The following is a 56927-nucleotide window of genomic DNA, read 5'->3' as shown; positions in this document are numbered from 1 at the left end:
TCAATTTGTCGACGAGCGGCGAGAGGCTATCGCTGTGATCTACAGCGACAAACAGTGCGTCATGTGTGGTTTCGAACGCGTCTATGGCTGCTTCTATCGCATCCTCGCGGTTGTAGGCAGCGTCATCGAGCGGAGTATTGATGACCAATGCAAACTGGTTTTCAAACTGGCGGGCGCTTTCGGTGTTCCAGCGGGTGACCACGCTATCAGTGGTATTGGTGTCTATCATGTGCGCCATATCGGCACTGATACGCCATTTGTGATGAACAGTGTTGTCTACTACAGCGGCACCAATCAGCAGACTCAGGAGTGCAAAAGTAACACGCACAGCCACAGCGTAGAGGCGATGTTTTGAGTTTGCTGGCGACGACTTCAAGGCTGAGCTTCCGACTCCAGAATATGCTTGCAAATGGCTTCGACTACGGAATCGTCCGTGCTGCAATCGGCAAACAGGTTGAGGGTGTTCTCTGTGACCTTGCTGAAGCGAACCGATTGCCATTCGCCGTTGGCCAGTTCCAGCCGGTACCCTGTGAGGTGGGATTCAACGGTAAACTCCAGCTGCGTCAGTTGCTTGGCAACTTGTTTGTTACGCGGGGTGAGCGTAATGCGCTGGGCTTTGCCCTCAGGCGTTACCTGGGCGTTGAAGTAGCGTTCCAGATACTTCCAATCACCGTCAATCAACGCGTTGATGATGCGACCGATATAGCGGGTTGCCTGGAGGCGGATACGCTCAGCCCGAATGCGTTGATTGTGTACCTGATAGTCAAAACTTTTTCGTGCCCCAAAAAACTGGGCCTGCATCACTGGTTCCCGGGTAAACCAGAGAAATCCGAGTTGTTTATCGAAAAAAAACTGACCGGAGCTAACGAGCTTTTCGGGCAACCCGGGTAATTTGCGCTCACTGATGAATGCGCCAGCGGAGTAATCGACAGCGGGGAGGCTTAACTGGGACAACGCGGAATCGGCGTGTTCTGCGTTGGCGACTGCAATGGCCGTTGTGGCGAATGTGTTATTGGCAAAGGTGAGAAGGACGTACACCAGGATTGCCCGGGCTGGACTGAATCGGGTTCTACACATTAGTGTTTACCCAGGCGTTCGATCAGAGTTTGTGGACTTTGAAAACACATCTCACCTGTTTTTCCGTCGACGGCCACCTGCGATGTGTGCGCCTTGCACAAGCGTTCTCCAGTCGTTTGATCGTAGATCACGTATTTTAATTTCAGGCGATACTCCCACTCAGCAAGTTGGGTTACCACACGCACCACCTGATCAAACCGAAGCGGTTTTACATACTTGATTTGCATATCAATGATGGGCCACATATAGCCCGACTGTTCCATGGCATCGTAGTTGTAGCCAACCTCATCCAGAAATTCACAGCGGGCGACTTCCAGATATTTAGCGTAATGGCCATGCCAGGCAACGCCCATCGAATCCACATCGTGGAAGGGCACTTTTATCAGGGTTTCGGTTTGTATCAGCGTGTCTGTGTCCATTCCAGTTTTCTGATCAGTAATTTGGGAAGACGCACCAACATGCCGAAAAACAGGCGTGTGTGCATCCAGGAAATTGCAATGTTGTCATTGAGAACATTGAAGTGAGAGGTAATCTCCGGGCGGTAGACTACCTCGGTGCGAATTTCTATAACCCGCACGCCGCGCCAGACTAACTTGACCAGAATATCTGAGTCGAAATCCATGCGGCGACTGATTTTTGACGTATTCAGCAGCTGTAAAGTTTCCTGCAGCGGGTAAAGTCGGAAACCGCACATGGAGTCGCTGATACTGCGCGACAAGGTGTTAACGCACACCCAAAAATCGGTAAGTTTACGCGCGTACATACGACTTTTCGGGGCATTGATATAAATACGGTTGCCACTGATGACCGCACGGGGGTGCTGTTGAGACATTGCTAAAAACAGCGGAATATCCTGGTGGTTGTGCTGGCCGTCTGCGTCTATTTGCAGTGCGTGGCTGTAGCCGAGACGCGCCGCTTCCCGCAAACCTTCACAGACCGCGCTGCCCTTGCCTTGATTGATGGGAAGGCGCAGTAAGGTAATGAATCTATGGCGGGTGACAATCTCGTCCAGTAGTTCGGCATTCGCCGGGTCACTGCCATCGTCGACTACCAGGCAAGGAAGCCCGAGTTCCGCCAGGTTGGCCGCCACCGGCGCAAATTCGCGACTGTGGTTGAAGATAGGGACCAGCAGGCAGGGCGTGTGGTTAGTCATTGGCCGCTCGCAGCGTCAGCGTACCTGAAGCGCAGGATTGCTCACCACTGAGCCATTGGAAGCTAACTTTGCCGGTATTTCGTGCGGGTGTCAGTTCGAGTGTCAGTGGTGTATCGGATTTGATGATGTGGGTAAACTTCAAATTTTTAATTTGCCCGGGTTCGCAGGCAAGCTCAAGACGTCGTGCAAGCTCGAATGTCCAGGTAAGCAGGGTCACACCGGGCAGTATTGGCAACTCAGGAAAGTGGCCGGCGAAATAGTCTGCGCTGTATGGGGGCGACAGCATTACCCGAATACAGCTCTCTGTCTGGTTTAGGATGGTGTGCGCAGGCAGAGGTAATTGCGTGAGTGGCTTAGAGTCAGTCATTGGGTGCTATGCCAGCTGCGGTTTGGGGCGTTGGCAGTTTGGCGTGGTTTACTCCAAACTGCCCGATATGGTAGGCGCTAACCAGCGTTGGTTGTTGTCTCCACGGCTTCTGGTTGTGCTGCGGTTTCGCTGCCCGACTCGTCGTTTAGCATTTTGTAAACGGCTTCAACGACGTCGTTAACGGTACGCACATGTTTAAAGTCATCCGGTTGAATTTTTTTGCCGGTGAATTCTTTCAGTTTTACCACCAAGTCTACGGCGTCGATGCTGTCGATATCCAAATCTTCGTAGAGATTAGCGTCTGGTGTTATTGCGCTTTCATCGATCTCGAAAAGGTCAACCATAACGCCTTTCAAGTAATCGTAAATCGCCTCTTTGCTGTAATTTTGCATAGGTGTATCTGTGTAATTCTGGGTAGCACTGGGTTTTATCTGAATTTAATGAGGAATCAGCCTCATGAATAGCGGCAAATATATCACAGCGTTCTGACAAATGGTTTATCTGATTACCTCTCGAGGCCGAGAAGTTCGTTGTAGTAGTCCTCCAGGAACCGGCAGAGCCGGCGCGCGTTTTTGCTCTGATATTCGGAAGTGTTTTGAAATAAGGCTATGTCAATAGCGGGCTGTGCATCGATCAGAAAATGGGGCCGCCTATCTGGAACCTGGTACCACCGCTGGTTCTTGAGCAGCGTTGCAGGCTCGCAGGTAACCTTGACCGGTCGAACCTGGTCGCTGCTGGCGAGGGCTATATTGGCCGCGCCACGAAGAAACTGCAGAGGCTCGCCGGGCTGACTGCGGGTACCTTCAGGAAAAACAATAAGGGTCTCACCTCGTTCCAGCGCAGACCTGCATTCGCTCAGTAGGTTGGGGTCGTCGTTGGCGATATACCCTGCAGCGGTCACCGGCCCACGTGTGAAGGGGTTGCGAAACAGTGCGCCTTTGACCACACAATTTGCCTCGGGGATCAGCGAAGCCACAAAAACCACATCGAGCAGCGACGGGTGATTCGCCAATACCAACTGGCCCGGCGCCGCGAGGCGCTCAATATGGCGGGTTTCAAAGCTCAGTAAGCCCAGGCCTCGCATGATTCGGATGTAGCACCAGAAGGCGCCGTTAATGCAACGCCGCGTCCACACTCGCCGGCGAATAGGCGAGATCGGCAGCGGTTGTGTGAGGGTGATTGCCAGGGCGATTATCGGCCCACCAATGCCAAAGAGCGCGAAAGCGAGCCCGGTTGCCGCAATTCGCCACTGACGGTACATCTGGTGTTTTAGTTTAGAGCCAGCAGTGTCCATCTATCTCTACCAGCAGGTCTGCACGGCATATATCGGCCGCGACATATACAAATTCGCATTGCGGGAAGCGCGCTTCGACCAGGTCGCGTACGAGGGCGAAATCACGTGGATGACGGATATACACTTTCAAAAAATCCGGCGCGATCTCGGTTCCGAGTTTTGTCCCTATATCGCTCAGCAGCGCGTCTAAATTGGCCAGCGTTTGCTGTGTTTGCTGGTGAATATCGCCAACATGCACACTCTGGTGCCCTTTAACGCTGGCGGTACCCGAGATAAAAAGTATGTTGTTATCCTCCAGTTGGCAAGCGGTTGCGCGAGCGAAGGTCGGGCTGCGGGGACCGTATTGACGAGGATAATCGTAGGCGCTGACTTGAAGCGGGTTTTCAAAATGCTGGCCGCGAACAGCCGTTGATAATTGATAGAAAATCGCGTTGGCGGAGTGTGTGCCCAGCGCGCTGGCAGAGGCAAAATCTGCCTGCACAACGCCTTTTTCCTGGTAAGCAGCAGCGCGGCCCGCACAAAATTGCTTGTAGGTTTCGCTATCGCCGTTGCCGCGATTTATGTGGGGCAGGTAATTCCAGCTGCGCACCACATGTGGCATATGTGCTTCGCGAGCAATTTCCAGCATTGTGGCATAGGCTTGCTCAGTCGCTTGTGCCATATTTTCGCAGTCGTTGTCACTTAGCCATACGGCAACAAGCAGCCAGTTTTCTGTTTGTACAACCTTAGCGTTGCCGGGTTTGACCGAGAGCTTCCAGGTACGGGATGAATCTGCACTCCAGCACTCGATGATGTTGCTGTCACCTAATAACTGCAAGCCCGTATCGATACGGGATGCGTCGGGAACAAAGCAGCAATCACTGCCGAAATGAATGCCCAAAGATCGGTGGGCGCAGTGTGGGGGGCACAAGCTCACTGTATAGCTTGCCGGTTGGGAGTCGAACACCAAGATACCTGTAAACGTTAAACTTTGGAGCTGGATAAACATTCTCTGCGCACTAAGACGCGCGCTGCGGCCGCATTATAGCGACAGTTGCACGCAGGAGGCGAGAGTCAGCGTTGCGCAGGCCATAACCCTGCTGTAAAGTACCGCCGATTTGGAAGACAGGCCTGATCGGCGGGTACACCTGCGTGTACTCAGGGCGATCAGGGCAGCGTTATTAGAGTGTTCAAATATGCAAGATGGTAAGCAATCGTCAGTAGCTCCGCACCCCGTACTGTCGGATTATTATGAAAGCGGAGAAGCGAGGCGCAAGAAGGTCGACGCGATGTTTGACTCTTCGGCGCAGCACTACGACTGGATTACGAAAATGATGAGCTTCGGCTCTGGCGGCTGGTACCGCCGTCAGGCGCTATTGCGCGTCGGTGTGGGTGCTGGTCACCAGGTGCTGGACGTGGGCGCGGGCACTGGGGAAGTGTCGCTAATTGAACAGGAATTGGTCGGTTCCGATGGTTTTGTCGTAGCGTTGGATCCTAGCAAAGGTATGCTCTCGGTTGCAGTTGAAAACGGTGTGCAGAGAGCAACTATGGGACTGGGTGAAGCACTGCCTTTCCCTGATAACACATTCGATTTTGTGACCATGAGCTATGCGCTGCGACATGTGGCCGACTTGCAAGCGGCGTTCGAAGAGTACCGCCGTGTTTTGAAGCCGGGTGGCAAAATGCTGTTGTTGGAAATCACTCGCCCGGAAGGCGCCCTTACAACGGCTGCGTTAAAAGTCTATATGAAAGGGATCATTCCTACGGTTACTCGCGTTTTCCGTGGTAGCAAAGAAGCGGAAGAGTTGATGCGTTATTACTGGGATACCATTGATCAATGTGTTCCCCCTGCGAAAATTCTGGACGCAATGGCCAGTGCAGGCGTCAGCAACCCACAGCGCAATAAGGTTATGGGTATTTTCAGCGAGTACATCGGCAGTAAATAACACAGGATTAATTTGGTTTTAAGCATGAGTGGTTTAACAGATAAAGAACTGGAATTTGCCGGTTACCTGGTCGAGGCGCTCGACCTTGAAGATACCGACGCAGCAGACATCAAGCCCGAGGCGCCGCTGTTTGGTTTTTCTTCCGACGATAGTTTGGGGCTCGATTCAATCGACGCGCTTGAGATTTCTCTGATGATTGCGCAAAAGTATCAAGTCCAGTTGAAGGCAGACGACAGTAATAACGAACAGATTTTTTCCAGCTTGCGATCGCTTTGCTCACATGTGTTGAGCAAAGCTGCGTAATTGGGAGTTGGGGTCGACCCGTGCAAATCGCGCTTTTGATTGGCTATCCGGTTCTGGTATTTTTTGCCGGTAATCAATCGAATAGCGCGCTAGCCAGTGCCGCGTTGTTATTTTTGCTTCTGGGTATTGTTTTTCATCCATTGAAGGCGGGAAAAACCGGGGCAATTGTCGCGGTACTACTCGCTTCTGTTGGTCTTGCCGTCGCGGCCTACCTTCATTTTTCGCTGTGGCTTATGAAATTGCCTGCCATAGCCTTTCCGTTGTTTTTACTCGTTATATTCGCCGGGTCGTTGTTGCCTGGGCGCGAGGCTTTAGTAACAGCAATTGGCGAGCATGCCCGCGGTCCTCTTTCTGAAAACATGCGCCGTTATACACGTGCGGTGACGATTCTTTGGAGCGTCCTGTTTTTGGTAATGGTTGTTGTAGGCGGAGTGACTCTGCTGCCGAGCGTCCCGGAGTGGCAGGCCTTTGTCGCTCACACCGTGCTTTACCCTGTGTCTGGAATTGTTTTTATCGGCGAATTTTTTGTGCGCAAGCTTCTTTTTCCGCGTCACGATCACCCGTCGTTCATAGAGTATTTGAAGATAGTCACATCCGCAGGCGTTGTGCGTCCGTCGTTGCAGAGAGCTTTTCATGACTGAGCCGAGTACGCTGCTATGTACCCGTCCACCGGACGATGTGATCGCCCACTATCATGGTCAGCCACTCACGATTGCCGGATTGGTAGCTACTGCTGAGAGCCTTGCTGCAACGCTCGAACCAGGGTGTGACGTGATTAACTTGTGCGGTAATCGCGTTCATTTCCTTGTCGTTTTTTGTGCGGTATTGCTTCGCGGTGGTAAAAATATTCTGCCGCCTAACAGGCAGCCAGGTACCATTGTTGAGCTTGCCAGTGCAGGCCAGTCGCCACGCCTGGTTTTTTTCGATAAAGGTATCGAACTCGATCCAATGGATTCGCAGCACTGGCGCAGGCTCGAACGCCTCGATATTGCCGATGATGCAGCCTTCACTGGGATGCCGTGCATACCACTGGATCACAGCCTGGTAGAGGTCTATACCTCTGGCAGTACTGGGGTGCCCAAAAAGCTCGTTAAGACCTGGCGTATATTGGCCGGTACTGGCGAAAAACTGTGCGCGGCTCTTGATAGTGATAACACCTGCTGGGACCTGGTGGCCACTGTCCCGTGCCAGCATATGTACGGCTTGGAAGCATCGGTCATTATGCCGCTTCGGGGGCGCTTCGCCATTATTGAGCACACGCCCTTCTACCCTGAAGATGTGGTAGAGCAGGTAGCGCAATGCGAGAGACCTGTGCGCCTGGTAACAACACCAGTGCATTTACGCGCAGTGGTGCAGAGCCATGCCCGGCTGCCCGATTCATTGCAGCAGGTCATTTCCGCGACAGCACCGCTTGCCGAACCGATTGCGCGAGCGGCAGAAGAGGCAGGAGTGGCAAAGGTATACGAAATATTCGGGTTCAGTGAAGCGGGCAGTGTCGCGACCCGGCGAACGTTGACTGGGCCTACGTGGCAACTGCTGCGCGGCTTCCGGTTTTTGCGGGAAGATAAAGTCATGTTGTACGCAGATCATCTTCCAAAAGCAGAGCCTTTCCCGGACGAATTGGAGTTAGTGGGCGACAGTCAGTTTCGGTTTTTGGCGCGTGCAGGTGATCATCTCAATATTGGCGGCAAGCGCATGTCACTCGCCGACCTCAGCGCGAAGCTACTGGCAATACCTGGCGTGGTCGACGCTCACCTCTATATCGACAAGCAGGGAGAGGCGAGACCGGTGGGCTTCGTGGTAACGGAGCTTAGTGTTCGCGATGTACTGCATGCTCTATCGCATCGCGTGGACCCGGTGTTTCTGCCGCGGCCCTTTAAAAAAGTGCCGCAAATTATGCGCAATGCGACGGGTAAAGTGACTGCCGCGGAGCTGGCCACCATGTTGATGGGAGGCAGTTGATATGTTGATCCAATATCAGCAGGTATCAGCAGAGCACCCCTGTTTTGCTGGCCATTTTCCTGGTAACCCACTGGTTCCCGGTGCGTTATTGCTGTCGTGGGTGGCGGCATACTTTCAGGTCGCAAGTGCTGGCGAACTGGTGGCCATAAAGAACGCCAAATTTTTACGCCCGGTGCGTCCCGGCGATCAGCTCACATACGAGTTTGACGTTAAGAGTGGCAGGCCATCGACGGGCACGGTACGCCCTGAGGCTGTAGAAACTCAATTGCCGGAAAACGTCTTTTTGGATGGTGCAGGAGTGGGCAAATTTAGCGTGCTCATCACTGGTAGCGCTGCGGTAGTAGTAGCAACTGGGAGCTTCGAGTACCGGGCATGAGTCGAGCGAGTTCAGAGTCAGGTTGGCAGGCGCAAACCGAGCGGGGCTCTCCCCTGGGGATGGCGATTGTTGTCTGGACTGCGTTGCGGTGCGGTCGGGCGCCTGTTCGGGTTTTACTTGCCGGTATTGTTTTCTATTACGCCTTGTTCAGTCCAGCAGCCAGGCGTGCGTCGCGTAGCTTTCTCGCGCGAACGCAATCGACGCCAGTGACGTTCTGGCAGATATACCGCCACTTTTTTTGTTTTGCCCAGGTTACCGTCGACCGCTTGTTTTTCTTGTCCGGCCGCAATCGCGACTTTGATGTTGTTGTGCATGGGAATAGCGTCATTGATGCTCACATTCGCTCTGGGCAGGGTTGTTTATTGTTGATGTCCCACCTGGGAAGTTTCGATGTGCTTCGCGCTGCCGGTCGAGACCGCAAAAATACCCGGGCGCGGGTACTGATGGACCGTGACCATGCAAAAAAGGCGATGGCGCTGCTGCAGGCGGTCAATCCGGATATGGCGCAGGACATTATCGATGTCGAACAACCACCAGCGCAGTTAATGCTGTGTTTGCAGGAAGCGCTGACAAACGGCCAGTTTGTCGGGGTTATGGCAGACAGAGTGCACCGCTCTGAGCGGGTGTACCGACAGACATTTATGGGGAGCCCGGTGCAACTGCCGGAGGGCTTGTGGCAAATGGCCGCAGCTTTAAAAATACCGGTGGTGGCAGGTTTTGGGGTTTATCAGGGGACTAGCGCGGGCAAGGCCCGGTACGAAATTTTTTTTCACGCGATTGCGGATTCCACGGAGGTGGAACGCAAAGAGCGCAGGGAGTGGATGCAGAGCGCACAGCGAGTTTACGTGGATACCCTGGAATCCATGGCGCAAGCATACCCGTATAACTGGTTTAACTTTTACGATTATTGGAAGCTAGATGAATCTTAAAATCGGCAGTATTACGTCTGCATCAGCGGCTGGGATAGGAAACCAGGCGTTGCTGGCGAGTCTGCAGAGTGGACAAACCGGGCTGGTAAAGCGTCCGTTCGGTGAGAGTGCGCCGCTCAGCACCTACATTGGTGTTGTTGACGAATTGGAAGACCTGGTGCTCCCCACCGAATTGACTGCCTACGATTGTCGCAATAATCGTCTCGCCTACCTCGCGATGCAGCAGGACGGGTTTATTGATGCGGCGCGTGACCTGGTGGCACGGCATGGAGGGCGTCGGGTAGGTGTGTTTATCGGCACCAGTACGTCTGGGATTCAACAAACTGAGCTTGCTTATCGGCAGATGGTTGCTGCACAAGGTGAGCATCTGCCGCGCTGGTACAACTACGATCTCACGCACAACAATAACTCAGCGCCTAAGCTGGTTGCAGAAGTGACCGGCGCGACCGGTATGTGTCATGCCGTGTCGACGGCATGCTCAAGTAGTGCGAAAGTCTTTGCGAATGCCTGGCGGGCGATCAAAGCGGGCTTTTGCGATGCTGCGATTGTGGGTGGTGTAGACACGCTGTGTCTTACCACTTTGTTTGGATTCAATTCACTGCAATTGATTTCGGACGATATCTGCCGACCTTGTGATCGGGATCGTACGGGCATATCCATCGGCGAAGCTGCAGGTTTCGCAATAGTGGAACCCGGTGACGGCGGTGTTATGACTTTGCAGGGCTTTGGTGAAAGCAGTGATGCCTACCATATGTCCAGCCCCCACCCCGACGGTCTTGGCGCTTATGACTCAATGGCTGGGGCACTGGCTATGGCGGGGCTGACGCCTGATGACATTGACTATGTCAACCTGCACGGCACTGGCACCAAAGCCAATGATCTGGCGGAATCTCGTGCAGTGTGCCGGCTGTTCGAACAGTCGCTCCCGTGCAGCTCCACGAAGGGCTGGACTGGGCACACACTGGGCGCTGCGGGCATACTGGAAGCCGCTGTCTCCGCTCTGGTGTTAAATCATGGGCTGCTGCCCGTATCACTCAATACCCGTGAATTGGACGAGCACATAAAGGCCGATGTGATTCTCGGCGAGAACAAAAACGTTGAGGTGCGCCGGGTATTGAGTAACTCATTTGGCTTTGGCGGCAGTAACTGCAGCCTGGTAATGGGGGTGTAGCATGAGCGAGATGACCTGTTACCTCAACGGTGTTGGCCTGGTGGCTCCAGGGGTTGAAGACTGGCCGGTGTTCACCCGAATTGTTGTAGGCGAGGAGCCTTATAGCGCCACTGAACCCGCTCGCTATACGCCCCAATCGCTGCCGGCCAACGAGCGTCGTCGAGCGTCTCAATTGGTACGCCTTGCATTCAACAGTATTGAGCAGTTGGTTCTGCAACTGCCTGCTGAAGGCTACGCAACTGTATTTTCTTCTTCCGGCGGTGATTACGATATTTTTCACAAAATCTGCACCGCACTGGCGCTGCCGGAGAAAATTGTCTCTCCCACGCAGTTCCATAACTCCGTCCATAACGCTCCGGCTGGCTATTGGAGTATCGCGACGGGTAATACGCACCCTTCTACTACGATCAGTGCGCACGACTACAGCTTTGTCATGGGGCTGGTCGACGCAGTAGCGCAGTTACAGGGTGAAGCGGAAAATGTGTTGCTGGCCTGCTACGACATGGTGCCGCCATCGCCGATTAATGAAGTGCGCAACGTTGCCGGGCCATTTTCAACAAGTCTGCTACTGTCCGCTCGTGCCAACGAGCACACGCTGTGTGCACTGGATGTATCGGTGGCTCCCAGAGCAGCCCAGGTTTCATCTTTAGCGATTGCGGCCCTGGAAACCCTTCGTTTGGGTAATGCGTCGGCACGCAGTTTAAGCTTGCTCACCGCCATCGCTCGGGCTGAGCGCGAGACTGAATTGGCGCTGAGCAATGGTGAAAGCTTATGTATTGGTCTAAGGTACAGCGGTTTCGGTGATTAACGTGCTAACGACTCTGTCGACCTCTGAACTACATGCACTCATGCCTCATTCGGGCGATATGTGCTTGATAAATAAGGTGCTCAGTGTGGATGACAGCGCAATCGAGGTGTTGGCTGAAGTCGAGGACCCCGGTTCTCATCCCCTTGCTTGTGATAATCGATTGAGTGTTCTGTTGTTGCCGGAGTTTGCGGCGCAGGCGGCGGCATTGCATTTGAACCGCAGTGGCGACAGTGTGTTCGGAGCTACTGATGCGCCCGTATTTCTTGCCGCCGTCAAGCAATTTAATTGGCAGGGTGCGAGGCGTTGCCTGGGGGGAGCGGTACTGCGAATAAACGCATGGCGTTTGAGTGCAAGTGCTGTTGGCGCAATGTACCAGTTTGACGCAACCGTTGGTGATGGGGCTAGTGGGAATGAGCTTAGTGCGAGCGGGCGCTTTTCGCTTATGGTCGCGCGCGAGCCGCAAGTTGACTAATGGTAAAGCGCCGCATTCACGTAGCTTCAATTGCCTCTGCAGGATATTTTGGTCTCGCACCCGTCAGTACCCTTGAGCAACATTCTTAAGCTCCGAAGTTACGTTATAACCGGAAGTAACGACCCGAATTTACAACCTGAACTTATGACCTGAACCTACGATAAGGGTGACGAGGGAGTGCGTTACCAGCGTTTTATTGTATCGGGAAATTTTTGTCGGTCGTCCGGGGTCGCCAGATCATTACATTCACCGCGCAGCCAGGGCGCGACCCCATAGAAATTGCTATCGATCACCCAGTAGCCTTCGCGGCAGTACTGACTTATTTCCATGTGTTTCTCGATCTGGCCTTGGAGTCGTTTTTGGTTGCGCTTGGCAAGTGCGTCTGTATTGATTTGCATCCGCTGCCCGTTGGTGAAAACAACCTCCTTCTCGGGAGGCGGAATTTCTCCCCGCTCAAACATCGCGGTGTATTTAACAGGTAAAACGCGAAATTCGAAATGCTTCAAACCGCCCTCCGTTATACGGGTGCGGAATTCCGTGGTGAGATCTTCGGGTAATCGCGCAGTGCCACAAGCGCTCAGTAAGCAGACAACTGTAATCAGCGCACTGTTTTTATTTATGCTGAAGCTCATATTTATACCCCGCACCGTACACTGAGTGGATGAGCTCCAACCCAGGATCGGCTTCCTGCATTTTTTTGCGCAGCTTTTTAATGTGGCTATCGACGGTGCGATCACTGACGACGCGATAATCGCTGTAGATATTATCCATAATATATTGGCGCGAGAAAATTCGCCCTTGTTCCGTGTACAGCAATTTAAACAGACAGAACTCAATGGTAGTGAGTTCAATCATTGAGCCAGAAATACTAACTTGCTGACTGTTTTCGTGCAATTGCACCGCTTGACTGGCGCTGTCCTGGAGTTGTTCCTGCGGCTGTTGTACCCGCCGTAGCACCGCCTTCACACGGGCAACAATTTCACGCGGACTAAATGGTTTGCATACATAATCATCGGCGCCTAGTTCCAGGCCTAGCAGGCGATCAATTTCCTCCACCTTGGCTGTGACCATAATGATGGGCAGCGTTTTGAATTGCGCCTGAGTACGCAACTCGCGGCAAATATCCAGGCCATTTTTCCCTGGCAGCATGAGGTCCAGTAAAATGATGTCTGCGGTGTTGGTGCTCAGCCAGCGCTCGACTTCGAGTCCATTCCCTATAATTTCACAATGAAACCCGGCTGCCAGCAGGTAGTCGCGCATCAACAGCGCGAGTTCTGCTTCGTCTTCAACAATGAGCACGGTAGCGGACATGGGTTTACCCTTTAAGCAAATTAACTGTGGCTGAGAGGCAGGCGCAAAGTGATTGTGAGCCCACCTGAGGGTGCGGGCATGGCGGTAATTGTACCACTATGGGCCTCGACAATATTTTTGCAAATGCTCAGTCCCAGACCGGCGCCGCCGGTTGCCCTGTTGCGCGAGTTTTCCACTCGGTAAAGACGGTCAAAAATTTTATCGATCTGGTCTGCGGGCACGCCTGGTGCACTATCGGTAAAGACAATTTCAACCAGTTTGTTGGTCGTGTTGCAAGTGACGGTTAATTGCCCTGGCGTGTCTGTGTAGCGGTAGCTGTTTTCGAACAGATTGCGCAGCAGCTGTGCGAGCCGGTCGTAATCCCCGTAAATACCCGCGTTTTTGTCGAGTGAGTTGGTCATCTGAAAAGTGAGGCCCTTCTCTTCCAGACGGTGCACGTAATCATCGGCAATTTCTTCCAGTAAATCGTACAGGCAGAGCAGGCTCTTGTTATAGGTCATTGCGCCGAGGTCGGTCAGCGAAAGATCGTATAAATCACTGATTAAATTATGGAGAGCATCGATTTTGTTTTTAAGCAGTTCCAGGTTTTCGGGCGTCGTTGGGCGAATACCATCCTGCATGGCTTCGATCTGAGCTTTCAGAACAGCCAGCGGTGTGCGCATTTCGTGAGAAATATCGGCAACCCATTGCTTGCGGGCTTTTTCGTTGGCGGAGAGAGTTTTTGCGAGCTCATTAAAATTGTTGCAGAGCATACCCAGTTCATCAGTGCTGTTGGGCTGAATTCGGACACTGAAATCGCCGTCGGCTATCTGGCGAGCGCCTTTGGTCAGGTCACCGAGCGGTTTGACCAGCCAGCGGGACACCAGCATTGACACTGCAAACGAGGCGGCCACAATCGCCAGACTAAATAGGGCGAACACTTTCAGCTGCTGGCTGACAAATAATTTATCGACTGAGCGCATAAAGTCTTTTGGTTTGATATAGCCCAGGTAACCAATGAGTTGGTCCTCGTAAATCAGCTCCCGCCAGGAGTACTCCGCATTTTTAAATGCATTGCCGACGATCAGTTTTTTGGTGGGATCGGTGAGAATCAGCTGATCAATAAAGACACGCTCCTGTGCCTTAACGCTGGGGTGCGGCGGTGGTTGGTTGTTACTGATCGCTTCGCGGGTTTGCTGTTCGATAAATTCACGAAACGTGCGGTACTTGAGTCGCAGCCAAAGGCGATTGTTATCTCGTAGGGGTTCGAGAGAATTCTCCCGCTCGTATATTTCTAACACCGAAATTTCGAGATTTTGCAGGCGATCGATTGCCTGTTGAGTAACGTAATCCAGAAAACCTTTTTTAACACTCGCATGGCTTAGCAACAACATCGCAGTTGTTGATAGTACGAGGGTGATAAGAAAGGTGAGCCAGAGCTTAAATTTTATACTTTTGATCATAACGGGGCCCGCGAGAGGGCCCCGAGTATTATCAATCAGCGGAATGATGGCAAGATAGCCAGGGCAAGTTCCATGATTTTTGCGCTTTTCAGGTAGTTAGCGGATGTTGGACTTGCGGGGGTCGGGTTTGGCCGCTTCGCGAAACAGGAGCGCGACTTTACCTATCTCCTGAACCAACTGGGCGTTCGATGAGGTACACACCTCTTGTATTGCCGCTTTGCGCGCATCTCGATCCACAACAGCCACTTTAATCTTGATCAGCTCGTGGTCTTCCAGTGCGCGATTAATTTCGGCGAGCACGTTGTCTGTGACGCCTTTGGCCGCAATAGTCACAATTGGGTTAAGGCTGTGACCGAGTGTGCGGTACTGTTTCATCTTATCTGCGGATAACGCCATGAATTTAATCACCTGTAGGGCAGCACATTTGGTACAACGGCTGCTTGTATATTCTTAAAAGGGCGCCTATTGTACCCGTAAACACGCGGGATCGCGCGACTTCTCGCTGTAGAAGCATCCACAAGCGCCCGACCTTACGTACAACACCCAGGTAATCTTAATAGTAGCAGTATGGCAAGATCGAAAAGCAGTCACCGTTGGCTGCGGGAACACTTTAGCGACCAGTATGTAAAAGCCTCTCAGAAGGACGGCTACCGCAGCCGTGCCAGCTATAAGCTGATAGAGCTGGATAACAAAGACAAACTTTTTCGTCCCGGAATGACTGTGGTGGATTTAGGCGCAGCACCGGGCGGCTGGTCGCAGGTGGCGGTGCAGCAAATTGGTGACAAGGGGCAAGTGATTGCCTCCGATATTCTGCCAATGGATTCGATTGCCGGCGTGACCTTTATTCAGGGTGACTTTACAGAAGAGTCCGTACTGGAAGAGTTGCTTGGCGCAATGGATGGTGAAAGGGCAGATCTTGTAATTTCCGACATGGCCCCAAACATGAGTGGAGTAACTGCTGTAGATCAGCCAAAGTCCATGTATCTGGTGGAATTGGCGTTGGATATGGCAAAGCAAGTGCTTAAACCGGGCGGTACCTTTGTGTGTAAAGTTTTTCACGGCGAAGGCTTCGATGATTTTTTTAAAGATTGCAACGCCAGTTTCAGTAAAGCAGTAACCAGAAAGCCGGATGCGTCCCGTGCGCGTTCGCGCGAGGTTTACCTGGTTGCGAAGGGATATAAGGCATAATCAGTCTCTGGTCTGTTTGTGAACAGCAGAGCTATACTTTGCCAACCACGATTAATAGCATGATTTGCCGCGATGCGTGCGCCCAGGCTGGGCAGCATCGATAATGAGGAGAAGACAGCCTTGAATGATATGGCTAAAAACCTGGTACTTTGGCTGGTTATTGCAGCAGTACTCTTTACTGTATTCCAGAATCTCAACGATCCTGCTCCCCGGGATGAACTCAATTACTCTGAGTTTATGCAAGATGTGCAGGACGACAGAGTCAAAGAGGTCACCATCGATGGCCAGATGATTCGCGGCGTACGTGAGGATAACTCCAACTTTGTTGTGGTTATGCCTGCTGTGCTGGACCTCAAATTGATGGATACGCTGCTCGATCACCATGTTCAAGTAAAAGGGTCGCTGCCTGAGAAGTCCAGTTTGTGGGAGCAACTGCTTGTTGCGAGCTTCCCGATCCTGCTGTTTATCGCAGTGTTTATTTTCTTTATGCGACAGATGCAGGGCGGAGCGGGTGGCCGCGGTGGTCCGATGAGTTTCGCCAAGAGCAAAGCACGTTTATTGGGCGAAGATCAGGTTAAAACCACCTTCGCTGACGTGGCTGGTGTTGATGAAGCAAAAGAAGACGTTCAAGAGCTGGTCGAGTTTCTGAAAGATCCGTCGCGATTTCAACGCCTGGGTGGACGAATTCCCCGTGGCGTATTGATGGCTGGACCTCCCGGTACGGGTAAAACCCTGCTTGCGAAAGCGATTGCAGGCGAGGCAAAAGTGCCTTTCTTCTCGATTTCCGGCTCAGATTTTGTCGAAATGTTCGTCGGCGTGGGTGCATCTCGCGTCCGCGATATGTTCGATCAAGCCAAGAAGCAGGCGCCCTGTATTATATTTATCGATGAAATTGATGCGGTGGGTCGCCACCGCGGCGGCGGCCATGGCGGCGGTCACGATGAGCGTGAACAAACGTTGAACCAGCTGCTGGTGGAAATGGACGGGTTTGAAGGTAGTGAAGGCGTGATTGTGATCGCGGCGACTAACCGCCCGGATGTTTTGGATAAGGCTCTGTTGCGTCCAGGTCGTTTCGACCGTCAGGTGTTTGTTGGTTTGCCAGACATTCGCGGCCGCGAGCAGATTTTAAAAGTACACATGCGTAAAGTGCCAATGGACGACAAGGTGGAAGCGGGCATCATTGCGCGTGGCACGCCGGGGTTCTCTGGTGCTGATCTCGCCAACCTCGTGAACGAAGCGGCACTGTTTGCGGCTCGTGCAAACAAGCGCGTCGTTACCATGGAAGAGTTCGAAAAGGCTCGCGACAAAATCCTTATGGGTGCTGAACGTAAATCCATGGTGATGAGCGAGAAAGAAAAGGAAAACACGGCCTATCACGAAGCTGGACACGCAATTGTGGGTCGTTTGGTACCTGAGCACGATCCTGTGCACAAGGTCAGTATTATTCCGCGTGGCCGCGCTTTGGGTGTCACCCAATTCCTGCCCGAGGAAGACAAACACAGTCATAGCAAGCGTTCTATTGAATCCATGTTGTGCTCGCTGTTCGGCGGCCGTATTGCTGAAGAGATGACCCTGGGCTTTGAAGGTGTAACTACTGGGGCTTCTAACGACATTGAGCGCGCGACTGATCTGGCGCGCAATATGGTGACCAAGTGGGGTTTGTCGGAGAAGCTTGGCCCACTGCATTATGGCGAGGACGAAAATGGCTACCCAGGCATGGCTGCCCAGCAGTATTCCGGCGAAACCTCCCGCGTAATCGATGAAGAAGTGCGCCGTATTATCGACTCCTGCTACGGCAAAGCGAAAGCCATCCTCGAAGAAAACCGCGATATTCTCGAAGCCATGAAAGATGCGCTTATGGAGTACGAAACTATCGATTCTGAGCAAGTGGATGACCTGATGGCTCGTCGTAAAGTTCGCCCTCCGCGCGACTGGCACGACAGCAGCTTTGGTGGCGGCAGCAGTGCAGATGGCGCTGCAGACGCAGACAAGCCTTCCGACAGTACGACTGTTGGCGGGCCAGCCAGCCAGCACTAAATCAGGTTAACAGGTTGAGGGCAGCCTTTATGGCTGCCTTTTTTGTTTATGAACGGCTTTCTCGTACACGCAATCACTGTAGTTCGACAACCATGATAATCCGCTGCGGTTCGCGCGACCTCGATCTTACTTCGCCCAAAGTCATGGGCATTTTGAATGTGACTCCCGATTCTTTTTTCGATGGTGGGTCTAACTTCGACAACGGCCAGCTTTTTCTCGATAAAACCTTACACGCGGTCGAACAGATGTTGCGTGACGGCGCAGATATTGTGGACATTGGCGGTGAATCGACGCGGCCGGGCGCCGCGAAAGTGTCGGTGGAGGAAGAGTGTCAACGGGTTCTGCCCGTTGTCGCTGCGGTTGCGGAGCGCTTTGACACCATTATCTCGGTCGATACGTCAACTCCCGAGGTGATGCGGCAAGCGGCGCAGTTGGGGGCAGGCATTATCAATGACGTGCGCGCCCTCGAACGGGATGGCGCACTGGCGGCATGCGTGGAGACGGGATTACCTGTTTGCTTGATGCATATGCAGGGTACGCCGCAAACAATGCAGGATAATCCGGATTACAACGATGTGGTCGACGAAGTGTCCCAATATCTACAGGGGCGGGTGGCCGCAGTGGAGACGGCAGCCGGGGGCGCCGCTTGTCAGATTATTCTGGACCCGGGGTTGGGTTTTGGAAAGTCAGACGGGCATAATCTCGCGCTTTTAAACCAGTTGTTGGCGCTATCCGCACTGGGCCACCCAACGCTTGTTGGGGTGTCGCGAAAGTCGATGATTGGCCGCCTTTTGGGGAGGGAGCCGGATCAGAGGCTCGCCGGCAGTCTTGGCTTTGCGATGGCGGCACTGGTGCGAGGCGCATCTATATTACGTGTACACGATGTGGCGGAAACGCGCGATATCGTGGAAGTTTTCAAATTGACCCATTTGGGATCGCAAGAATGACAAGAAAATATTTTGGAACGGACGGTATCCGTGGCCAGGTTGGCCAGGGTGTGATTACCCCGCAATTTTTTATGCAGCTTGGCTGGGCTGTGGGCAAAGTTCTCGCTGAGCGGCATGCGGATGGCGGCGGCCTGGTGCTAATTGGCAAAGATACCCGGATCAGTGGGTATATGTTTGAATCTGCGCTGGAGGCGGGGTTGATTGCTGCGGGTGTTGATGTAGGCCTGCTTGGCCCCATGCCGACCCCAGCGATTGCCTATCTCACGCGTACGTTTCAGGCGAGCGCAGGCATTGTGATTAGTGCGTCACACAATCCATTTCGCGACAATGGCATCAAGCTGTTCAATACCCAGGGTGTGAAACTTGCGGATGATGTGGAAGCCGCGATTGAGCATCAGGTTGATCGACCAATGGTAACTGCAGAGCGGCTCGGTAAGGCGCGACGGGTTCCGGATGCGGAAGGCCGATATATCGAATTCTGCAAGGGTACCTTACCCTGGGGTTTCAGTCTCGCGGGGCTGACTGTTGTTGTGGATTGTGCCAATGGTGCGACTTACAACGTAGCGCCCAAAGTGTTCTCGGAATTGGGCGCGGAAGTCATCGCTATAAGTACCCACCCCGACGGCGAAAATATCAACCTGAATTGCGGTTCTACCAAACTGAATAACCTGCAAAAGCAAGTACTTGAATCTCATGCGGATATCGGGATCGCCTTTGATGGTGACGGCGACCGGGTGCAGTTTGTTGATGAGCGTGGCGAGGTTGTGGATGGCGACCAGCTGCTCTTTATTATCGCGGCGCATAAGCAGCGCCATGGTGGCGGCTGCAGTGGTGTCGTTGGCACCCAGATGAGTAACTTCGGTTTCGAGCTGGCACTTGAAGCGCTAAAAATTCCATTCGAACGTGCCAAGGTCGGTGACCGCTATGTTATCGAAGCGATGAACAATAATGGGTGGAAGCTGGGTGGTGAGTCATCGGGGCACATTGTTTGTGCAGACGTAACGACAACTGGCGACGGTATTATCGCTGCACTACAGGTGTTGCGTGCACTCAACGCGGAAGCTCAAACACTCTATGAGCTTAAGCAGCGGATGCAGAAAATGCCGCAGGTGATGGTTAATGTGCCAGTTAAGCGCAAGTTGAACCTCGAAGAAAACGACATGGTGCAAACGGCAATTGCCGAAGCGGAGCAGCGTATGGAAGGCCAGGGGCGCGTGTTATTGCGGCCATCCGGTACTGAACCGGTGATTCGGGTGATGGTGGAAGGGCAGCAACATGGCATGGTTTCGCAGCTCGCTCATGAACTGGCAGAAGTCGTGGGACGCGCTACGTCCTAAAAAACTTAATTGGAATCAATTAATTGCATAAGAGCGTTGTATCCTTTACGGTTCTCCGCTACTATTTGCGCCCGCTTCGCCCCAGGGCGCGAAAAATTGCTTTGGGATTTTGAGGAATTGTTTTAAAACCAACCAGTTAGGGAAGTCATCATGCGTCGTCCGATCGTAATTGGTAATTGGAAAATGAATGGCGACTATGCCGCCAATCGTGAGTTGCTCACTGGTCTTGTAGAGCAGTGGACAGGAGTACACCAGGCGGAAGTTGCTGTGTGCCCACCGTTCGTCTATCTGGCTCAGGCCGCCGAACTGTTGGAAAACACCAACATTGGTTTTGGTTCTCAGGACATCAGCAAGCAAGCATCCGGTGCTTACACCGGTGAAGTTTCCGGTCCTATGTTGTCCGACGTAGGTTGTCGTTACGCGCTGGTAGGTCACTCCGAGCGTCGCGAATACCATGGCGAAACCTCTCAATTGGTAGCGGAAAAATTCCAGGCTGCACTGGATAACGGTCTCATCCCCGTACTGTGTGTAGGCGAGTCTCTCGAAGACCGCGAGGCTGGTAAAACATTTGATGTGGTCGGTGCCCAGCTGTTGGCCGTTATCGAACACTGTGGCTTGGCCGGTGTTGCCAAAGGCATTATTGCGTATGAGCCTATTTGGGCTATCGGCACTGGCAAAACAGCCACGCCGGAAATGGCGCAGGATGTTCATAGCTACATTCGTGAAGTTATGGGGCCGGAAGGTGATTCAGTGCGTATCTTGTACGGCGGTAGTGTGAAGCCGGATTCCGCTGAAGGTCTGTTTGGTCAAAAAGATATTGACGGTGCTTTGGTAGGCGGTGCCTCCTTGAATGCCGATGACTTTGTCGCTATTTGTCGAGCGGCAGAGTAATAAACGCCGGGATAACCCCAGCGAGTAAAAATTAGAGAGTAACAGATGGAAAACATCCTATTATTAGTGCACCTGTTGACGGCCCTTGCCATCATCGGTTTGATCTTGATGCAGCAAGGTAAGGGTGCAGAGATGGGGGCCTCGTTTGGTGCCGGTGCGTCACAGACGTTATTCGGCTCTGTGGGATCTGGGAACTTTTTCTCCCGTTTAACCGCTATTGCCGCGACTATTTTCTTCGTGACCAGTTTCAGCCTTGCCGTGGTTGCCAAGCACCAGTCGAATGTGGGTGACGACGATCTGGCTTTGCCTGAACTCGAGCAGTTGGAAGATGCGTCTACCGCAACAAATAATGACGATTCTGACGTTCCAGCACTTGAAGTTGAAGGCGCAAATGTGGATACTGCCGCCGCTGATGAAGTGCCTGTGTTAGACACAGAAGAAACAACATCAAGCGACGCTGAGGACGAAGTTCCAGCAGCGCCAGCAGAGTAAAAGTTTTAGCCCAAGTGGTGGAATTGGTAGACACGCTATCTTGAGGGGGTAGTGGCGCAAGCCGTTCCGGTTCAAGTCCGGACTTGGGCACCATCTTAAAAAAGGCCAGCAAATGCTGGCCTTTTTCATTTCTAGTTTGGCTTTTTTACGTTTTCCTGCTTTTTGCAAACATACACCTTAGGCATCCGCCTTACATTCCACTGCCGGAAATCACCGCCTGCCCCTCTGTGATCGAGGCATGGATCATTGCGGCGTACCAAGCCGGTGAATTAATGCTCGGGTTACTTGGCGCAGTGGCGCTATGCCTGCGCTCTGGTTCGAGAGCAATACAACGATATAGCCGTTCTTGGTGAAGATATCCAAATTTGCGCTTATACCGTCAAATCTGCCGCTGTGACCGACAATAGTGGTTTCGGCGGTATCGTCAACTTCGAAGCCAAAACCATAGCCGTGTGCGCCTAGATTGTCGTGAACTTTGAATAGCTTTTCTGTGTTGGCTTCGCTCAACAACTGGTTCGCTAGCAAGGCCTGGGCGAACTGATGTAAATCGTCAACGGTGGAGTATCCCCCACCAGCCGGGCAGCCTCTTACTGGAATACGATACGTATTTTCCTTCCACTGGGTTTTGTCCATTGGGTTGGGAAAATAACCGGTGGCTAAATTCGGGATTGGGTCATCGAGTTCAAAACTGGCGGAATTTACCATCTGTGCTGGTGCGTAAACATGTTGTCGCACATAGTCGAAGTAGTTCTGCCCGCTAATTTTTTCGACCAGCACACCTGCCAACAGCATGCCCGTGTTGCTGTAGTGAAACTGTGTTCCCGGATTGAACTTGAGCGTTTCACTGCGTACCAGCGGTTTGTAGTCCGAAATAGATCTGTAGTGATCTTTAGGGGAGTTCTCGTACGCTTCGTTAAAGTAGCTGCCCAGGCCGGAGATGTGACTGAGCAGGTGCTCTACTTTGATATTTTGTGCGATTTCGGGTGCTAGCCAGCTGCTATCGATAAATTTTTCGATAGTGTCGTCCAGGCTAATTTTCCCCTGTTCGATCAGTTGCATTAATGCCACTGCGGTGAACATTTTATTCATCGAGCCAATATTGTACTTCGTGGTCCTGGTGTTTTTGATCTTGTAACGTTTGTTTGAGAAGCCGACTGAATCGACGAGCAGGGTTTTACTGCCGTTGGCGATTAGGATTGTGCCGGAAAATAATCCCTTGTCCTCAAGCCGTTTGGTGAGCGATTTTATTTCCCGTTTTAACTGGCGATTTGTATTGATCTTTGTGTCGATTGGGACAGTTTTAAAATCCGCATTTATGACGCTTACGCCCGTGATCTGCGTGGGATGATTTTTGGCGAAGTACAAGGTTATTTCAGTCCACAACTCAGTTTTGTCGGAGTGAACAACCGCAGATGCGTGAAAAACATTGTCGCTGAATTCAGGCTGGGAAAACGATGGCCGCTCCAGTTTGCCTTGTTCTGCAAATAATCGACTTAGCGTGGCGTAATGCATCTCAACGGGGTAAACCTCCAGAAATCCCGGGAGGTAGTGAGCGCGAATATAATCTTTTTGTGCCGCTGGATTGTTGGAGTTTACGGCATCGATAAAGCGGCTCAAACTCTCCTGTGAAGAGCGCTCGGCGTCGTTTTGAGCGAAGCACCCCAAAGAAAACGAGATAAAAAATACGCTGAGCGTTGTGGCGATAGTTTTTGCATTTCCGTACATGCGGTGGCTGACTCCTGTCTTGGGCTTTGGCTACAACTATTTTGTTGTGTTGCAGAAACTCGAAAACGGTCCCAGCGCAGGGCGTTTTCCCGTGTCTGGTGGAGAAGGCTTGGTGCTTGTCAAATTGGCGATAATTACTGTTAGGTAGGCGAGCTGTGAAAAACGCGCCGCCATTTGCCATGGGGCAATGTAAGCCCATGAAATACAAGACATTCGCAAATTTATGCCAGTATTCCATGGGCGCAGAACCAAATATCCAACTATCTAATCGACCGCTTATTAGTTACAGCTTCTCAGAAATTGCCAAGAAGCATCGCTGCCGGGGATTGAATTTGTGTACCAATTGGCCTGATATAGATTTCCACTATATATCATTTGGTCGCCAGCGTTGGCGTGGTTGTAGGCTCCCCCAGCCCAGTCTTTCGCGGTCCAGTTCGGGTAGTGATTGAACACCTCGCAACCGTTTCCGCCGTAAGACGATGAACTGGAGGACGAGCTGCTGGATGAGGAGCTACTGGACGAGGAGCTTGTTGAGCTGGAGCTGGTTGAACCATTTGAGCTGCTGGAGCTGGACGAAGATGAACAATTCTGAGGGCCACCATTGCCGGACTGGTTGTTGCAAGTCGTCACACCGATACAGCTAGCGCTGTTTTCCCATCCCCAGCCAACAGTCTGGTTTACACACATAGGATAGATGGAACCATACCAGTTACAGACACAGGCGTTACCACCAGATGAGCTGCTTGATGACGAGGAGCTGGAAGAGCTGGAGCTTGTGCTGCTTGAAGAGGAGTTGCTTGAACTAGAGCTACTTGAACTAGAGCTGCTGGAACTGCTATTAACAGGTGTATCTAGCGGCGGCGTACCGGTGTAGCCTTCGTTGCCTTCTGCGCTCAAGGTTAGTACCAGATATCCATCGCGGGTGGTGACATTTAATGGGGTAAAATCTGCGCGATTCTCAGCGAATGTCCAGTCAGCGGTTTGCCAGCGCACAGTGTTAAAAGAATCGAAGTCGTCCCGCCAGGTGAAATCAAAGCCGTCACCGTTCCAGCTGTAGTACTCGATCCAGTTAACAAACATATGCAGCGGCAGAATGCTATCGTCGAATGCGCCAACCCAACTTTCGCTCGTGGGTGGCCAGAAATTGAATCGGGCTTGCGCGGGGTTGGTGAGGTCATCAGCTTGATCGCCAACGGTTTGTCGAACGAGCTGGTCATCTACAAGCCATCGAACCTGACCTGGGGTCCACTCGATGGTGAATGTGTGGTAGCTGTCTGCAAATGATTCTGGCGCTGTGTGCACCTGCTCGGACGTGATTCTATCGCCCAGCCCAGTAATGATATTGCTCTGCCAGGACGTACCATTGTTTTTGCCAAATATTTCTATATCTACTTCCTCCCAAAACACATCGCTCAATTCCGAGCCGTCTTTCCATAAGAAGAAGTTGGAGATTACGCCGCTGCCTTTAGCTGCCTGTACACGAAAAACATATTTACCGTAGAGTTCAGCATCCGCGGTAAATATTTCGGCGCTTTTATAGGGTTTAGCAATAGATACTTGCGCAAGCGTGCCTAGTACCGCCAGGCCAAACGCAAGCAGTATGGGGTGTATGATATTCTTCACAATTGTCTCCAAAATCAGCCGTTGAAGCTGGTTTGATTTTTATGGTTAATAACAAGATTTGGGGTGTCTGCTCCCGTATTGTTATTTTTATTGGTTTTTCGCGAAGATAAAGCCGCAATTCCTGATTTGAGCAGATTGATAAGTTCAAATAAAAGCAAGTAGTCTCGTGTTCGGAAAATTTCAATTGGCGCTAAAAAATAACTCGTCCTACTTTGCTGAAGAAATATTAAAGGTACATCCTCTGTCCGTTTTCTCATTACTTTTACGGTAGTCGCTGGGGGTGACCTGAACTAATTTCTTAAATAGCCTGTTGAAGGTTGCTGTGCTGTTGAATCCGGAGGCCGCGCCAATTTCACTAATGCTCTGGTGTTTGCAAGTGTCGTCACGCAGCTTTATTTTTGCAGCTTCTACGCGATAGGTGTTGATAAATTCATGAAAGTTTTTCTCAAACTCCTGATTGATAACTGCAGATATATCCCGGCTATTGAGCTTGGTGTACTCCGCAAATCGTTCGAGATTTAGCTGCGGGTTCAAATAGATTTGGTCTGTCAGTACCGCTTTTTCGATGGCGGTTTTTATAGTTGATTTGCCCGGGTCTGGATTTTGGATATTAGTGGCTTTAGTCGCGTTAGCGCCGCTACACAGATCCTTGTCTAGCAAAATTGTCAGCGCGAGAAATAAGGTGAGGTAGTTCCCAACTATTCCCATTAGGTCGGGAAAATTACTCGGAAAGTGTCGTCCAATAAAATGCGTGACTGCGCCCCAACTCCACAGAAACAGGAAACCAACGTATAGCCGAGCATAACGCTGTTGCCTTGTCGCGCTATAGCCAGCCTTTTCGCTGAGGGTGTTATTGTTTGACAGCCAGATAACAGCGGCAAGGGCGTAGATCACGGGCAGCAGTTTGGTGAGGGATACAAATGTGAAGTAGTAAGTATGTGCTTGTTGGTAAAGGTGCAGCTCTAGGAACAGAAAGCGCTGGGTGTCGCTATCAAACCGGAAGCATACGATATACAAATAGGAGATTGATACTGCAAACGGAAGAAGGTGAGCAAGGTGTCGCCAGAGAAATCTACCCGCGTTGGTGGAGCTTTGGATAAGGCTTAATAAAAGTGCTGGCCCGGTGAGCAGTGAGGTGGTGCCTAGCACACAGAACACATAGGGTGCAGCATCGAAAGCCGGGCGACGCAAAGCGTCTGACCAAAATAGCAGCGTGTATCCACAGGCGAGAACATTCAATGTCCAAAAGCCGAGCCATAATCGACGCGCTGGCTTGTTGTCGCTATTGTCTGCTACCTGCCGGATCGCGATCAAACAGAACGCGCTTATACTAAGTATCAGAATCAAGTCATGAATATTAAACAGTAGCGATTTCATTTGCACACCTGTTTATTGCAAAAACGGACACGATTTTCGCTATTGAGAACGATACTGCTGAGAAAGATAAAGTGTCCGTACTTGGTCGGGTTATGATGCTTGAGCTTGCGAAGAAGCGATTAACAATTTCCCGGATCGGGTTGAAACTTCGTGCACATGTTTAGCTTTTATTGTTTTGTCCACGCGCATTATTATAACGATAGCGGGATTCCTGGAGGCTTGGTGTAGTTCACACCGTGTGGTTATTGCCTCGCCAGAATTACTCCACTCTTACTTTTATTCTGCGTGGCTCACAGAGTGCCTTTTGTGGCATCAGAGTGCAGCCAGAGCACATTAGTTACTATCCGAGGGTAGTAAAGACTACCGATAGGCTCTCCAGAGCGAAACTGGTCGCAACACGCGTAATGCGTCGCGCCTTTCTGCTGCCAGGCCACATGTGCAGCGTCCGCAATACTTTCTGCTTCGCCAAAATCGAATTCCAGAATTTGGCTTGCCACAAATTGGCAGAGTGCAATTTTAGACGCCCAGGAGTTGTCCGCAGTGGAAGACAGTTTCCAACCGCCGTCCGGATACAGGCAGAGCCCGTTGCGCAATATGCTGCTGAGGTGTGTTTTTAAGGTATCAATGTAGAAGCCGTAAGGCCCACTACTGGCGGTGGCACTTTGCAAACCCATTACGTGTGGATACACCAGCGCCTCAATGGCGGGAATGATGGCACTCTCATTGTTGTCTTCGAGGATTGCAGGAATATAGCCCAGATCGCTGCGAAACCCGTTGCTGATGGTTTGCGCGGCGAGTGATGCCGCCGCCGCGGACTGCTCCGCCAGTGCGGGGTCCCCAAGGCTGGCGAGCATGTATTCGAGCGCTAGGTAGCTCGCCCACATTTTACCCCCGAGATAGATGTTATTTCTGGCCTGGCCTAAGGAGTGGTCCAGCGAGTCGTAGGTTGTGATTTCACCACCACCCTGAGTGCGGCTCGAGTCGAACCCCATGATGCCATTGCGGGCTGACGGATAAGGGTTGTCGCGGTTTTGCAGGGATTGAAGACAACCGTGAATGATCGCTCGATGACGCTGGATAAACGCAATATCTGAGGTTTGCGCGAAATAAACACCAGTACAGAGCACCCAATTAGTGAGCTGTTCGCAAGTCATATGGGAGAAACACTGCCTGTCCAGACCAGCGACTTCGTAGGCGCTCTGGCCAGTGGGGCTCCAGTGATTCATTACCCCCATATCGTGGGTAAAGGAGATACCGCCGGGGAGCGCGTGATTCGGGTCGGACGCATGAAAAACCGTGTCCTGAAAGCTGTAGTTGCACACAAATTGCTCTAACACGTTGCGTACTGTCCAGGGGTTCATTCGCATTTCGTGAAATAGCATATCGACGGTGAGATCGAAGGTGTTCATCATTAAATACTCACCCTCGTTCACGACCCAAACACTGGCTTGTCCGTCCCATAACCATTGAGTGGACCCATAGTAGCTGCGAGTTGCGTGAGCAATCATAAATTTGCGGTCGTCGCTAAGAGGGCTATCCGCCAGTTCCCGGTTTCGTGCATCCGCTTCAGTCAGATACGCCTGGCGATGTTCTAGGGCGTAGCTCAGGGCTTGAGTGAGCGAAGTAAAATGTCGGGTGTAGTAATAGCGCATTTCCCGGTTATAGGTGGCTACGCCATCGACGAAAAAGCCTAGTGCCACTGAAAGGGTGCGGGTCTCGCCAGCGGGTACCTCTATTTCCAGGCCTGCCGTTGGCCCGAGTAAAAACTCCGGCGACTGATGACGGCGGTTGATGGCTGAGACTGCATCGAAATCGATAAAGCATCGAGCGCCAGGTGTTTGTGTCGCGAAACCGATGGTATCCCGGCTGGTGGCGCCAATCAGATTGCCCCCGGTTCGCGCGCCGAGGCTGCTCCACCGGTGATCAATCGTCAGGCCAAAAATGCCGGTGATAGTACTGGTGGTAGAATTGTTAAACACCACCTCCAGATGTATACAGGGGCAGCAGGCAAAGGCCAGTTGCGCGGGTGTTGCGGTGGCTGGGTCCGGTATTGAAAAGAAGGGGCTATATATTTGCAGAGTGGTGGCACCGCCGGTTATGCGATCGGTACACCAAAGGTAGTCTCTGGTGATGTTCTGCTCGATAGCTACCCGACCACCGCCGCCTTCTTTACCTTCAACATAGCGTTCGGCTTCTGAGTGATTGCTGTCGCCAAAAAGCGGCAACAGGTGAGCCACCTTGTTGGCGTCGACAACACCGACCGTAATTTCTCCTGGATAGGGGCCGCTCAGTTCGATGCCCATGCCGCCCGTTGTGCCGTGCGCGCCGCAAGTAAAGCTCGCCATTGCACCCATCGGGGAGTGGTGGGCATGGAAGGAGGGGGACTTTGGTCGCATAGGAGCCTCCACACAATTATTATTGTTTTGGCAACAATGCGCTTTTACAGGGTGGAACGCAAGGGGTTCAGTTATGGCCCGGTTTCTAGTGGCTGCGGGTCACAATATAGTCGGCCACCCAGCGCAAAGGGTCGGCGCTGCTTGCAAATGATTGGAGGCTGGACAAGGCGGTAGCGTGAAGATCACGGGCTTTTTCCCTTGCCTCCCGCAGCCCTAGCAAGGATACATAAGTCGCTTTCTCGTGCTCAAGATCTGCTCCCTGTCGCTTGCCAAGTGTGGCGGTGTCGGAAATCACATCGAGAATATCGTCTTGAACCTGGAAGGCTAAGCCTATCGCGTCGGCATAGCGGATCAGGCTCTGGGTTTGTTCCTGGCTGGCTTGGACTGATCTCGCACCCATCAGCACTGCTGCGCGGATGAGCGCACCGGTTTTATGCCGATGAATTTTTTCCAGGTGGGAGATAGTAAACGCCTGTTGCAAACCCTCGGATTCCATATCGATCATCTGCCCGGCCACCATACCTTTGTCGCCGCTGGCCAGCGCCAGTGTCCGTATCATGGCAACTGCGGTCGCTGGATCTTCGATGGTACTGAGTTTTTCGAACGCCAGTGTTTGCAGCCCGTCCCCCGCCAAAATGGCAGTGGCTTCGTCAAATGCAATATGGCAGGTGGGTTTGCCGCGGCGTAAGTCGTCGTTATCCATCGCCGGTAAATCATCGTGGATCAACGAGTAAGCGTGGATACACTCCACCGCCCCGGCCCCCGCTAGAGTCGCCTCATTCGGTACTGACACCGCCCGCGCTGCCGCATATACCAGCGTAGGGCGGATGCGCTTGCCGCCATTCATCAGGCTGTACCGCATTGCTTCGGTCACCCGGGGGGCGACCGCGTCGGCGGGGTGGGTCCAGCCTTCCAGGCATCTATTTACCTGTAGACTGGTGTCGTTGATAAATTCCTGGAGGGCTGGATTCATGAGCTGATGTTGTCGGTAAGGTTAGACTTCGTTAGTGACCTGGTTGAAAGAGTCGTTGTTTTTCTGGGACTTATCAGATTTCTCGCCAGATTTTGTGTTGGCGGATGCACCGAACCCGTAGTACTCGATACCGTCTTCATCAAAATCTCCACCGCTGTTTTTGCCAATGCGACTGATGAAAAACTCGCCCTCGGTGTCCATCGGCAGGTCTACCGGCTGGCGACCACTGTGCAGTGCTATATATTGGTTTTCGCTGAGGTCCACAGCGCCTTCAAACGCGGAAGCAAACCGAATTTTCTTGGCGTGTTCCTGCCAGCCTTCGACCACTTGCATCGGAATCGCTTCTGCGGCGTCGCCGCTGCCATAGCCCAAGGTTAAGATTTCCTGACCGGTGAGATCAACGCCTGACTGTTGCGCGTCCTCAAGTCCTGCAGCTATCCAGGCGGGCAGCGCGGCCGAGTAGAGGTTGCCTACGTTTTTCATCAGCTCGGAGCCCAGCGCCATCTTTTCCTGAATACGTTTGAATGACTCGAAGCGTGGCAAAACACGAATGGTCCGCATTGCTTTGGGAAACACGGGAGAATTCATTTTGCCTTGTTCAACCAGGTCGAACAGATTGCGGGCAGCGTTGAATTCTTCGATAACATCGTGGAATTTAACGCGTGCCGCATCGCAGTACTCCTTGAGTTCTGCGTGGTCCTCGGCTTTGCCCAGCGCCAGTGCGAACAAATAGCTGATCGCCAAGCCGGTTTCCGGCATCCGCGCGTAGGGGCGGTGAAGAAAAATCGCGCCCAACTGTTTCAGGTATTCGGCGCGGTCTAATCCGCACTTGTTGAACATATTATTGAGCGCGAGCAATACCGCGTCGATATAACAATTGGTGGAGTAATACCCGTTAAACACTGGAAAATCGCGCAGCTGTGTGTTGGTGCTGGCGTTCTGCTGCGCAAATCTTACAAACGGTTTGCGAAAATCCGGCCCGCGGTAGTCGGCGGAGGAGCCTGACTTCTGCAGTTTAATTTCGAGCAGCTTTGGTTTGGCCTCGAGCAGCATCGCAACAGCCCCGGCACCCTGAGTGGGCTCTCCGGTGGAACCGCGTTCGTATTCCGCAATGTCTGCTGCGACCACGATTGCTTTGGATTGCGCACCGTCGCACGCTAGAAAACGTGCAGCACCTTTAAGTGCATAAACGCCGCCCAGACAGGCGTGTTTGTATTCCGGTACTTCGCAATTGCGCGACAGTGCCGGCAACCCCAATTTTTTCAGCCCTTTATCGACGATGCCTTTGACGATTACAGCACCGGCGGAATTGTCGGTACTGGATTCGGTACCGAAGGCAAAGAATCCGACAGTACGTGGGTCGATGTTGTACTGCTTGATCAGTCTAAGAACGGCATTCGCCGCCATGGTGTAAACGTTCTGATGGTGGCCGCGCATGCGAAAGCTGTGGCCGACGACGTCCCGTAGTTTTTCCCAGCTTCCGTCTGTCCAGCCGCACCACTCCTCGAGATTGGTGCGATAGGGTGGCAGATAGGCAGCCAGTCCACTAATACCTACTGAATTCATCGTGTTCTCCATATTGTGCTCTAGGTACAACGCGGCCTTGCGAATGTTTTCGCTCCAGCTCATGTTCACTCACTGGAGCGATACTTACTGTCATACTTCGGTTACCGGTATCTTGTTGTTATCCCGTTTGGGGCCATTTTCGATGGCCAAGGGGCTAATAATATCAGGCTCAGGCGCCATTGACCCTTCCAGTTTTATGCCTTTCCATAAAACCTTAAGTGCCGCTAAAGGCCGCGCCAGAGTGTCGTCTACCGCAGTGCCTTCGTAGCCGCAATGCGCCATGCAGTTGTTGCATTTTGCATTGACGCCCACGCCGTAGTTCTCCCATGGGGTGGTGTCCATAAGTTCGGAAAAACTCGCGGCATAGCCTTCATCACTCAACAAGTAGCAAGGTTTTTGCCAACCGAACACATTGTACGTCACATTGCTCCACGGAGAGCACTGGTAGGATTGGTTTCCGGCCAGAAAATCCAGGAAATTGAGCGATTGGTTGAATTTCCAACGGGATTTACGCTGCCGGCCAAGGGAAAATATATCGCGGAACAGCTGCTTGGAACGCGACCGGCTCAAAAAGACATCCTGCCTTGGGGCCAGCTCATAGCTGTACCCCGGCGACAGGGTGATACCCTCAACCTGCAGTTCATTCATGGCGTAGTCAAAAAAATCGGCCACTTCGCCGGGGTTTTCACCGTTGAACAGAGTGCAGTTGATAGATACGCGGAACCCGCGGGCATGCAGCAATTTAATCGCCCGTGTAGCCACCTCGAATACGCCTTCACGACATACGGACTCATCGTGCCGCTGCTGGAGCCCATCCAGGTGTATCGAAAAGGTGAGATACGGGGAAGGGGTATATTTGTCGATGTGTTTTTCGAGTAGAAGCGCGTTTGTGCAGAGATAGACGTATTTTTTTCTCGCGACTATGCCGGCGATCAGTTCTGGCATCTCTCGGTGTATTAACGGTTCTCCGCCGGGAATAGAAACGATGGGTGCACCCGCTGCATCCACCGCGGCAAGAGCATCAGCGACGGACATCCGCCGCCGTAGAATATCTTCCGGGTAGGCAATTTTGCCGCAACCTGCGCACTCAAGATTGCATTGGAACAAGGGCTCCAGCATAAGTACCAGCGGGTAGCGCTTGCGCCCGATAAGCTTTTGCCGAACCAAATAACTGCCAACTTTGACTTGCTGTTTAAGCGGTACACCCATACTTCACCTCTAAACGTGGTAATCCTTGGTATGTGCTGGGCTGGCGATGCATCGCCTGGCGGCCCGCGTGGACAATTTAGCGCTTGGCGGTTAACACCTCGCTAAGTGTGACACCGTGAGACCGATGGATTTCTTCCCATTCAAGTTTGAACCAGGGAGTGAAATTCTGCGGTTGGGTCTCCAATTCATGATCCAGAGACGCTTTGCTGACGTAGCGCCACTCGCTGATTTCATGGGCATTTGTCGAAGGGGTGTCGTCGCTCACGCCGATATACACCCAGCAGAGTTCGTGCTCCGCGCCTGCATCCCCGAAGGTTGCCTGGTATTTGAATTTGTAAAGAAAGGTGAGTTCGGCGCGCAGGCCCAGTTCTTCCCATAAACGGCGGTGGCTGGCGTACTCCATCGTCTCGCCCTTTCGGGGATGGCTGCAACAGCTATTTGACCAGAAGTCGCCCCAAAGGCGTTTTTCTGAGGAACGCTTTTGCAACAGCAGGTCGCCATTGGAGTTAAAAATTAAGATCGAAAATGCCCGGTGAAGAACGCCATTGTTGTCGTGGCAGGACGCCTTGTCGGCAGCGCCAAGTTCTTCATCATCCTCGTTCACTAGAATGAGCAGGTCTTCGTCTGAGGAAACTACCGCATGTGGGTCGTGTGCTAACTCCTCCAAATCAAATCTCCTAACGGTTCTTAGTATTTGCTGGCATCGACGCTTGGCATGATGCGCATAGGTGTGTATCCGGCGTTGTTAATCACGGCCGAACACCCAGTGTTATGGTAAAGCACTGGACGCCAGCGTTCCGTAACGCCGCCAACACTTTTTCTTCCGACGCGCCTGGGGCAATTATAACTGCGCCACCGTCTCCGCTGCCGGTCAATTTTGCTCCCAGCGCGCCTTGCGACATTGCGAGAGAAATGACGTGTTCGATTTCATCACAGGAGACGCCGAGTGCTCGCAATTGCAGTTGATTCTCGGTCATCAGCTCGGCAACTTCAGCGAGCTCACCGTGTTGCAGGGCGTTGCTGGCCCGCGCAGTAATGTTGCCGATGGAGTCAAATATAGCGTCATATTTTTGTGGCTCTGCTGCGCGAGCCTTCGCCACCCGTTCTACGGTCGCTGCGGTAAACCCCTGCTTGCCGGAGAGCGCCACCAGGAGCCGAAACGGCTTAGCTAACTGAAGTGCTGAACACTGGGCCTGTTCGCCATTACGTTGGTAAAGCTGTATCCCGCCATATGTGGCGAGAGTGTTATCCAGGCCAGACGGCGAGCCGTGGGCGATTTTTTCGCAGCCAAACGCCAGCGTGTTGATGTCCTCGTCACTGAGGGGCCGTTTCGCATAGTCTGCCAACGCGCGAATAGAGGCTACTGCGACGGCGGCAGAGGCGCCGAGGCCGCTGGCGTGCGTGATGGTGGGATCTAGCTCCAGGCAAAAGCCCCTACTGGCAAGCTGAAATTTGTCCAGTAAAAATGCCAGGTAAGCCTCGAACAATTCTGTGCCGGGGCGATGCTCTCCCTGGCAGACGTCGACCGACCATTTGGGGATACTCACCCGGATTTCGTTCGGTGCGCTTTGTATGATTCGTGCACGCATAGCCTGCTGAATGCCGCCCGCAATTGCCGGCACACCGTAGACGACGGCGTGCTCGCCAAAAAGAATAACTTTGCCGCAGGCACTGTGCCAACGGGTGAGTGCGTTGTTGTCGCTCATGAACCGGTCTGTATTTGCTGAATAATCTGTTGCGCCGTTTCGATTTTTATTTCGCCGCTGGCAACCAACTGTTTAACCACTTCGTCGAAAATTTCACTGGGTGCGTTTGCGGCAAGTGCGACGCTGCGCGCGTGCAGCGTCATGTGCCCCTGCTGAATACCATTGCTCGCCAGTGCGCGCAGCGCGGCAAAGTTTTGCGCCAAGCCCACGGCAGCCATCAGTGAGGCCAATTCTTGCGCGCGGGAAATACCGAGTAACTTGAGGTTAGCCAGCACCGCAGGATTCGTTTGCAGCGAGCCGCCAACGGTGCCCACTTTGATTGGCATGGTGAGCTCGCCGTGTAAATCGCCGTTTTCGGTTTTGGTCCAGTGGCTCAGGGCGCGATACTGTCCGTCGCGCGCTGCATAAGCGTGAGCCGCGGCTTCGATGCTGCGCCAGTCGTTGCCCGTGGCCAATGCCAAAGCGTCTACGCCGTTCATAATGCCTTTATTGTGGGTTGTTGCCCGGTAGGGGTCCGCCAGTGCCAGGTCGCTGGCAAGAATAATACGGTCGCGTACTTGTTCGCCACTCCAGCCCGGTGCCGCCAACTGGCTGCAGGGCAGCGTAACCTCTGCCCGTGCCAGAGCTTCGTCCGCGAGATTCGATAGAATTTTAAGCACCGCTTCACCGCCACAAATAGTCTCCAACAGCGGCGCGACGGCTTCACAAACAGAATTCACCATGTTCGCACCCATAGCGTCCTGGGTATCGATGTGCAGGTGGACTACCAGCATCGCGCGGCCGCTGTGCTCACCATCATGGTGGTGGAAACTGATATCCCGCAGGCCGCCGCCCCGGGCCACCATATTGGGCATCGCCTGCTGAGCCGCCCTGGCGATGGACTCTTGTGCCGCGCGCAGCTTTTGCTCGGCGGCAAGAGGGTCGTCAAGCCCGGTGAGCTGCACCTGCCCGATCAGAATCGGTGAGCTGGCGGCGGCTTTAAAGCCGCCATTTTTTTCAGCCAGGAGTGCGGCAAAAGATAACGCTGCTACTACGGAAGGTTCTTCAACAACCAGAGGGACCTGATAAATCTGGCCGTTGAGCGGGAAGTTCACGGCGATCCCCTGCGGGAAGGCGAACCGGCCCACCACATTTTCGATCATCCGGTCTGCCGCGTTTTCCTGCAACACGGTGCCACCGTCTTGCCAGAACTGGTGTGTTTCGTGGTCGAAATACCCGGCATCGAACAGCGCCTGCAATCGCTCTTGCACGCTGAGTTTACGGAATTTTCTGTGGAGCGTTTTGCGGTTACTCATGTTGTTCTGTCGCTAAACCTAAATAGTCGATGGCCAGTGGCAGGGCCCGTACGCCATGCTCATCGAGCTGGGCCAGGAATTCTGTAAATTCAGATTTGTCGCTAGCCACCGCGAGGCCCAGATCCCCGCCACCCGCCCCGCAGGGTTTGTATGCCAGGTGGCGGTATTTGCGGCCAGTTATATAGAGCTGCTCGTGGCCATTGGCGAATATACCAAGCTGGCTGTCGCCATCAAATTCGTGCAGTGCATCGGTAAATTGGCGAAAATTTGCAACCATTTCGTTTGCAGTGCCGGCCGTTACAATCGCTCTGGATTGCGCTTCCAGCTGGCCCATGTGCTGTGCAAATCTCGCAGGGTGGTGCTCGCGCCATTGACTCAGCGATTGTAGGTATTTTGGGGTGGACGCGCTGGTACCGCTCCAAATAAAGGCCAGATGCGTTCCTTGGGGCAAGCGAAGTGGTTCCAAGGCGCAGTGCAGCTGCTGATTGCTAAATACGTGAGTGCCGCCGCATAGACTGGCAGCAACGTCTGCGCCGCTGCCTTGCTTGCCCTGAGCGGCACTGTGGGCTCTGTGAATTATCGGCCAGGCTTGCTCGCGAGATAGAACATCGCCAGACAGCGTCCAAAGTGCACCCGCCAGCGCAGTTGCTAGCGCACCGCTGGAACCTAGCCCGAGCTTATGCTGTTTGTCGAACAACGCGCGGCTGTCTATTTCCAGCGCCCAGCTATGGCTGCGCAGGAGATCTAGAGCACTTGGGATCTCTGCCAGTAAGGCATTACACAATTTTATCAGCAGCGCCAGAGCGGGCTCTGTGCTGACTAACTCGGTAGCTTGCCAGTGCAGCTGACAGGCCCCGTCGAGGAAGCCCGGGCACAACACGTTAATTTCTGCTTTACTGCTCGCCTGCGGCTTTAGTTGTAAGTTAATACGTCTGTCAACGCCTGCGACAAGAGCGGGCGCTCCTTGAAGTACGGCGTATTCACCGCACAGAATCACTTTCCCTGGCGCCGACGCGTGTAAGGTCTTTGTCATCAGTCCAGCAGCCTTGCCCCTTGACCGAGCTTGCAGCGGATGACCCGTTTGATACCGGCAAGTTCGCTCAGGCGTTGAGCGACAAGCTCGCCATAGCCGGGCGCACAGATTGCCTTGATTTGCGGGCCGGCATCAACCGTAAAAAACACGGGGGTGCCTTCCGCGCGCCAGCGCTGGATCGCGCGCATCGCATCCATGGTGGCGCCACTCCAGTACAGCAGTGCAGGGCGGGAGGCAAGCGCAAGCGCGTGCATTTTGAGGCAGCTGAATTCACTGAGTTCGGCCAGCTTGTCAAAATCCCGCGCCTTCACCAGGGCCTCTGCGTTTATCACATCGGCATCGTTACCTGCGATCCACGCTGAATAATAGGGGCTGGTATTGCGGGAGTTTTCCATCCCGGCGGTGGAGCCAATGGCTTTTTCTTCTTCAGAGACGACTCCCACACAGACTTCGAGCGGCCAGTGATCCGCCGGTGCGACGGGCTCTGCGTAGTTAGCACCGAACGGCGCTGGTTCCAGCTGCGCATGGGGAAGATAGATTTTGGCGAAGCCGCCGAATAAAGAGCGTGCCGCGGAACCAGACATGGCGCGGGCGAGTTTACTTTGCTGTTGCAGCGAGAGATTCAAATCCAATGCCTGGTTGGCGGCAACCACCAGCGCCGCAAAACCACTGGCAGACGAGGCCAGGCCCGCGCCAGTAGGAAAATTGTTGCTGGTGTCAATATGGCAAGGCGTTGTGATACCTGCTAACTGCCGCATCACGCTCAGAGCGGAAGAGATGCGTGGCAACTTGGCGGTGTCGGGCTTGCCGTTCAAGGTAAGGCGGTCGGTTTTGTAGGCGGTATCGAATGTAAGGGTGGTGCGGGTTGCCAGCTCATCCAGCGTGATTGAGAGTGAACTTACCGCAGGCTCGTTCGCTGTGGTGTTCTCCGCTTTGCCCCAGTATTTAATAAGCGCGATGTTGGGGTGAGCAATCGCTGTGGCTTGTCGTATGGCGTTGTCTGTCACTGTTTATCCGGCGTTCTGGTTTACGCAGTTGCTTTTACTTTTGGCACTGTTGAGCTTGTCTAAGTGCAGAGCGTTGGTGCTGATCTCAGGGGCTTGAGAAAACCGCGGGGTCAAGTGGTGCCCTGCGGATGTAGCCTTGCTGATGAAACCAGACCAAGGCATCGGCTATGGCCTCAATTGCAGGGCGGGGATGATACCCCAGTTGTGCCTGTGCTTTGGTATGGCTGAAGAACATTTTTTTTTCAGCCATGCGCACACCGTCCAGCGGAATCATCGGTGGTTGCCCGCTTATTCGGGCGATTGCTTCGTTGACGACCGCCAGCGGTTTGATCCAGTTTGGCGACAATTCGACCCGTGGAGCCCTGCGCCCGGTGAGCTTCGCGATTATCGCCAGAATGTCTCTCAGCAACAAATTTTCGCCAGCAAGAATGTAATTTTCGCCAGTGTTGCCGTGTTCATAGGCCAGGAGATGACCCTGCGCAACATCGTCTACATGGGCGATATTGAGCCCAGTGTCCAAATAGGCGGGCATTTTACCATTAGCAGAGTCGACCAGTATTTTGCCGGTGGGCGTTGGTTTGATGTCTCTTGGTCCGACAGGTGCGCTCGGGCTCACCAGAACAATCGGCGCGCCCTCTGCGCAGAGATTTTCTATCGCTTGTTGGGCGAGAAACTTGGAGCGCTTGTAGTGGCCCACCATGTCGCCGAGTTCGCCGCGATGGCTTTCATTGTGGATTTGGCCCTGTGCGGAGGCTTTAAGTGTGGCGACGCTGGAGGTGTACACCACGCGTTCCACACCACAGGCAAGTGCCGCGCGCATCAGCGCCAAAGAACCGTCGACGTTGGCGGCGTACATGGCTGCAGGGTCGCGCACCCACAAGCGATAGTCGGCTGCGACGTGAAACAGCACGTCGCAGCCAGTGGCGGCGTGCGCCAGGGTAGACGGTTTGGTGAGGTCGCCAATCACCTGCTCTGTCGCCAATCCTTCGAGATTGGGGTTGTCGGCGTGTCGGCAAAGCACGCGCACCGCTGTGCCTTGTTGCAGTAGCGCGCGGGCGACGGCATTACCGAGAAATCCACTGGCGCCAGTAACAAGCGCTTTGTTAATCATTGTTGATGCACATGCTCCGCAATCATTTTCGGTAATTCTGCACCCACTGCAGCTAAGCTGCGTAGCGCTATTCGGTATTTTCGGTTGAGCATAAAAAGGTCAGTCAGCAGGGTGGGACGTCTTACCACGCTCGCGAGTAAGGCGAACGGATTAACCCTTGAATTTTCACCCATGAGCCACACGAGTTCAGCCGGTAGGTTATCCTCAGCTTGATCACAAATGACCCGCATACAGAAAAAGGGTTTCTGCGCATGTTGCGCTACCGCGGCAACAGCAGACGATTCCATATCGACAGCATGAGCGCTCCAGTTAGCTCCCAGCGCCAGTTTGTCTGCCGCGTGAATAACGGGGGTGTTTACGCAAAGCTGGGTCGCGGTTGGATAGTTGCTCGTCAGGCTATTGCAGCTGTAGGTTATGTTATCGGGAATCTGGATAACCTGAACAATGCTCAGCGCTTGCCCGCTGCACAGTGATGTGTCGAGCGCACCGGATATCCCAAAACTCAGCAAGGCATCTGCCCCTCCCGCGATAAGGGACTCAGCCGCGTTGGTAGCATTGCGAGCACCTACGCCGCAGCAAATGGCTCGGTCGCGCAAGCTTGAAGGCAAGCATGAATACTCAGTGGCCAGGGCCGTAATAATTCCAAAGTTCACAAAAAATATCGGCACCTGGTGGTCTGTGCATGTAGCGTTTGTTAGTGCATGGTTGATTGCATTTTATGCATTGCTCGGGTGTGCTCGACACCAGAGATCGGCGCGAACGGTAAACCCATTCCCAGCATTTTGAAAATCACACGTTGCGCCGTATTACTGCTGGCTGAGGACGCAATAACCTGGGTAATTAACAGCATGCGCGCGCGCGACATTTTGACTGTTTTACCATGGTAATAGGCGGAAGAGGTAAATACTTTTTGCAAGGTCGGTAACGCCAGGCCGACAGCCCAGAGACAAAAAATCCGAATGCCCTTGTGTCTTGCCGGAATACACAAGCTGTAGTCGAGTGCATTTTGCAGGTGGCCATGAGCGATACTGATGAGCTGGCCCTGACAATTACGGAATAAAGCAGTGTTGTGGTTAGGTGCAAGTTCGTCAAGATTAAAACCACCTGCACCATAAATGTCCCTTGGCAGCCAGCAAAATCCGCGTTCGAGATCATCCCACACGTCTTTAATAATATTGGTCATTTGCAGGCCTTGGCCAAACGATGTGCTGAGTTTGTCCAGTCTATCTCGTTGCAGCGCAATGTCTTCTGCAAAATCACAAAACAGACCGGTCAGCATTTCACCAACAACCCCGGCAACAAAGTAACAGTAGGCATCGAGTTCAGCTAACGACTCAAGACCTCGGTGAGCACCGGGTTGATAATCCGGCATTCCCGCGCACATTTTTTTTACGCAAGTTGCGATGATATTTTGCGTGGTGGTGGGCAAGGCGAGAAAAATGCGAATGACCTGGTCTGCATCGGCGACCAGATCACGCTCCACGGGGTCGGTTTGTAACGATAACGCCGCGCTTGCCAAACGACAAAAAGTTGCAGGTGGAGCCTTGCCTTCCAGTGCCGCAATAAAAAACCCGTATAAATCACGGGTGGCATCTGCGGAAATTTCTGGGTCGTCTTCTAATGTGTCTGCTATTCGACATAAAAGGTATGCATTGGTAACTGCGAGACATAAAAATTCTGGCAGTTGCGGAATTGTGAGTGCAAAGGAGCGTGAAACCTGGGGCAGCATTGTGTTTTGAAAATGCTGTTCGGACGCGAGTCGCGTTTTTACGTCATTCAACACATTGGCATGTGTATTCTCATTGCTGCGAACCGTTGCCATAATTGACATCCCTTCTGAATTTTGGCGTGATCTGTGCGTAATCCGCGTCTAATCACAACCCACCGAAATATGAGCTAGCAATGCCAAACAGTATACATGAATCTGTATTCTCAATACTTTACACTGGGTTCACCTTTTAGCTTGGGGGAGCTCACGTAACGGTTATGGAAATTCAGGATGAAGTCGATCTTCTAGAACCGCAGGAAAGTCTTACAGCCTCTGCTGATTCGGCTGTTGACCGGGCGCTATTCTGGTTGTTGGATGCGCAGTACGAAGACGGTTATTGGGCGGGGATACTCGAGTCAAATGCCTGCATGGAAGCTGAATGGCTTTTGTGTTTTCATGTGCTGGGGATTGCCAACCATCCAATGAGTCGCGGACTTGTGCAAGGTTTGTTGCAACGTCAGCGCGCGGACGGCTCGTGGGATGTGTATTATGGCGCGCGCGCTGGCGACATTAACACCACTGTCGAGGTATACGCGGCTTTGCGTTGTCAGGGCTATGCCGCCGATCATCCGGATATCAAACGCGCGCGCGATTGGATTCAATTGCAAGGTGGCGTTAAACAGGTGCGGGTGTTTACGCGATTCTGGTTGGCGCTAATTGGCGAGTGGCCGTGGGAGGAAACCCCCAATCTGCCGCCGGAAATTCTTTTTTTTCCGCGATGGTTTCCGTTCAATATTTATCATTTTGCTGCCTGGGCGCGGGCCACTCTGGTGCCTTTGTGTATTCTCAGTGCGCGCCGTATGGTCGTGCCATTAAATAAAAAATCGTGTTTACAGGAATTGTTTCCGGAAGACAGGTCCGCGGTTGTTGCTCTGGGCAAAAAAGCGGGCGCCTGGTCGACGTTTTTTTATCACGCAGATCGCGCACTAAAAAAATACCAACGAACGTTTAAACGCCCACCTGGGCGACAACAGGCGATAAAAATGTGCCTCGAATGGATTCTTCGTCGTCAGGATGCTGATGGTGCCTGGGGAGGGATTCAGCCGCCTTGGATATATAGTTTGATGGCGTTAAAAGCCGAAGGTTATCCTGTTACTCATCCGGTGATGGCGAAAGGTCTTGCCGCACTTGATGCACATTGGTCTTACGAGAGGCCGGGGGGGGCGCGCTTCGTTCAAGCTTGCGAAAGTCCGGTATGGGATACATTGTTAAGTTCTTTTGCGTTATTGGATTGTGGGTTTAGCTGTACGTCCTCTTCTGAATTGCGAAAAGCTGTTGATTGGATTCTGGATCAACAGGTCCTGCTGCCTGGCGACTGGCAACAGAAATTGCCGACGGTTTCGCCCGGTGGCTGGGCATTTGAGCGGGCGAACGTGCATTATCCTGATGTGGACGATACGGCAGTTGCACTAATCGTGCTCGCCAAAGTACGACCCGATTACCCCGATACCGCACGCGTAAATCTGGCGATTGAACGCGGTTTAAACTGGTTATTTGCGATGCAGTGTCGCAACGGCGGCTGGGGTGCATTCGATAAAGACAACGATAAAGACCTGCTCACTAAGATCCCGTTTAGCGATTTTGGTGAAACAATAGATCCCGCCAGTGTTGACGTCACTGCACACGTGCTGGAAGCGCTCGGGTTGCTGGGCTATCGGACAACCCACCCTGCCGTCGCCAAGGCGCTAGAATTTATTCGCAGTGAACAGGAGAACGACGGCTGCTGGTTTGGCCGTTGGGGGGTGAATTATATCTACGGTACGGCAGCCGTGTTACCCGCGCTGGCGTCGCTTAACATGAATATGAATCAGGAGTTTATTCGTCGCGCTGCCAATTGGATTTTAGGCAAACAAAACAACGATGGTGGTTGGGGTGAGTCCTGTGCATCCTACATGGACGATACTCAACGCGGGCGGGGGCCGAGTACTGCATCGCAAACGGCCTGGGCGATGATGAGTTTGCTCGCTGTCGATGGCGGGACTTACGCAGAATCCTTGTTGCGTGCTGAAGCTTATTTGAAAACCACCCAAACCCCAGAGGGTACCTGGGATGAGCCCTATTACACGGGAACTGGATTTCCGGGCTACGGCATTGGTCGTCGGGAAATAAAACGTCAACGGTCGTTGCAACAGCATGCGGAACTCAGCCGAGGCTTTATGATTAACTACAACCTCTACCGTCACTATTTTCCGTTAATGGCACTTGGCAGGCTGGCTGCGCTGCGAGGGGCCTGAATTTGTCGAAGACGTCACGATTGCGGCTTTGGGCGGTAGTGATGCGCGATAAACGTTTGCCTGTCGGCCCAAAATTCGACCCGGTGCATCGTGAACGGATTTTTGTTACCAACGCCATCGGGGTTAAAAGTCCAGATAATCAACCAGGTGTATAGGTTCTCCCAAAAATGGCTCCATGGCCTGGTGCTCTGCGGTATGCAGAGGTGAAAGCCAAGCCGGCGCCATATTTTTTCACCGCCGCCATGCTGGCCGGACAAAACCAAGGGGGTTGAGCCGCCGATAAATTCCACGTGATTAAAACGCGGGTCGTTCACGAGTTGAAAGGCAAGCTCCTGAAAGGAATCGCGTAGCATGGTCGCGCTTTTCGCCGCCCATGCGATAGGAGATTTTGCCAATTTTTGTGATGGCACATGCTCGTTCCAAAAGTGGATTTCCAGAAGGTGTGAACCCGGGCTAATTGCACTTTTATTTACCGGAATAGGTTGCTTGTTGGTAGTGAATCCCACCCGGATCAAAGCGTTGGGGTGCACCCAAAATTCAAAGATGCCCTGTTTTTCTCGCAAGTGCTTGTCGATGGTTTTTATCAGCTTTCGCAGCACGCTTATTCCTCTAGGATCGATTTGTTGGCACTATATAGCCAGATCGCTGTTTACCAATTTACAACACCTAAAAAACAACCACAAAAAGCAATGACTAGTTCAACGGTAAGTCTGGAGTTTCACTTTATTGCTGATGATTTTGGCAGAGATGAAGCGACAAATCAGGCCATGATCCACTGTCATCAAAACGGCATACTGTCCGGCGTCGCACTGATGATGGGGCAATCAGCCAGCGCCGCCGCTGTCAGTATGGCCAAAGAAAACCCACACCTGGATATAGGCTGGCATTTTCATGTTGTCGATAGCCAGCCATTAACTCAACCACAGTGGCCCTGGCGAACACCTGCCCAAGCCGGCTTCGCTATAGGCTTTTCGTCCGCGGCCCGAGCACTTGTCCGGCGTGAAATAGCTGCCCAATGGCAGGCATTTAAAGCCAGCGGCTTACACTGTGCTTTTATTAACGCCCATCACCATATGTTAATACATCCGTTTATTCGCCGAGCGTTACTCGATCACGTGAGAGCGGAGTTTAGTGGCTGGTTGCGCTGGGGGCAGCCAAAGTTTTTCTCTGCACCGAACCGGGGTTATATCGTGTTGGATCGACTGCTTCAGCGACCACAGGCTAGCGCGATGCCTTGCCAAATTAGTCAGTCGCTGTGGGGGATTGATCGCACATTTAAGATGCAATCCGATGAAGTTAGCGGGCAAATCCAACATTTAATCGACTGCGGTGAAACCGGCCTGCACGAATTTATGTTTCACCCACGTCACTCAAACGATATGGATACCCAGTGCCTGCTTGAACTGGCAAAAATACTTCCCCGCAAACACCCGGATTATTTTCCCCCACTCAGTGGTTCAGTGATCGAATAGCCACTGAGATCTATGTCGAGTTTTTCCTTAGGGAAGGGCACGTTGTACTGTGCATTGTGAAATTCATTCGTCAGCACCGAACCATCGCCAAAGTAAAGGTGGGTGGCTTTAAGCTGCATGCTGGAAGTGTCCACCTCCAGGCTGACTTTATCTAACAACTTTCTTGCTAATACCGCCGCAGGCTGCAATTGAAATTCGATTACGGGGTTGTCTGCAGAAGGGGTTAGTGGTTCGCTGTTGAGTAGCGTGTACTGTTGGCGAAACTGCTTGGCGTCGCTGGGAAATCCCACCTCTAACAACAGCAATATTTGTCGCATCGCCGGGTCGGTAATATTCGCGAACGGGTATTTTTCTGCCTGTTTTAATTTGGGATATGCGATCACCAGCTGTTCAGCGTTTCGCACTGCAAGTGTTCGCACCGGCGTGCCCAATTGCCAGCGAAACCGGTTCGGCTTGATAAACCATAGCTCGCCTTCCTGGCGCAGTGGTCTGGTGAGATTTTTTATATGCCGGATTTGTACAACATCTGCGTGCCAATGTTCTATTTTTGCCTGGTGGGCGAGCCATTTGTCCAGCAAGTCTGGCGACGACTGACTGGTCTGGCAGAGTGTCAGCGCAAGGCATATAAAAATTTTGGCGGGCAGGTAGCGTACCATGGTATTTCCTTTTTACGACTGGCTTCGTAGCTGGCTGAATGCGATTGTTGTGTAAGGTGCTTGTCTAGGGCCTGTTAACACTAATTCGATTCATTCTGTTGCGGCTAAAATTTCGCTATCGAGTGATGCGGCACCCCGACGTTTGGAGCGCAGGTTGTTCGGCATATCCCTATGCCTCACCCCTACGGGGTTACACGCTAAAACGCTCCCGGCGTTTTAGTGGTTGTTCCAAATGAGCGATAAACAACGCTGAGAGCGGGATTTTAGCCGCAACCCGCAGGGCTGGGCCTGTATTTCCAGGCTGATGCGTTATTTTTCGCTCGTTTAGCCCGCTAAACAACGCCAAAAATGCCTTTCATCCTGAAAATACAGGCTCCAGCAGAGCGAATTGAATTAGTGTTAACAGGCCCTAGTAAGGCGATTCTCAGTAAGCCGATTGTTGAGTGCAGCCGCAGTTGGCGACGTCTTTTTCTCGCATATTAATGATTTCCGGTATCTGTCATTGTGATCTGCCATTCACTCTGTGCAGGGTTATCCACCAGGCGGGCAATAGAAAAACGGCGCATGCGGCGAGAATCACGATACCTAGCGCGGTGACTTTACCGAGGCTGGCGATTCCCGCGTTAGTTCCCAGGCCGAGGCTGGCAAATGCCACAGCGGTTGAGCCCGCACAGAGCAAAATCGCGCGGCCAACCGATTGGAACACCCGTGAGAGGTTTCCTTTCTCGCGCTTCAGGGCCAGTTGAATGTGAATGCTGTAGTCGACTCCAGCGCCCAGCAGCAACGGAAGTGCGGTGAGATTCATGATGTTCCAAGACCAACCCAGCAGTGCCATGCACGCACTCAGGATTAACCCGCCCAGCACAAAACAGAAAAGGCTGAGGACCACGTCCAGCCAGTGGCGAAAGGCCAGTGCGAGCAAACACAACAACACGACTATCATCGGTAACAGCACGTTGAGCGCATCCTGGATCATGGTGGCGGTGAGTTCGTCGGCGAGCAAGGCCCACCCCGCTATCGCCACCCCGGGTATCTGTTGTAGCTGTTTTACCAATGCAGATCGCGTGGTCTTGTCGAGTGTTGTTGAGCTGGACAATTGTGCCATGGCGAACCAACCCTCGTCGGTATGGCTCGCGAATTGTGAAAACAGCCACTGATTCGCCGGGTGAGCGGGCCACAGCGGATGGCTCGCGCTGGGGGCTGCCGCGTTAGCGAAGCTTTGCCAGTGGTGCATGATTTCTGCTGTAAGCAACAGGGAATCGGTATTAAAACCGGCATCGACCGCAGCCCGTTGGAACTCTGTCAGGCGTGTTGCCAGGTTCGCGAGCGGCTGGCGATTGGCCCTCTGGTGGGCGGGGTTCGGCCAAAGAGCGGTGGGAAGATTCGCGTTGATTGCGGGGAAGTCGTCGGCCAATTGCCGTTGGCTTTGGTCCAGAGCGTGAGCAATTTGCTGCGCGTCTGGCGCCGTAAATATCAGCCATTGTTCGCTCGCTGAGGCAGCCAGTCGCTGCTGAATATGGTCGTGTGTCGCCTGTGCGGCGTTGTTGGCAAACTGCAATTTATCGACCTGGGTCTCCAGTGTCGGGGGGCGCATAAAGGTTGTGAGTAAGCTGCCTAAAAGCAAAGTGGCTGAGGTGGCGATAGCGATTTTGGTGGGCAACGCTGGTGCGGCAGGCAACGTTATGGGACGTGCTGGCGTGCGTACCACCGCAGGAAGAAAACCGTAGAGCACCGTGGTTGCCGCTATCAGAATTCCCAGTGCGACTAACAGGCCGAGCTGAGCCAGTCCTGGGAGGTTACTGCGGGTCAGCAGAAAAAAAGCGCAGGCCGTGGTAAACGCAGCCCAGAAAATACTCGGTTGCAGTTTGCGTCGCAGTTCGCTTGCCGATAAGCGGCTCTCAGTCTGAAAATGCTGGTATACGAGCAGGCCATAATCAACGGCAAGGCCCATAAGCAATGCGGCAAACCCGAGACTGACCGCGTGAATCTCTCCCAGTAATGCGGCTCCCAGCAGCAGTGTCACCGCCAGACTGAGCCCAAGCGTCAGGGCCAGCCATAGCAGCGGCCCCACGCGCCGGTACGCCAGCCAAAAGAGCCCGAGAATAATTATTAAGGTACCAACGGCGGCAAGACTCAAGTCCCGCACCAGTTGGGAGCCAAACTCCACGATATAGACAGGGTTCCCTGTCATTGAAATGGTCGTGGAAACGGGAAGCTCACCTGCGTCTCTGAGCCGCGCAATTTCGCTATTGATGCCGTCCAACCAACTTTTATAACCCCAAAAATCGCCTTCGGTGTGCGGGTAATCGAGATACATCACGCGCAGGCGGCCATCCGTGGAGGCGAAGGGGTTATAGGCACTGTTCTGAAACTGGCTGGCGACCTGTGTCAGCCCGAGTGGATCATTAGCCAGGCGCGCCACGTCAGCGGCATTAAAAGAGGAGGCAAGCTGTTCAAGGGTTTTATCGAGTTGTGTGTTAACGGCTTTGGGTTGTAACCGCTTAGTCAGCTCGTTCACCGCCTCAGGTGGCTGACTGAGCCATATCAGGGCAAGAATTTCGGCGTAGGCCTCTGGGGAATCCTGCAATGGGTTTTGCCAAACCGGGGCGCGGCTTAACCTTGCGCGCTGAAGCGACTTGGCCAATTTAGGCATGGCGGCGTCCAGGGTATCTGGGTTCTCATCCTCAATGGCAAGTATTACCGCCTCGCTCGCGCCGAAATTCTGTTGGTAACGCTGTAACGCGGTTACCGTACTAGAGTCTTTGGGCAGCAGGGAGAATATGTCCGCATTAAAAGCGACTGGCGTCGTTAGCAGTAGTACCGCTAGCACGCCCAGCATTGCCAACCAGAATCGCCATCCCGCCAAGATTACACTCCATCCAAAAACAGCTGTACCCGTTCGCCTGTTAAGGGGTTTTCTACGTTGATTTCCCCAGCACCGGTGGTATTCACATGCCATGCAGTGCTGTCAGTCATTGCCCCGCTGGCAACAATGTCCGGCAATGCAAACCAGATTACCTGTGTTGGCGGACTGCCTGTGCCCTGGTGTTTACCGCCATCAAGGCTGTGTAACCACCAGCGTGCTTGTTTGCCATTCCTTGTTGTTTGGACATGAATCACGACGATAGGTGACTTGCTTAATTCTGCGTAAATTTCTCCGGTATCCGAGCGTGCGAGCAATACATCGCCAGCTATCTCGGTGCCAGTTGTCGTTTTCCATAACGCCTGACCCTGCCAGCTCTGCCAGTGGCTGTTGGCCAGATCGATGATTGGGGCGGGAGTGGTGCTGCACCCGGTGAGCATGGCCATGCCGATGAAAATCCAAAAACGGTATTGCGTAGTCACGCGTGATCATCCTTTAACGGGCGAGACCAGTACTCGCCTCGCCAGACCGCTGGCAGTGGTAGCCAGCATGCGAGAAAAGTGAGCGGCCGCAGCAGGCTCCAGAGAGGAATGGCAACTGCAGCTTTGCGGGCCAATCGCGTGCGGTGTAGCTTGCACAGGGTTAACGCAGCGATGGAATCGACGCATAGGGTGCATAGTAGGCCAAGCCAAACAATATGGTTGCCGGGTTGGTAAATTGCTGCGGCGAGCCAGCCAATAAGCGGCATTACGAACGCCTGTGCGGCGAACCCGCCGGGGCGGTTCCACCGAATGGTTTTTTGCCAGCGAAAATAGTGTTGCAGCGCTGGCCGCCAGCTATCGATGTCGACCGTTGTTGACAAACATATGCTGGACAGCTGCACAGGCTGCAGTTGTTGACCAAGCTGGTAGTCGTCCGCCAGATGTCGGCCGAGCGAGTTTAGGTCGACACGCTGCTCGAAGTCGTCACGCCGAAACAGCATTCCAGCGCCAAAGCCAAATTCAATGGCCTTGGTACGCGCCATTAATTTTGCACCCGGATAAAATTCCAGATTGACAAATAGGGTGTCCAAAATTGCCGCAGGTGATCGCGTTTCCGCCACACGGTAAGCGCAGGTAAGCAGCGCGCATTTGCCGTCCAGCAGCTCATTCCGCATGGTTGTCAGCGCATTCGCTGGCGCGAATACATCGGCGTCACTCCACAGCCAGAGCGGGTTTTGCGCATATTCCACCAGGGTTTTCATCCATGCAATTTTGGGATTGGGCGCTGAGAGGTGTGGGGAAGGATGGGAAATAACACGCACCACGGCGGACGGGTATTGGCTGTGACAACGCTGGGAAAAATGGTGCCAAAAAGGGGCGTCTGCTTCGTAGCAGCCGATAAGCATTTCGTCATCTGGCTGCATCTGGCGGATCCAGCTGCACAAATTCTCCTCGGTTGTTATCTGCTGTTGCAGGGCTTGCTTGGGCAGCGGTTTGAAGAGCGTTACAGGAAGTGTATTGGTTCGCGCGGATCGGGGTTTTGCGGGGAAGGGAGTTTTAACCAGCCACCAGGCAGCGATCCACCACACCAGAGACAGGGTGCTCCAGACAATCAGTAAACTCACGATAGCGGACCCGTCGCAGGTGTTTGGGCACGGCGATCGCGCAGAGCGCGTAGCTCACGGTAACGCAGGCGCCGTCGCCACCGGTTGTGTAACCAAGGGCCGCCGACGACGATATTCAGTACCACAAATGCGGCCAGATACCCTGCGCCGATTTGACTGCGTGCCAGATTAGAATCAGCCTGTAGTAGCCAACCGATGCACAAGGTGTGGACCGCGGTAGAGGGCAGCAAGCCCACCAGCGATGCAAACAGGTACCGTTTAAGTGGCATTCCGCTGAGCGCCGCAGTTACGTTCAGCACGGTGTCTGGAATCGGCAAAAAGCGCGCTTGGACAAGAGGCCAAAACCCAAAGCGGTTGATAAAACGGCGGGTCTTGTAATAGCGTGAACCCGCCGTTTGCAACACGAAACGCAGGCCTAGGATTCTTGCCAGGGTGAATCCTGCCGCTGCGCCAAGCAACAGTCCCGTTAAATTGTATAAAGTCCCCATGACGGGCCCAAATACTGCGCCGACAACAAATAGCGGAGGCGCTGGTATTCCGGCGAGGCCGAAGAGGGTGTAACCGAGCAGTAGAAGCAGTGGCGTCCACCAAAAACGCTTAACTTGTTCAGTGGCCTCGCTGAGAGATGACTGCTCCAATAGGCCGGTGAGTGGCGAATAGGAAACCAGCAGCCAGCCTGCGATAATTAGCAATAGCAGCACACTGAACTTGATGAGAGGAGTGCGCGATCTTGTTGGGGCTTGGCTGGGGTTCACACGACGATTCCCTGATGTGCGTAAGTATGTGCGTCTGGGCTGCCTGAATGCCTGAAGTGGCAAAGGTGCGCATACATAAATCCGAGGCGGCAGCGGTTTTGGTTCGCAAGCATAAGCTAACATAGAGCAAGTTAATATGTCGTCGGTCGATTTGAACAATTCGGCTCTGCTTGAAGGCGCGTGGTTTCGTTGGATGTGCGCGTGCTAGTATCAACAGCCCCTGATATCAAAAGGCCCTGGCATCAATTGGCGACTGTTTACTTGTTGCGCTGTAGCCGTTTGTTGTGCTGTAACTGTATTTTTCTATTGTGGAGTTTTACCTATGTCTTCCATCGCTGCCCCGGACTGGATCAGTTCATTGCCAAAAGCTGAATTACATATTCACCTGGATGGAAGCCTGGAGGCTGGCAGAATGCTGCAGCTGGCTCAGAAGAATGGTGTAGAGCTGCCTTATAAATCGGTAGAAGAAGTGGCCCAAGCCTATAACTTCACTGATTTGCAAAGCTTTCTCGATCTGTATTACATGGGCGCCTCGGTGCTCTGTGACGAGGAGGATTTTTACCACCTGATGATGGATTATCTACTCCAGTGCAAAGCCAATAACATCGTGCACACAGAAATCATGATCGAGCCGCAAACGTATTTGCCGCGTGGCATCGGTTTTGAGGTATTTATGTCGGGCTTTCGTCGCGCGATGCGCGATGCAGCAGACCAATGGGGGCAGAGTGTTCTGCTTATTCTAAGTCTGCTAAAACACACCTCTGAAGAGGAATGTATCCAGGTCCTTGAAATGGCGGATGCCTGGCGGGACGATTTTGTGGCATTGGGTATGGCGAGCACGGAACTGGGTAATCCGCCAGAAAAATTTGCCCGCTTATTTGAACTGGGTAAGCAACGGGGCTACGAACTGACAACCCACGCGGGTGAGGAAGGGCCACCCGCCTTTATCTGGGGAAGTTTGCAGGTAATGAACGTGACGAGGATCGATCACGGTGTCCGCTGCCTTGAAGATCCAACCTTGGTTGATTATTTGCGCGAACACCAGATCGCGCTGACGGTATGCCCACTCTCCAATATTCGTTTGCGTGTGTTTAATGCCATGGCAGACCACAATATCGTCGAGCTTATGCAACAGGGCTTAAAGGTCACGATTAATTCGGACGACCCCGCGTATTTTGGTGGCTATTTAAACGATAATTTCTGTGCGGTGGCAGAGCAATTTAATTTGTCTCAGGCGGATGTGCTCACGCTGATAAAAAACGGGTTTGAAGCGAGTTATCTCCGCAATGAGAGAAAAGCGTATTTTTTGGAACAGCTTTCCGCTTAACCGTGGTGTTGTTCCGCTCTGGTTGTGATTGTCTGGGGTGAATCTCGTTGCGCGTTAGCTGTTTTAGTCGGCAACGAAAAAGGATGTTATTGATGGCCGGCTACACCTCAATTGCTTTAATCAATCGGGCTGGGGGCGGGCGTTTTTAGAATTTAAAATAATAAAAAGAGTGCTTAATGATCTTTGGTGTGCTTGTCGAGTCGACGCACTTAACAGCCTGATACAAGCGAAAAAGCGCGCTTTAGGCACCGTGCATTGTCCTGCTCGAGCCGCGTCTTTATACCAGTTGGTGCTACGGGGCTTGCAGGTATTACCAAGTTAATCAGGTTTCTAAAAACAGTACTCACGCATTGCAATTTAAACTTAGATCATTAAGAATCCATATTCCGCGAATGATGTAGTATCGTACAAACATAAATAATAACTATATCGATGGCGCCTGCCGTCGTTGGGTATTGGACGGCGTGAGATTCCAGGAGGAGCATGCCATGCGCGGTTGTCTTTTTAGTCTAATTTTTGTTTCTCTAGCGGGTTTTGCTGCCCCCTCGATTGAAAGCACCGACAGCTTGATGGCGCAGTGGTTGTCGTTGGAGCGCCAACGGGGCAGTCTGGAACGCAACTGGCAGCAGCGCAAAGCCCAGCTCGAACAAAAGCAGGCCCTCTTCGCAGACGAAATTCAATCGTTAGAAAAAATAATTGAGTCTGCGGCAAGCATTACCGATGATGTGAGCCAGCGTCGATTGGCACTTTCCTCAGAGCAAGACACGCTCGAGAAGGAGCAATCCAGAATCGCGCAAGTCATCGAGCAATCCAGCTATCAACTTGAAAAGGTCGCGACGCAATTGCCCCCACCAATTGCGCGGCAATGGCAGGAGAAAATGGCCCTGCTAGCTCAGTCCGATGTCAGCAACAGTGAAAAGTTGGAACGCTTGTTCAGTCTGCTTGATCAGGCAGAAGAATTTAACCAGCGGATCGCAGTTAATGAAGCGTCTATGGCGCTGGAAACTGGTGGGCAGGCACAAACGGTTCTGGTTACCCAAATCTTTCTCGGTATATCGCAAGGCTGGTATGTGAGTGCTGACGGAGCCCATTACGGCTTTGGTCGCTCGACTCCTGCGGGGTGGCGATGGTGGCATGGCGATGCCGCGGACGCTGAACTTGGGCGCCCGTTGCGACCTGAGAGTTTGTTGCAACTCAAAGCCATGCTGGCGAACCCTACCACCGCAGACTACTTGAGTCTGCCAGTTAAACTGTGAGCCCAGGTTGCCAATGAAACATTACTTTATTTGTCTCTGCTGCCTCCTTTGTTCAGCCGTTATACATGCCCAGCCTGGGGATAGCACAAGTCTTGACGAGGAGCTCCTGCAACGTATTAGCGCTGCGAAACAGGCTTTAGAGAACACTCAGCAGCAACTCGGTAGGGAAGGGCAGGCGCTGAATACAAAACTGTCCGCACAGCAGCGTAAAGTGCAATCTTTACGGGAAAAAGCTGCGGGTGTGCAGCGTCTCGCAGAGGAGAAAACACTAGGCCTTGATGCGTTGCAAACGCGCGTTAGTCAATGGCGGGCTCAGAGCCAGTACCAACAACATCTTATCGCTGCCTATGTTGAAAAACATCATCTGGGGGTGAACGCAACAGTAAGTACTGCAGGCAATGATACGCGGGTGCGTGATGCTGTCGCCCGGGTACAACAGCTACTCGTCCCGCAATGGCAGGATACTGAGGTTGTGCTGCAAGGGGGCGAAGTGGTCGGTGTACCTATGCTCGCTGTGGGTCCGGTGAAGGTTGCGTTTAATCCCTCTTCGGGGGAGGGGGGGCTGGTTACCGGAAATTACTCGGAAATTCCCCACATTGAATATGCATATAACAAACAAAATGCGCTGGAAGTTGCGGATCTACATCGCTCGGGTAATGGCCTCCTGGCTTTTGATCCCACGCTAGGCAATGCACACCAACTCCATCTGAACCAGGGTACGGTAGTTTCACATCTTGAAAAAGGCGGCGTTTGGGCGTTGCCAATATTGTTCTTCGGCGCACTGGCTCTAGTGATTGCTTTAGTCAAAGCCGTTCAGTTATTGCGCTTACCAAAAGTCAGTGATACCGCTGCTACGCGTATTCGAATGGCCGGTACCGATGCGAAAAATACAGCTCAAGCGCTCGAAAAGATGTCTGCGAACACCAGGGGTGCACAGAACGATCTTATCGAAATTGTGCTGAAAAACCCGGCTTCAGGGTTGCGGGATGACCTTTTAGTTGCGTGCCTGCGAGAGCACCGCTTCCGCATTGAGCGATTTATGGGGGTGGTTGCCACCAGTGCGGCAGTGGCGCCCTTATTGGGGCTGCTAGGCACCGTTTCAGGGATGATTACTACCTTCAAAATGATGACGATTTTCGGCGCGGGTGATGCCGCGACTGTTTCGGGCGGCATTAGTGAGGCTTTGGTAACCACGGAGTTGGGATTAATAGTTGCTATCCCATCGTTGGTAGTAAGCGCGTTGCTTACTAGAAAAGCGCAGAGCTACAACAACCAGTTGGAAACCCTGGCGATTAAACTGAGTAAGCTGGATTTACGATCGTGATTAATGAATGGTTGTTTTTGTTCGACAGCCCCGTTATCTGGTCAATTTTATTGCTCGCTTTTATTGTTTATGGGCTCTTGCTACAGCTTATTTTCAGTTGCCGGGAGAGTGCACAATGGCTCGCGCAACATCGTGCTTGGGCGCCTAATTTACGCGTGCTGCTGTCCGCATTGCCGTTGTTGGGTTTGCTGGGCACGATCACTGGCCTGCTGAAAACGTTTTTTCGCATGGGCCTGGAAAACGGGCTGGCGATACAAGAGATTATCAGCGGGGGTATAGCGGAGGCGTTGTTCACCACTCAGTTGGGGTTGCTGATGGTCGTACCCGGCCTCTTGCTCCTTGCCTATTTAAACCGTTTAAGCAATGAGATGTCAGTGAATGGACTCATCAATAGAGCAAAAAATAGAGCAGGCGAATAAGCAGGATATCGACCTGGCTCCGCTGCTGGATGTCGTTTTTATCCTACTTATCTTTTTTATCGTCACTACGGTTTTTGTTCGCGAGACTGGGGTTGATGTCGATAAACCTACCGCAATTTCGTCGCAAGACCTGCAAAAGTCCGTATTGCTATTGGCGATTACGAAGCGGCAAGAGGTGATTTATGGGGGCACCAATATCGGCGTGTCGGGGGTGCGTGCGACTCTGATGCAGGCGACGCGCAATGAAATGCGGCCGTTGATCATCCAGTCGGATCGGCAAGTCACCACGGAGCTGCTGGTAAAAGTGATAGACCAGGCAAAGCTCGCGGGAATCGAGAATGTCAGCATCGCAACGGTGAGTGAGTAAGCGTGCGTAGGTTTGCTGATTCAAGCTCAGCGGTGCGGGTTTTTCTGCCTTGGTTATTGGCGTTTAGCTTGGTATCGGCTTTGTTTCTCGCGATGACGCTGCTTAAGCGAAGTGAATTTCACAAAGAGCCAGAGTTGACCGTACGTAAAATTGACGTGGCTTTGCCTCCCCCGCCTCCGCCCCCCCCGCCGATTGAAGTAAAAGCACCAGCCAGTGCTGAGTCTGCAATCGATATTGGCGCGATCAGTGATGGCCCTGAAGTCGCTTTTTCGACATCCCCAAAGATGGGTTTAACATCCCTCCAAAAAGTCGAAAAACCGGAATTCGATTTCGAGAAAATGGATTTACGCGATGCGATGAATTTCGACATCCCAACCATGGATGTAAAAAACCTGGATTCCATTCCCAAAGCTATTTCGTATAAATCAGTGAAGTACCCACGTGATCTCGTTAATCGGGGGATTAAACGCGTCGATACCAGGGTGGAAATTATTATTGACCAACGGGGCAAAGCGTACGTTAAAAAGATCGTCGATCCGGTTTACCCCGAGATGGTTCCGGTCATCAGGGACTGGGTTGCCGGGGTCAAATTTTCCGTGCCGAGAAAAAACGGCAAACCTGTACAGGCAATTTATCTGTACACCATCCAGTTTATTTACAGGGTTTAAGCTGATGCTGAACAAGCAAAAAATCGTAGTGCTACTGTGGGTTATTTTATTCAGCCTTCCGTGTGTGGCACGACAGGAGGCATTTCAACTCAATATCGAATTGGATGAGCCAACATTCGTGTTACCGCAATTTTCTGGCCCCTATATGGAAAGAGAGGCGAGTATTGCACCGGAAGAATACGAGATGGCTGAGACGTTACAAACACTGCTGCAAGAAAAAAACAAAGAGCAGGTGCTCGCGAAGCTGGATGAGTTTTACAGCATTGAATTGAGCCCGGCGATGCTGGCTTTGAAGGGGCAAGTTTACTTTGCGCTCAAAATGTTCGACGAGGCCGAATATACCTATTTGCAGGTGTTGAAACGCAAACCGCAATTGATGCGGGTCCATGTCGATCTCGGGCAGCTATACCTTGTGCTGGGCAGGAGCGCAGAGGCACGTAAATATCTCGCACGTGCTGTTTCTCTAGGGTCCAATGATGCGACTGTTCACGGTCAACTGGCGTACCTGAATTTGACCACGTTCAGCCCCTTTTCTGCGATTAGTGAGTATCAGCAAGCTATGGCGTTGGAGCCAGAGAATACTCAATGGCAGCAGGGGCTGCTCGCCGCGCTCACTCAGGCGCGTATGTTTGAAGCAACCAACGCGCTGGTTATGGAGATGCTGGAACGACAGCCGCTCGAGAAATCTCTCTGGTTGGCGCAGGCGGCAGTTGCGCTTGAACTCGAAGATAAGCAACGCGCGCTGCAGAGCCTTGAAATGGCGATATTGCTAGGGGAGTCATCCCCACAAAATTTTAAAACTGCGGCTAAGCTCCATTTACAACAGCACAGTTATGCCCGCGCATTCGAACTCATCGCTTTAAGTCTTCAGGATGGTTCCCCGGAAATGAGGGTTGTGGGAGAGTATCTCGCCTGGCTGGAGGCTACTGAAATGTATGATCAGCAGCGAAAATTACTGCAGCAGATTGAACCAACTATTGCGGCATATTCGTTAGAGGATCGTGGTATTTTCTACTTTCACGAGGCGCGTTTGGCCCACCGGATGGGGGACGCCTCAGGAGCCGAAACATGGTACAAGCGCTCTTTGGATGCGAATGGTGCTGATGTGGAGACTCTACTTGCTTACGGGGCATTAAAAAGGGAGTCGCGAAAGTTTGTAGAGGCGGAATTGCTATTTGTTCGTGCCATGTCAGTTGATGGCGGCGAAAAAAAAGGCTTGCTAGCCTTGGCGCAACTGTTTGTGGAAACCAAAGATTACAAAGCCGCACTTGCGAACCTAAAAGCAGCCTACCTGAAATACCCAGAGCTTACCGACGTTCGAGATAATATAGACATTCTCGAGCGAATACTTAAAAACGAAGGTGGCACTCAAATCTAAAAAGAGAGGGATAAATATGCGATGGTATTTTGCAATGAGTTTGGTGATTTCGTTAACAGCCTGTGGTGGCAACACCAAGCAGGATTTGACGTGTAGCGGTGAAGATGCACGTAAACAGTGGTATCAAAGGGGATATGATACCGCTATGGCTGGCGATAATATCCGCACGTTTGAAAAGTTGAAGGAGCAGTGTGGCGATCCGATGGCACGGGAAACCCGCACTGCATTCATCGATGGGTATACTCAGGGTGCGCTCGAGTTTTGCACTTATGACAAAGGGTACTCATTAGGCTATGAAAACTTTGACATGCCGTCAGTTTGTCCTTTCGAG

The 56927-nt window shown here is 52.6% G+C and carries 58 protein-coding genes and 1 tRNA gene (2 of these 59 cut by a window edge); 26 read left to right on the top strand and 33 right to left on the bottom strand.

Annotated features, from left to right (window positions below; genetic code table 11):
• The 8 genes from TERTU_RS14545 to TERTU_RS14510 form a co-directional block, all read right to left on the bottom strand.
• Positions 1-328: the 5' portion of an MMPL family transporter gene (locus tag TERTU_RS14545; protein WP_228378169.1), read on the bottom strand. It extends 2009 nt beyond the left edge of the window; only the first 328 of its 2337 coding nucleotides appear in the window; its start codon is at positions 326-328; its stop codon lies beyond the left edge, outside the window.
• A gap of 44 nt (positions 329-372) precedes the next feature.
• A complete protein-coding gene (locus TERTU_RS14540) occupies positions 373-1077 on the bottom strand; it encodes a LolA family protein (RefSeq protein ID WP_028876770.1) in 705 nt (234 codons plus the stop codon).
• Complete coding sequence (locus tag TERTU_RS14535) at positions 1077-1496, bottom strand: acyl-CoA thioesterase (protein ID WP_015819493.1); 420 nt, start codon at positions 1494-1496, stop codon at positions 1077-1079. The genes TERTU_RS14540 and TERTU_RS14535 overlap by 1 nt, the downstream gene beginning before the upstream one ends.
• A complete protein-coding gene (locus TERTU_RS14530; RefSeq protein WP_015818070.1) occupies positions 1478-2230 on the bottom strand; it encodes a glycosyltransferase family 2 protein in 753 nt (250 codons plus the stop codon). Before TERTU_RS14530 ends, TERTU_RS14535 begins: the two co-directional genes overlap by 19 nt.
• Positions 2223-2597, bottom strand: coding sequence for an ApeI family dehydratase (locus TERTU_RS14525; RefSeq protein ID WP_015819155.1), 375 nt, complete (start codon positions 2595-2597; stop codon positions 2223-2225). Before TERTU_RS14525 ends, TERTU_RS14530 begins: the two co-directional genes overlap by 8 nt.
• Before the next feature lie 77 nt (positions 2598-2674).
• The gene (locus tag TERTU_RS14520; protein ID WP_015819732.1) at positions 2675-2989 is read right to left on the bottom strand and encodes an acyl carrier protein; all 315 of its coding nucleotides are present in this window, start codon (positions 2987-2989) and stop codon (positions 2675-2677) included.
• A 113-nt stretch (positions 2990-3102) separates the two neighbouring features.
• A complete protein-coding gene (locus tag TERTU_RS14515) occupies positions 3103-3891 on the bottom strand; it encodes a lysophospholipid acyltransferase family protein (RefSeq protein WP_015817616.1) in 789 nt (262 codons plus the stop codon).
• Positions 3872-4837 carry a chorismate transformation FkbO/Hyg5 family protein gene (locus tag TERTU_RS14510; protein WP_228378168.1) on the bottom strand — a complete coding sequence of 322 codons (966 nt, stop codon included), beginning with the start codon at positions 4835-4837 and terminating at the stop codon, positions 3872-3874. Before TERTU_RS14510 ends, TERTU_RS14515 begins: the two co-directional genes overlap by 20 nt.
• 229 nt (positions 4838-5066) lie before the next feature.
• On the opposite strand from TERTU_RS14510, the gene TERTU_RS14505 reads away from it, so the two are divergent.
• Genes TERTU_RS14505 through TERTU_RS14465 form a run of 9 tightly spaced genes read left to right on the top strand, consistent with a single transcriptional unit; the run spans position 5067 to position 11837 of the window.
• The gene (locus TERTU_RS14505; RefSeq protein WP_041590257.1) at positions 5067-5816 is read left to right on the top strand and encodes a class I SAM-dependent methyltransferase; all 750 of its coding nucleotides are present in this window, start codon (positions 5067-5069) and stop codon (positions 5814-5816) included.
• A gap of 24 nt (positions 5817-5840) precedes the next feature.
• Positions 5841-6119: a phosphopantetheine-binding protein gene (locus tag TERTU_RS14500; RefSeq protein WP_018014081.1), complete on the top strand. Its 279-nt coding sequence runs from the start codon at positions 5841-5843 to the stop codon at positions 6117-6119.
• Between the two features lie 20 nt (positions 6120-6139).
• Positions 6140-6760 carry a COG4648 family protein gene (locus TERTU_RS14495; RefSeq protein ID WP_015817366.1) on the top strand — a complete coding sequence of 207 codons (621 nt, stop codon included), beginning with the start codon at positions 6140-6142 and terminating at the stop codon, positions 6758-6760.
• Positions 6753-8081: an AMP-binding protein gene (locus TERTU_RS14490; protein WP_015820978.1), complete on the top strand. Its 1329-nt coding sequence runs from the start codon at positions 6753-6755 to the stop codon at positions 8079-8081. The genes TERTU_RS14495 and TERTU_RS14490 overlap by 8 nt, the downstream gene beginning before the upstream one ends.
• Before the next feature lies 1 nt (position 8082).
• On the top strand, positions 8083-8457 hold the full coding sequence (locus TERTU_RS14485) for a 3-hydroxyacyl-ACP dehydratase FabZ family protein (protein ID WP_015818680.1): 375 nt from the start codon (positions 8083-8085) through the stop codon (positions 8455-8457).
• On the top strand, positions 8454-9386 hold the full coding sequence (locus TERTU_RS14480) for an LpxL/LpxP family acyltransferase (protein ID WP_015818105.1): 933 nt from the start codon (positions 8454-8456) through the stop codon (positions 9384-9386). The genes TERTU_RS14485 and TERTU_RS14480 overlap by 4 nt, the downstream gene beginning before the upstream one ends.
• Complete coding sequence (locus TERTU_RS14475) at positions 9376-10557, top strand: beta-ketoacyl-[acyl-carrier-protein] synthase family protein (RefSeq protein WP_015819630.1); 1182 nt, start codon at positions 9376-9378, stop codon at positions 10555-10557. The genes TERTU_RS14480 and TERTU_RS14475 overlap by 11 nt, the downstream gene beginning before the upstream one ends.
• A gap of 1 nt (position 10558) precedes the next feature.
• Complete coding sequence (locus TERTU_RS14470) at positions 10559-11365, top strand: beta-ketoacyl synthase chain length factor (RefSeq protein ID WP_015820760.1); 807 nt, start codon at positions 10559-10561, stop codon at positions 11363-11365.
• Between the two features lies 1 nt (position 11366).
• Positions 11367-11837: an ApeP family dehydratase gene (locus tag TERTU_RS14465; protein ID WP_228378167.1), complete on the top strand. Its 471-nt coding sequence runs from the start codon at positions 11367-11369 to the stop codon at positions 11835-11837.
• A gap of 182 nt (positions 11838-12019) precedes the next feature.
• On the opposite strand, the gene TERTU_RS14460 is transcribed toward TERTU_RS14465, so the two are convergent.
• The 4 genes from TERTU_RS14460 to TERTU_RS14445 form a co-directional block, all read right to left on the bottom strand.
• The gene (locus tag TERTU_RS14460; RefSeq protein ID WP_015819951.1) at positions 12020-12469 is read right to left on the bottom strand and encodes a hypothetical protein; all 450 of its coding nucleotides are present in this window, start codon (positions 12467-12469) and stop codon (positions 12020-12022) included.
• On the bottom strand, positions 12450-13148 hold the full coding sequence (locus tag TERTU_RS14455) for a response regulator (RefSeq protein WP_015817889.1): 699 nt from the start codon (positions 13146-13148) through the stop codon (positions 12450-12452). The genes TERTU_RS14460 and TERTU_RS14455 overlap by 20 nt, the downstream gene beginning before the upstream one ends.
• Positions 13149-13168: 20 nt before the next feature.
• Positions 13169-14590 (bottom strand): ATP-binding protein, encoded by a 1422-nt coding sequence (locus TERTU_RS14450; protein WP_015818283.1) that lies wholly within the window; start codon positions 14588-14590, stop codon positions 13169-13171.
• Between the two features lie 96 nt (positions 14591-14686).
• The gene (locus TERTU_RS14445) at positions 14687-14986 is read right to left on the bottom strand and encodes a YhbY family RNA-binding protein (protein ID WP_015818487.1); all 300 of its coding nucleotides are present in this window, start codon (positions 14984-14986) and stop codon (positions 14687-14689) included.
• A 171-nt stretch (positions 14987-15157) separates the two neighbouring features.
• Between TERTU_RS14445 and rlmE the strand changes: the two genes are divergently transcribed.
• The 7 genes from rlmE (at position 15158) to TERTU_RS14410 (ending at position 21575) form a co-directional block, all read left to right on the top strand.
• Positions 15158-15778: a 23S rRNA (uridine(2552)-2'-O)-methyltransferase RlmE gene (gene rlmE, locus TERTU_RS14440; protein WP_015817095.1), complete on the top strand. Its 621-nt coding sequence runs from the start codon at positions 15158-15160 to the stop codon at positions 15776-15778.
• A gap of 120 nt (positions 15779-15898) precedes the next feature.
• Positions 15899-17815, top strand: coding sequence for an ATP-dependent zinc metalloprotease FtsH (gene ftsH / locus TERTU_RS14435; protein WP_015820106.1), 1917 nt, complete (start codon positions 15899-15901; stop codon positions 17813-17815).
• Between the two features lie 29 nt (positions 17816-17844).
• Positions 17845-18762, top strand: a complete 918-nt coding sequence (gene folP / locus TERTU_RS14430) for a dihydropteroate synthase (protein ID WP_015820602.1) — start codon at positions 17845-17847, stop codon at positions 18760-18762.
• On the top strand, positions 18759-20099 hold the full coding sequence (glmM, locus tag TERTU_RS14425; protein ID WP_015818991.1) for a phosphoglucosamine mutase: 1341 nt from the start codon (positions 18759-18761) through the stop codon (positions 20097-20099). Before folP ends, glmM begins: the two co-directional genes overlap by 4 nt.
• A gap of 150 nt (positions 20100-20249) precedes the next feature.
• Positions 20250-20990: a triose-phosphate isomerase gene (gene tpiA, locus TERTU_RS14420; RefSeq protein ID WP_015819419.1), complete on the top strand. Its 741-nt coding sequence runs from the start codon at positions 20250-20252 to the stop codon at positions 20988-20990.
• A 45-nt stretch (positions 20991-21035) separates the two neighbouring features.
• Positions 21036-21482 (top strand): preprotein translocase subunit SecG, encoded by a 447-nt coding sequence (secG, locus tag TERTU_RS14415; RefSeq protein WP_015819125.1) that lies wholly within the window; start codon positions 21036-21038, stop codon positions 21480-21482.
• An 8-nt stretch (positions 21483-21490) separates the two neighbouring features.
• Positions 21491-21575: transfer RNA gene (locus tag TERTU_RS14410), tRNA-Leu, on the top strand.
• A 150-nt stretch (positions 21576-21725) separates the two neighbouring features.
• On the opposite strand, the gene TERTU_RS14405 is transcribed toward TERTU_RS14410, so the two are convergent.
• The 15 genes from TERTU_RS14405 to TERTU_RS14335 all read right to left on the bottom strand — a co-directional run bounded on the left by TERTU_RS14405 (position 21726) and on the right by TERTU_RS14335 (position 40325).
• Positions 21726-23207, bottom strand: a complete 1482-nt coding sequence (locus TERTU_RS14405) for a serine hydrolase domain-containing protein (protein ID WP_015819861.1) — start codon at positions 23205-23207, stop codon at positions 21726-21728.
• Positions 23208-23486: 279 nt separating this feature from the next.
• A complete protein-coding gene (locus TERTU_RS14400) occupies positions 23487-24830 on the bottom strand; it encodes a cellulose-binding domain-containing protein (RefSeq protein WP_015818849.1) in 1344 nt (447 codons plus the stop codon).
• Positions 24831-25037: 207 nt separating this feature from the next.
• Entirely contained in the window at positions 25038-26207 is a 1170-nt protein-coding gene (locus tag TERTU_RS14395) for a helix-turn-helix domain-containing protein (RefSeq protein WP_015817640.1), read from the bottom strand.
• Positions 26208-26497: 290 nt separating this feature from the next.
• Positions 26498-28552, bottom strand: coding sequence for a glycoside hydrolase family 52 protein (locus tag TERTU_RS14390; RefSeq protein WP_041590255.1), 2055 nt, complete (start codon positions 28550-28552; stop codon positions 26498-26500).
• Positions 28553-28688: 136 nt separating this feature from the next.
• Entirely contained in the window at positions 28689-29576 is an 888-nt protein-coding gene (gene ispA, locus TERTU_RS14385; protein ID WP_015820636.1) for a (2E,6E)-farnesyl diphosphate synthase, read from the bottom strand.
• 21 nt (positions 29577-29597) lie between these two features.
• Complete coding sequence (locus TERTU_RS14380; RefSeq protein ID WP_015819988.1) at positions 29598-31205, bottom strand: hydroxymethylglutaryl-CoA synthase; 1608 nt, start codon at positions 31203-31205, stop codon at positions 29598-29600.
• Positions 31206-31232: 27 nt separating this feature from the next.
• Positions 31233-32351, bottom strand: a complete 1119-nt coding sequence (gene hpnH / locus TERTU_RS14375; RefSeq protein ID WP_015820632.1) for an adenosyl-hopene transferase HpnH — start codon at positions 32349-32351, stop codon at positions 31233-31235.
• 76 nt (positions 32352-32427) lie between these two features.
• The gene (gene idi, locus TERTU_RS14370) at positions 32428-33018 is read right to left on the bottom strand and encodes an isopentenyl-diphosphate Delta-isomerase (protein WP_015819882.1); all 591 of its coding nucleotides are present in this window, start codon (positions 33016-33018) and stop codon (positions 32428-32430) included.
• An 82-nt stretch (positions 33019-33100) separates the two neighbouring features.
• Positions 33101-34057 (bottom strand): mevalonate kinase, encoded by a 957-nt coding sequence (gene mvk / locus TERTU_RS14365; protein ID WP_015819381.1) that lies wholly within the window; start codon positions 34055-34057, stop codon positions 33101-33103.
• On the bottom strand, positions 34054-35352 hold the full coding sequence (locus TERTU_RS14360) for a hydroxymethylglutaryl-CoA reductase, degradative (RefSeq protein ID WP_015818836.1): 1299 nt from the start codon (positions 35350-35352) through the stop codon (positions 34054-34056). The genes mvk and TERTU_RS14360 overlap by 4 nt, the downstream gene beginning before the upstream one ends.
• Complete coding sequence (locus TERTU_RS14355; RefSeq protein WP_015818261.1) at positions 35345-36385, bottom strand: mevalonate kinase family protein; 1041 nt, start codon at positions 36383-36385, stop codon at positions 35345-35347. The genes TERTU_RS14360 and TERTU_RS14355 overlap by 8 nt, the downstream gene beginning before the upstream one ends.
• Positions 36385-37392: a diphosphomevalonate decarboxylase gene (gene mvaD, locus TERTU_RS14350; RefSeq protein ID WP_015817654.1), complete on the bottom strand. Its 1008-nt coding sequence runs from the start codon at positions 37390-37392 to the stop codon at positions 36385-36387. The genes TERTU_RS14355 and mvaD overlap by 1 nt, the downstream gene beginning before the upstream one ends.
• Positions 37393-37477: 85 nt before the next feature.
• Positions 37478-38503 (bottom strand): hopanoid-associated sugar epimerase, encoded by a 1026-nt coding sequence (hpnA, locus tag TERTU_RS14345; protein ID WP_015817017.1) that lies wholly within the window; start codon positions 38501-38503, stop codon positions 37478-37480.
• Positions 38500-39156 carry a phosphorylase family protein gene (locus tag TERTU_RS14340; protein ID WP_015820659.1) on the bottom strand — a complete coding sequence of 219 codons (657 nt, stop codon included), beginning with the start codon at positions 39154-39156 and terminating at the stop codon, positions 38500-38502. The genes hpnA and TERTU_RS14340 overlap by 4 nt, the downstream gene beginning before the upstream one ends.
• 41 nt (positions 39157-39197) lie before the next feature.
• Complete coding sequence (locus tag TERTU_RS14335) at positions 39198-40325, bottom strand: phytoene/squalene synthase family protein (RefSeq protein ID WP_015820079.1); 1128 nt, start codon at positions 40323-40325, stop codon at positions 39198-39200.
• A gap of 164 nt (positions 40326-40489) precedes the next feature.
• Between TERTU_RS14335 and shc the strand changes: the two genes are divergently transcribed.
• A complete protein-coding gene (gene shc, locus TERTU_RS14330; RefSeq protein ID WP_015819476.1) occupies positions 40490-42505 on the top strand; it encodes a squalene--hopene cyclase in 2016 nt (671 codons plus the stop codon).
• 14 nt (positions 42506-42519) lie between these two features.
• Here the strand turns inward: shc and TERTU_RS14325 are convergent, their stop codons facing one another.
• A complete protein-coding gene (locus TERTU_RS14325; protein WP_015818451.1) occupies positions 42520-43104 on the bottom strand; it encodes a YkoP family protein in 585 nt (194 codons plus the stop codon).
• 90 nt (positions 43105-43194) lie between these two features.
• Between TERTU_RS14325 and TERTU_RS14320 the strand changes: the two genes are divergently transcribed.
• A complete protein-coding gene (locus TERTU_RS14320; RefSeq protein ID WP_187148796.1) occupies positions 43195-43977 on the top strand; it encodes a ChbG/HpnK family deacetylase in 783 nt (260 codons plus the stop codon).
• Here the strand turns inward: TERTU_RS14320 and TERTU_RS14315 are convergent.
• The 5 genes from TERTU_RS14315 to TERTU_RS14295 form a co-directional block, all read right to left on the bottom strand.
• Entirely contained in the window at positions 43941-44633 is a 693-nt protein-coding gene (locus tag TERTU_RS14315) for a LolA family protein (RefSeq protein ID WP_015817952.1), read from the bottom strand. The two genes, TERTU_RS14320 and TERTU_RS14315, sit on opposite strands and share 37 nt — an antisense overlap.
• A 499-nt stretch (positions 44634-45132) precedes the next feature.
• Positions 45133-47472, bottom strand: a complete 2340-nt coding sequence (locus TERTU_RS14310) for an MMPL family transporter (protein WP_041590252.1) — start codon at positions 47470-47472, stop codon at positions 45133-45135.
• Positions 47473-47501: 29 nt separating this feature from the next.
• Entirely contained in the window at positions 47502-47978 is a 477-nt protein-coding gene (locus TERTU_RS14305; protein WP_015818936.1) for a hypothetical protein, read from the bottom strand.
• Positions 47975-49102, bottom strand: a complete 1128-nt coding sequence (locus TERTU_RS14300; RefSeq protein WP_015818214.1) for a glycosyltransferase — start codon at positions 49100-49102, stop codon at positions 47975-47977. Before TERTU_RS14300 ends, TERTU_RS14305 begins: the two co-directional genes overlap by 4 nt.
• Positions 49099-49857 carry a TVP38/TMEM64 family protein gene (locus tag TERTU_RS14295; protein ID WP_228378165.1) on the bottom strand — a complete coding sequence of 253 codons (759 nt, stop codon included), beginning with the start codon at positions 49855-49857 and terminating at the stop codon, positions 49099-49101. Before TERTU_RS14295 ends, TERTU_RS14300 begins: the two co-directional genes overlap by 4 nt.
• Positions 49858-50179: 322 nt before the next feature.
• On the opposite strand from TERTU_RS14295, the gene TERTU_RS14290 reads away from it, so the two are divergent.
• From TERTU_RS14290 to TERTU_RS14255, 8 genes are all read left to right on the top strand, one after another.
• On the top strand, positions 50180-51184 hold the full coding sequence (locus TERTU_RS14290; RefSeq protein WP_015820759.1) for an adenosine deaminase: 1005 nt from the start codon (positions 50180-50182) through the stop codon (positions 51182-51184).
• A gap of 488 nt (positions 51185-51672) precedes the next feature.
• Positions 51673-52440 carry a DUF3450 family protein gene (locus tag TERTU_RS14285; protein WP_015819941.1) on the top strand — a complete coding sequence of 256 codons (768 nt, stop codon included), beginning with the start codon at positions 51673-51675 and terminating at the stop codon, positions 52438-52440.
• A 211-nt stretch (positions 52441-52651) separates the two neighbouring features.
• Entirely contained in the window at positions 52652-53764 is a 1113-nt protein-coding gene (locus TERTU_RS14280) for a MotA/TolQ/ExbB proton channel family protein (protein WP_228378164.1), read from the top strand.
• Entirely contained in the window at positions 53761-54183 is a 423-nt protein-coding gene (locus TERTU_RS14275) for a MotA/TolQ/ExbB proton channel family protein (protein ID WP_015820000.1), read from the top strand. Before TERTU_RS14280 ends, TERTU_RS14275 begins: the two co-directional genes overlap by 4 nt.
• Positions 54143-54550, top strand: a complete 408-nt coding sequence (locus TERTU_RS14270; protein ID WP_015820194.1) for an ExbD/TolR family protein — start codon at positions 54143-54145, stop codon at positions 54548-54550. Before TERTU_RS14275 ends, TERTU_RS14270 begins: the two co-directional genes overlap by 41 nt.
• Positions 54551-54552: 2 nt before the next feature.
• Positions 54553-55218 carry a hypothetical protein gene (locus TERTU_RS14265; RefSeq protein WP_015820774.1) on the top strand — a complete coding sequence of 222 codons (666 nt, stop codon included), beginning with the start codon at positions 54553-54555 and terminating at the stop codon, positions 55216-55218.
• Between the two features lie 4 nt (positions 55219-55222).
• Positions 55223-56596 (top strand): tetratricopeptide repeat protein, encoded by a 1374-nt coding sequence (locus TERTU_RS14260; protein ID WP_015816963.1) that lies wholly within the window; start codon positions 55223-55225, stop codon positions 56594-56596.
• A gap of 34 nt (positions 56597-56630) precedes the next feature.
• Positions 56631-56927, top strand: partial view of a DUF2799 domain-containing protein gene (locus TERTU_RS14255; RefSeq protein WP_228378163.1) — the 5' portion only. It continues 156 nt past the right edge of the window; the window shows 297 of its 453 coding nt (coding positions 1-297); the start codon lies at positions 56631-56633; the stop codon falls past the right edge of the window.

It is taken from the genome of Teredinibacter turnerae T7901, from assembly GCF_000023025.1.
GTDB lineage: Bacteria > Pseudomonadota > Gammaproteobacteria > Pseudomonadales > Cellvibrionaceae > Teredinibacter > Teredinibacter turnerae_B.
Note: the sequence above shows the minus strand (reverse complement) of the source record. Positions and strands in the feature narration are given on the sequence as shown.

Excerpts from the sequence above, each read along its gene's own strand:
- TERTU_RS14515 (WP_015817616.1), bottom strand. The coding sequence starts at position 3,891 with ATGGACACTGCTGGCTCTAAACTAAAACACCAGATGTACCGTCAGTGG.
- TERTU_RS14315 (WP_015817952.1), bottom strand. The coding sequence starts at position 44,633 with ATGGTACGCTACCTGCCCGCCAAAATTTTTATATGCCTTGCGCTGACA.
- TERTU_RS14535 (WP_015819493.1), bottom strand. The coding sequence starts at position 1,496 with ATGGACACAGACACGCTGATACAAACCGAAACCCTGATAAAAGTGCCC.
- TERTU_RS14525 (WP_015819155.1), bottom strand. The coding sequence starts at position 2,597 with ATGACTGACTCTAAGCCACTCACGCAATTACCTCTGCCTGCGCACACC.
- TERTU_RS14520 (WP_015819732.1), bottom strand. The coding sequence starts at position 2,989 with ATGCAAAATTACAGCAAAGAGGCGATTTACGATTACTTGAAAGGCGTT.
- TERTU_RS14355 (WP_015818261.1), bottom strand. The coding sequence starts at position 36,385 with ATGACAAAGACCTTACACGCGTCGGCGCCAGGGAAAGTGATTCTGTGC.
- TERTU_RS14310 (WP_041590252.1), bottom strand. The coding sequence starts at position 47,472 with ATGCTGGGCGTGCTAGCGGTACTACTGCTAACGACGCCAGTCGCTTTT.
- TERTU_RS14290 (WP_015820759.1), top strand. The coding sequence starts at position 50,180 with ATGTCTTCCATCGCTGCCCCGGACTGGATCAGTTCATTGCCAAAAGCT.
- rlmE (WP_015817095.1), top strand. The coding sequence starts at position 15,158 with ATGGCAAGATCGAAAAGCAGTCACCGTTGGCTGCGGGAACACTTTAGC.
- TERTU_RS14530 (WP_015818070.1), bottom strand. The coding sequence starts at position 2,230 with ATGACTAACCACACGCCCTGCCTGCTGGTCCCTATCTTCAACCACAGT.
- tpiA (WP_015819419.1), top strand. The coding sequence starts at position 20,250 with ATGCGTCGTCCGATCGTAATTGGTAATTGGAAAATGAATGGCGACTAT.
- hpnH (WP_015820632.1), bottom strand. The coding sequence starts at position 32,351 with ATGGGTGTACCGCTTAAACAGCAAGTCAAAGTTGGCAGTTATTTGGTT.
- secG (WP_015819125.1), top strand. The coding sequence starts at position 21,036 with ATGGAAAACATCCTATTATTAGTGCACCTGTTGACGGCCCTTGCCATC.
- shc (WP_015819476.1), top strand. The coding sequence starts at position 40,490 with ATGGAAATTCAGGATGAAGTCGATCTTCTAGAACCGCAGGAAAGTCTT.
- TERTU_RS14475 (WP_015819630.1), top strand. The coding sequence starts at position 9,376 with ATGAATCTTAAAATCGGCAGTATTACGTCTGCATCAGCGGCTGGGATA.
- TERTU_RS14360 (WP_015818836.1), bottom strand. The coding sequence starts at position 35,352 with ATGAGTAACCGCAAAACGCTCCACAGAAAATTCCGTAAACTCAGCGTG.
- TERTU_RS14285 (WP_015819941.1), top strand. The coding sequence starts at position 51,673 with ATGCGCGGTTGTCTTTTTAGTCTAATTTTTGTTTCTCTAGCGGGTTTT.
- TERTU_RS14405 (WP_015819861.1), bottom strand. The coding sequence starts at position 23,207 with ATGTACGGAAATGCAAAAACTATCGCCACAACGCTCAGCGTATTTTTT.
- TERTU_RS14260 (WP_015816963.1), top strand. The coding sequence starts at position 55,223 with ATGCTGAACAAGCAAAAAATCGTAGTGCTACTGTGGGTTATTTTATTC.
- TERTU_RS14485 (WP_015818680.1), top strand. The coding sequence starts at position 8,083 with ATGTTGATCCAATATCAGCAGGTATCAGCAGAGCACCCCTGTTTTGCT.
- TERTU_RS14490 (WP_015820978.1), top strand. The coding sequence starts at position 6,753 with ATGACTGAGCCGAGTACGCTGCTATGTACCCGTCCACCGGACGATGTG.
- folP (WP_015820602.1), top strand. The coding sequence starts at position 17,845 with ATGGCTGCCTTTTTTGTTTATGAACGGCTTTCTCGTACACGCAATCAC.
- TERTU_RS14395 (WP_015817640.1), bottom strand. The coding sequence starts at position 26,207 with ATGAAATCGCTACTGTTTAATATTCATGACTTGATTCTGATACTTAGT.
- TERTU_RS14335 (WP_015820079.1), bottom strand. The coding sequence starts at position 40,325 with ATGGCAACGGTTCGCAGCAATGAGAATACACATGCCAATGTGTTGAAT.
- TERTU_RS14500 (WP_018014081.1), top strand. The coding sequence starts at position 5,841 with ATGAGTGGTTTAACAGATAAAGAACTGGAATTTGCCGGTTACCTGGTC.
- TERTU_RS14320 (WP_187148796.1), top strand. The coding sequence starts at position 43,195 with ATGACTAGTTCAACGGTAAGTCTGGAGTTTCACTTTATTGCTGATGAT.
- TERTU_RS14450 (WP_015818283.1), bottom strand. The coding sequence starts at position 14,590 with ATGATCAAAAGTATAAAATTTAAGCTCTGGCTCACCTTTCTTATCACC.
- TERTU_RS14540 (WP_028876770.1), bottom strand. The coding sequence starts at position 1,077 with ATGTGTAGAACCCGATTCAGTCCAGCCCGGGCAATCCTGGTGTACGTC.
- ispA (WP_015820636.1), bottom strand. The coding sequence starts at position 29,576 with ATGAATCCAGCCCTCCAGGAATTTATCAACGACACCAGTCTACAGGTA.
- TERTU_RS14270 (WP_015820194.1), top strand. The coding sequence starts at position 54,143 with ATGGACTCATCAATAGAGCAAAAAATAGAGCAGGCGAATAAGCAGGAT.
- TERTU_RS14390 (WP_041590255.1), bottom strand. The coding sequence starts at position 28,552 with ATGGCGAGCTTTACTTGCGGCGCGCACGGCACAACGGGCGGCATGGGC.
- hpnA (WP_015817017.1), bottom strand. The coding sequence starts at position 38,503 with ATGATTAACAAAGCGCTTGTTACTGGCGCCAGTGGATTTCTCGGTAAT.
- mvk (WP_015819381.1), bottom strand. The coding sequence starts at position 34,057 with ATGAGCGACAACAACGCACTCACCCGTTGGCACAGTGCCTGCGGCAAA.
- glmM (WP_015818991.1), top strand. The coding sequence starts at position 18,759 with ATGACAAGAAAATATTTTGGAACGGACGGTATCCGTGGCCAGGTTGGC.
- TERTU_RS14455 (WP_015817889.1), bottom strand. The coding sequence starts at position 13,148 with ATGTCCGCTACCGTGCTCATTGTTGAAGACGAAGCAGAACTCGCGCTG.
- TERTU_RS14380 (WP_015819988.1), bottom strand. The coding sequence starts at position 31,205 with ATGAGCTGGAGCGAAAACATTCGCAAGGCCGCGTTGTACCTAGAGCAC.
- TERTU_RS14470 (WP_015820760.1), top strand. The coding sequence starts at position 10,559 with ATGAGCGAGATGACCTGTTACCTCAACGGTGTTGGCCTGGTGGCTCCA.
- TERTU_RS14460 (WP_015819951.1), bottom strand. The coding sequence starts at position 12,469 with ATGAGCTTCAGCATAAATAAAAACAGTGCGCTGATTACAGTTGTCTGC.
- TERTU_RS14445 (WP_015818487.1), bottom strand. The coding sequence starts at position 14,986 with ATGGCGTTATCCGCAGATAAGATGAAACAGTACCGCACACTCGGTCAC.
- TERTU_RS14480 (WP_015818105.1), top strand. The coding sequence starts at position 8,454 with ATGAGTCGAGCGAGTTCAGAGTCAGGTTGGCAGGCGCAAACCGAGCGG.
- TERTU_RS14505 (WP_041590257.1), top strand. The coding sequence starts at position 5,067 with ATGCAAGATGGTAAGCAATCGTCAGTAGCTCCGCACCCCGTACTGTCG.